Origin of the sequence: Pseudomonas plecoglossicida NBRC 103162 = DSM 15088 (genome assembly GCF_000730665.1) — a bacterium.
GTDB classification, from domain to species: Bacteria; Pseudomonadota; Gammaproteobacteria; order Pseudomonadales; family Pseudomonadaceae; genus Aquipseudomonas; species Aquipseudomonas plecoglossicida.
The window spans coordinates 1-57,671 of record NZ_BBIV01000004.1; the positions used below are offsets into that span (position 1 = coordinate 1).

The 57,671-nt window shown below is 63.6% G+C and carries 46 protein-coding genes (1 of these 46 running past the window's edge); 28 read left to right on the forward strand and 18 right to left on the reverse strand.

Annotation, left to right across the window (positions count from 1 at the left end):
* Positions 1-18: 18 nt before the first annotated feature.
* Positions 19-1,476, reverse strand: coding sequence for a membrane-bound lytic murein transglycosylase MltF (mltF, locus tag PPL01S_RS01865; RefSeq protein WP_016392825.1), 1,458 nt, complete (start codon positions 1,474-1,476; stop codon positions 19-21).
* A 266-nt stretch (positions 1,477-1,742) separates the two neighbouring features.
* On the opposite strand from mltF, the gene purL reads away from it, so the two are divergent.
* A complete protein-coding gene (gene purL / locus PPL01S_RS01870; protein ID WP_016392826.1) occupies positions 1,743-5,642 on the forward strand; it encodes a phosphoribosylformylglycinamidine synthase in 3,900 nt (1,299 codons plus the stop codon).
* Between the two features lie 3 nt (positions 5,643-5,645).
* Complete coding sequence (locus PPL01S_RS01875; RefSeq protein ID WP_016392827.1) at positions 5,646-5,957, forward strand: YqfO family protein; 312 nt, start codon at positions 5,646-5,648, stop codon at positions 5,955-5,957.
* Between the two features lie 3 nt (positions 5,958-5,960).
* Here PPL01S_RS01875 and PPL01S_RS01880 read toward each other — a convergent pair whose 3' ends face one another.
* From PPL01S_RS01880 to PPL01S_RS01905, 6 genes are all read right to left on the reverse strand, one after another.
* Entirely contained in the window at positions 5,961-7,997 is a 2,037-nt protein-coding gene (locus PPL01S_RS01880; protein ID WP_050483650.1) for an HET-C-related protein, read from the reverse strand.
* A gap of 165 nt (positions 7,998-8,162) precedes the next feature.
* On the reverse strand, positions 8,163-10,223 hold the full coding sequence (locus tag PPL01S_RS01885) for a PhoX family protein (RefSeq protein WP_016392829.1): 2,061 nt from the start codon (positions 10,221-10,223) through the stop codon (positions 8,163-8,165).
* Between the two features lie 116 nt (positions 10,224-10,339).
* Positions 10,340-14,866, reverse strand: a complete 4,527-nt coding sequence (locus tag PPL01S_RS01890; protein WP_028625196.1) for a hemagglutinin repeat-containing protein — start codon at positions 14,864-14,866, stop codon at positions 10,340-10,342.
* A gap of 27 nt (positions 14,867-14,893) precedes the next feature.
* A complete protein-coding gene (locus tag PPL01S_RS01895; protein ID WP_028625197.1) occupies positions 14,894-16,561 on the reverse strand; it encodes a ShlB/FhaC/HecB family hemolysin secretion/activation protein in 1,668 nt (555 codons plus the stop codon).
* 161 nt (positions 16,562-16,722) lie between these two features.
* Positions 16,723-17,277, reverse strand: a complete 555-nt coding sequence (locus PPL01S_RS01900; RefSeq protein ID WP_016392832.1) for a L,D-transpeptidase family protein — start codon at positions 17,275-17,277, stop codon at positions 16,723-16,725.
* A gap of 22 nt (positions 17,278-17,299) precedes the next feature.
* Positions 17,300-17,851: an NUDIX hydrolase gene (locus tag PPL01S_RS01905; protein WP_028625198.1), complete on the reverse strand. Its 552-nt coding sequence runs from the start codon at positions 17,849-17,851 to the stop codon at positions 17,300-17,302.
* 125 nt (positions 17,852-17,976) lie between these two features.
* Here PPL01S_RS01905 and PPL01S_RS01910 point away from each other — a divergent pair, with 125 nt between their 5' ends.
* From PPL01S_RS01910 to purT, 5 genes are all read left to right on the forward strand, one after another.
* Entirely contained in the window at positions 17,977-18,576 is a 600-nt protein-coding gene (locus tag PPL01S_RS01910) for a CoA pyrophosphatase (protein WP_008094467.1), read from the forward strand.
* 43 nt (positions 18,577-18,619) lie between these two features.
* The gene (locus PPL01S_RS01915) at positions 18,620-19,144 is read left to right on the forward strand and encodes a gamma carbonic anhydrase family protein (protein WP_016392834.1); all 525 of its coding nucleotides are present in this window, start codon (positions 18,620-18,622) and stop codon (positions 19,142-19,144) included.
* Positions 19,137-19,343 (forward strand): DUF1289 domain-containing protein, encoded by a 207-nt coding sequence (locus PPL01S_RS01920; protein ID WP_028625199.1) that lies wholly within the window; start codon positions 19,137-19,139, stop codon positions 19,341-19,343. Before PPL01S_RS01915 ends, PPL01S_RS01920 begins: the two co-directional genes overlap by 8 nt.
* A 176-nt stretch (positions 19,344-19,519) precedes the next feature.
* Positions 19,520-19,987 carry a 7-cyano-7-deazaguanine/7-aminomethyl-7-deazaguanine transporter gene (locus tag PPL01S_RS01925; protein WP_016391464.1) on the forward strand — a complete coding sequence of 156 codons (468 nt, stop codon included), beginning with the start codon at positions 19,520-19,522 and terminating at the stop codon, positions 19,985-19,987.
* Between the two features lie 75 nt (positions 19,988-20,062).
* Positions 20,063-21,244, forward strand: coding sequence for a formate-dependent phosphoribosylglycinamide formyltransferase (gene purT / locus PPL01S_RS01930; RefSeq protein WP_016391463.1), 1,182 nt, complete (start codon positions 20,063-20,065; stop codon positions 21,242-21,244).
* 32 nt (positions 21,245-21,276) lie between these two features.
* Here purT and PPL01S_RS01935 read toward each other — a convergent pair whose 3' ends face one another.
* From PPL01S_RS01935 to PPL01S_RS01945, 3 genes are all read right to left on the reverse strand, one after another.
* Entirely contained in the window at positions 21,277-22,578 is a 1,302-nt protein-coding gene (locus PPL01S_RS01935) for an MFS transporter (protein ID WP_028625200.1), read from the reverse strand.
* Between the two features lie 263 nt (positions 22,579-22,841).
* Complete coding sequence (locus PPL01S_RS01940) at positions 22,842-24,047, reverse strand: transporter associated domain-containing protein (RefSeq protein WP_016391461.1); 1,206 nt, start codon at positions 24,045-24,047, stop codon at positions 22,842-22,844.
* 9 nt (positions 24,048-24,056) lie between these two features.
* The gene (locus PPL01S_RS01945) at positions 24,057-24,866 is read right to left on the reverse strand and encodes a cytochrome C assembly family protein (RefSeq protein ID WP_028625201.1); all 810 of its coding nucleotides are present in this window, start codon (positions 24,864-24,866) and stop codon (positions 24,057-24,059) included.
* 263 nt (positions 24,867-25,129) lie between these two features.
* Between PPL01S_RS01945 and ffh the strand changes: the two genes are divergently transcribed.
* The 6 genes from ffh to PPL01S_RS01975 all read left to right on the forward strand — a co-directional run bounded on the left by ffh (position 25,130) and on the right by PPL01S_RS01975 (position 29,196).
* Positions 25,130-26,506, forward strand: coding sequence for a signal recognition particle protein (gene ffh, locus PPL01S_RS01950; protein WP_008094479.1), 1,377 nt, complete (start codon positions 25,130-25,132; stop codon positions 26,504-26,506).
* A 247-nt stretch (positions 26,507-26,753) separates the two neighbouring features.
* A complete protein-coding gene (gene rpsP / locus PPL01S_RS01955) occupies positions 26,754-27,005 on the forward strand; it encodes a 30S ribosomal protein S16 (protein ID WP_008094480.1) in 252 nt (83 codons plus the stop codon).
* 5 nt (positions 27,006-27,010) lie between these two features.
* Positions 27,011-27,547 (forward strand): ribosome maturation factor RimM, encoded by a 537-nt coding sequence (gene rimM, locus PPL01S_RS01960; RefSeq protein ID WP_016391459.1) that lies wholly within the window; start codon positions 27,011-27,013, stop codon positions 27,545-27,547.
* Positions 27,548-27,550: 3 nt separating this feature from the next.
* Positions 27,551-28,303: a tRNA (guanosine(37)-N1)-methyltransferase TrmD gene (gene trmD / locus PPL01S_RS01965; protein ID WP_008094486.1), complete on the forward strand. Its 753-nt coding sequence runs from the start codon at positions 27,551-27,553 to the stop codon at positions 28,301-28,303.
* A gap of 42 nt (positions 28,304-28,345) precedes the next feature.
* Entirely contained in the window at positions 28,346-28,696 is a 351-nt protein-coding gene (rplS, locus tag PPL01S_RS01970) for a 50S ribosomal protein L19 (protein WP_008094487.1), read from the forward strand.
* 92 nt (positions 28,697-28,788) lie between these two features.
* On the forward strand, positions 28,789-29,196 hold the full coding sequence (locus PPL01S_RS01975) for an acyl-CoA thioesterase (RefSeq protein WP_010952562.1): 408 nt from the start codon (positions 28,789-28,791) through the stop codon (positions 29,194-29,196).
* Between the two features lie 2 nt (positions 29,197-29,198).
* Here PPL01S_RS01975 and PPL01S_RS01980 read toward each other — a convergent pair whose 3' ends face one another.
* Positions 29,199-30,998, reverse strand: a complete 1,800-nt coding sequence (locus tag PPL01S_RS01980; RefSeq protein WP_016391457.1) for a cation:proton antiporter — start codon at positions 30,996-30,998, stop codon at positions 29,199-29,201.
* A 68-nt stretch (positions 30,999-31,066) separates the two neighbouring features.
* Between PPL01S_RS01980 and xerD the strand changes: the two genes are divergently transcribed.
* From xerD to PPL01S_RS02010, 6 genes are all read left to right on the forward strand, one after another.
* Entirely contained in the window at positions 31,067-31,963 is an 897-nt protein-coding gene (xerD, locus tag PPL01S_RS01985; RefSeq protein WP_016391456.1) for a site-specific tyrosine recombinase XerD, read from the forward strand.
* Positions 31,964-32,117: 154 nt separating this feature from the next.
* Positions 32,118-32,879 carry a thioredoxin fold domain-containing protein gene (locus tag PPL01S_RS01990; RefSeq protein ID WP_016391455.1) on the forward strand — a complete coding sequence of 254 codons (762 nt, stop codon included), beginning with the start codon at positions 32,118-32,120 and terminating at the stop codon, positions 32,877-32,879.
* Between the two features lie 81 nt (positions 32,880-32,960).
* A complete protein-coding gene (locus PPL01S_RS01995; protein WP_016391454.1) occupies positions 32,961-34,265 on the forward strand; it encodes a homoserine dehydrogenase in 1,305 nt (434 codons plus the stop codon).
* Positions 34,266-34,317: 52 nt separating this feature from the next.
* Complete coding sequence (thrC, locus tag PPL01S_RS02000) at positions 34,318-35,727, forward strand: threonine synthase (protein WP_028625202.1); 1,410 nt, start codon at positions 34,318-34,320, stop codon at positions 35,725-35,727.
* A gap of 129 nt (positions 35,728-35,856) precedes the next feature.
* The gene (locus tag PPL01S_RS02005; RefSeq protein ID WP_016391452.1) at positions 35,857-36,252 is read left to right on the forward strand and encodes a hypothetical protein; all 396 of its coding nucleotides are present in this window, start codon (positions 35,857-35,859) and stop codon (positions 36,250-36,252) included.
* Between the two features lie 80 nt (positions 36,253-36,332).
* Positions 36,333-36,614 carry a DUF3509 domain-containing protein gene (locus PPL01S_RS02010; RefSeq protein WP_028625203.1) on the forward strand — a complete coding sequence of 94 codons (282 nt, stop codon included), beginning with the start codon at positions 36,333-36,335 and terminating at the stop codon, positions 36,612-36,614.
* A 126-nt stretch (positions 36,615-36,740) separates the two neighbouring features.
* Here PPL01S_RS02010 and PPL01S_RS02015 read toward each other — a convergent pair whose 3' ends face one another.
* Complete coding sequence (locus PPL01S_RS02015) at positions 36,741-37,598, reverse strand: TIGR02285 family protein (protein ID WP_016391450.1); 858 nt, start codon at positions 37,596-37,598, stop codon at positions 36,741-36,743.
* Positions 37,599-37,607: 9 nt separating this feature from the next.
* Positions 37,608-38,807 (reverse strand): CaiB/BaiF CoA transferase family protein, encoded by a 1,200-nt coding sequence (locus PPL01S_RS02020; RefSeq protein ID WP_028625204.1) that lies wholly within the window; start codon positions 38,805-38,807, stop codon positions 37,608-37,610.
* A gap of 132 nt (positions 38,808-38,939) precedes the next feature.
* Between PPL01S_RS02020 and PPL01S_RS02025 the strand changes: the two genes are divergently transcribed.
* The 3 genes from PPL01S_RS02025 (at position 38,940) to PPL01S_RS02035 (ending at position 42,531) form a co-directional block, all read left to right on the forward strand.
* A complete protein-coding gene (locus PPL01S_RS02025) occupies positions 38,940-39,482 on the forward strand; it encodes a YaeQ family protein (protein ID WP_016391448.1) in 543 nt (180 codons plus the stop codon).
* A gap of 11 nt (positions 39,483-39,493) precedes the next feature.
* A complete protein-coding gene (gene recJ / locus PPL01S_RS02030; RefSeq protein WP_028625205.1) occupies positions 39,494-41,203 on the forward strand; it encodes a single-stranded-DNA-specific exonuclease RecJ in 1,710 nt (569 codons plus the stop codon).
* A 221-nt stretch (positions 41,204-41,424) separates the two neighbouring features.
* Positions 41,425-42,531, forward strand: coding sequence for an NADH:flavin oxidoreductase/NADH oxidase (locus tag PPL01S_RS02035; protein ID WP_016391446.1), 1,107 nt, complete (start codon positions 41,425-41,427; stop codon positions 42,529-42,531).
* 64 nt (positions 42,532-42,595) lie between these two features.
* On the opposite strand, the gene PPL01S_RS02040 is transcribed toward PPL01S_RS02035, so the two are convergent.
* The 5 genes from PPL01S_RS02040 to ydcS all read right to left on the reverse strand — a co-directional run bounded on the left by PPL01S_RS02040 (position 42,596) and on the right by ydcS (position 48,043).
* Positions 42,596-44,020, reverse strand: a complete 1,425-nt coding sequence (locus tag PPL01S_RS02040; RefSeq protein WP_016391445.1) for a gamma-aminobutyraldehyde dehydrogenase — start codon at positions 44,018-44,020, stop codon at positions 42,596-42,598.
* Between the two features lie 17 nt (positions 44,021-44,037).
* Positions 44,038-44,844, reverse strand: coding sequence for an ABC transporter permease (locus PPL01S_RS02045; protein ID WP_016391444.1), 807 nt, complete (start codon positions 44,842-44,844; stop codon positions 44,038-44,040).
* Positions 44,834-45,754, reverse strand: a complete 921-nt coding sequence (locus PPL01S_RS02050; protein WP_033743167.1) for an ABC transporter permease — start codon at positions 45,752-45,754, stop codon at positions 44,834-44,836. The genes PPL01S_RS02045 and PPL01S_RS02050 overlap by 11 nt, the downstream gene beginning before the upstream one ends.
* A gap of 13 nt (positions 45,755-45,767) precedes the next feature.
* Positions 45,768-46,808, reverse strand: coding sequence for an ABC transporter ATP-binding protein (locus PPL01S_RS02055; RefSeq protein WP_028625206.1), 1,041 nt, complete (start codon positions 46,806-46,808; stop codon positions 45,768-45,770).
* An 83-nt stretch (positions 46,809-46,891) separates the two neighbouring features.
* A complete protein-coding gene (gene ydcS / locus PPL01S_RS02060) occupies positions 46,892-48,043 on the reverse strand; it encodes a putative ABC transporter substrate-binding protein YdcS (RefSeq protein ID WP_028625207.1) in 1,152 nt (383 codons plus the stop codon).
* A 302-nt stretch (positions 48,044-48,345) separates the two neighbouring features.
* Between ydcS and PPL01S_RS02065 the strand changes: the two genes are divergently transcribed.
* The 6 genes in view from PPL01S_RS02065 to PPL01S_RS02090 are tightly spaced (at most 46 nt apart) and all read left to right on the forward strand, a layout consistent with a single transcriptional unit that may run on beyond the window.
* Positions 48,346-49,971, forward strand: coding sequence for a methyl-accepting chemotaxis protein (locus tag PPL01S_RS02065; protein ID WP_028625208.1), 1,626 nt, complete (start codon positions 48,346-48,348; stop codon positions 49,969-49,971).
* 10 nt (positions 49,972-49,981) lie between these two features.
* Positions 49,982-50,350, forward strand: coding sequence for a hypothetical protein (locus PPL01S_RS02070; protein WP_016391439.1), 369 nt, complete (start codon positions 49,982-49,984; stop codon positions 50,348-50,350).
* A gap of 30 nt (positions 50,351-50,380) precedes the next feature.
* Positions 50,381-50,674 (forward strand): hypothetical protein, encoded by a 294-nt coding sequence (locus PPL01S_RS02075; RefSeq protein WP_028625209.1) that lies wholly within the window; start codon positions 50,381-50,383, stop codon positions 50,672-50,674.
* Between the two features lie 46 nt (positions 50,675-50,720).
* Positions 50,721-53,537 carry an ATP-binding protein gene (locus tag PPL01S_RS02080; RefSeq protein ID WP_415639430.1) on the forward strand — a complete coding sequence of 939 codons (2,817 nt, stop codon included), beginning with the start codon at positions 50,721-50,723 and terminating at the stop codon, positions 53,535-53,537.
* A complete protein-coding gene (gene pvrR, locus PPL01S_RS02085; protein WP_169740061.1) occupies positions 53,524-54,714 on the forward strand; it encodes a response regulator cyclic di-GMP phosphodiesterase PvrR in 1,191 nt (396 codons plus the stop codon). Before PPL01S_RS02080 ends, pvrR begins: the two co-directional genes overlap by 14 nt.
* Before the next feature lie 31 nt (positions 54,715-54,745).
* Positions 54,746-57,671: the 5' portion of a hybrid sensor histidine kinase/response regulator gene (locus tag PPL01S_RS02090; RefSeq protein WP_028625212.1), read on the forward strand. The gene runs 275 nt beyond the window's last position; only the first 2,926 of its 3,201 coding nucleotides appear in the window; its start codon is at positions 54,746-54,748; its stop codon lies beyond the right edge, outside the window.

The window sequence follows — 57,671 nt, forward strand, 5'->3', positions numbered from 1 at the left end:
CGATAGGGCCTTGAAACCTTACATCGGCGGCGACTGCTCCGCCGGCTTGTCCTTGTTGACCCCCGGCACATGCAGGCCGCCCTCAGCCACCTGGCCCTCGAGCTGCGGCTGCGTCACCCAGGTGAGAATGTCGTAGTAACGCCGGATGTTGGCAACGAAATGCACCGGTTCGCCACCACGGGCATAGCCGTACTTGGTCTGCCGGTACCATTGCTTCTGCGACAGGCGCGGCAGCATCTTCTTCACATCCAGCCACTTGTTCGGGTTGAGCTTCTCGCGCTTGGCCAGGGTACGGGCGTCTTCCAGGTGGCCGGTGCCGACGTTGTAGGCGGCCAGGGCGAACCAGGTGCGGTCCGGCTCCTGGATGCTGTCGTCGAGCTCGGCCTTGATCTTCATGAAGTACTTGGCGCCACCCTGGATGCTCTGCCTGGGGTCAAGGCGGTTGGACACGCCCATGGCCTGGGCGGTGCGCTGGGTCAGCATCATCAGGCCGCGCACGCCGGTCTTGGAGGTGACTTCCGGCTGCCACATCGATTCCTGGTAGCCGATCGCCGCCAGCAGGCGCCAGTCGACCTGCTCGACCTTGGCGTAGCTCTTGAAGTGCTTCTCGTACTTGGGCAGACGCTGCTGCAGGTGTTGGGCGAAGGTATAGGCACCGACGTAGCCCAGTACATCGACATGGCCGTAGTAGCGGTCCTTGAGGCGCTGCAGGGTGCCGTTCTTCTGGGCCTTGTCGAGGTACTCGTTGACCTCGTTGAGCAGGCTGTTGTCGTCGCCGGCTGCCACCGCCCAGCGCTGGTCGCGTGCATCGCCCAGGTCGAAGGCGACCCGCACGTTGGGGAAGTACACCTGGTTCATCGCCAGTTCGTTGGAGTCGACCAGGGTCAGGTCGATCTGGCCTTCATCGACCATGCGCAGCAGGTCGACCACCTCGACCGCGTCGGACTCTTCATATTGCAGGCCTGGATACTTCTTCTGCAGCTCGGCCAACTGGTCGGCGTGACTGCTGCCCTTGAGCACCATGATCTTCTTGCCCACCAGCCCCTTGGCTTCGGTGGGCCGAGGGCGACCATTGCGATAGATGACCTGCGGGGTCACTTCGAGGTAAGGGTGGGAGAATTTCGCCTGGGTCGTGCGCCGCTCGCTGCTGACCAGGCCGGCCGCTGCCAGTACCGGGCCGGACGGCTTGCCAAGGGCGTCGAACAGTTCGTCGAGGTTGTCGGCAGTCTCGATCTCCAGCTTGACGCCGAGATCGTCGGCGAAATGCTTGACCAATTCGTATTCGAAGCCGGTTTCGCCGTTGCGGTCCTGGAAGTAGGTGGCCGGGCTGTTGCGGGTGATGACGCGCAGCACGCCATCCTCCTTCACGCGCTCGAGGGTGCTGGGTTTTTCAACACAGGCACCGAGCATTAGAAAGAGTCCGGTTGCGATGAGCCATCTGGCGCAGCGCTGGCGCAAAGCAGTCTGGGCGAACATAGGTTGCAGTATACGCAAAGGACTGGCACAGCCATATCTCGACAACAGATAGCTTGTCTGCTAGCGCGTTCTGTGCAGCACCGCCCCCTGTGGGAGCCGGCTTGCCGGCGATGGGGCCGGTGCAGGCAACCCAAGGCAATTTTTTTTGACCTGAAAGTCCGGTTCCGCCGCCCGGCAGGCTTGGCTTAGAGCGGGTGCCGAAAGCCGCGGAATTAGGCTAGAATGCACGGCCTCTAAGCACACCCCTTCCTGAGGCTGTCCCGACGATGTTGATCCTGCGCGGCGCTCCTGCCCTTTCTGCCTTTCGCCACGGTAAATTACTCGAGCAACTGAGCCAGAAAGTCCCCGCTGTTACTGGTTTGTATGCCGAATTTGCCCACTTCGCCGACGTTGCCGGCGAGCTGACCGCCGACCAGCAGCAGGTGCTGGGCCGTCTGCTCAAATACGGCCCGAGCGTGCCGGTACAGGAGCCGACCGGGCGCCTGTTCCTGGTAGTGCCGCGCCTTGGCACCATCTCGCCCTGGGCCAGCAAGGCCAGCGACATCGCCCACAACTGCGGCTTGCAGTCGATCCAGCGCCTGGAGCGCGGCATCGCCTACTACGTGGCTGGCGAGCTGAGCGAAGCCGACGCCGCGCTGGTCGCCGCCGAACTGCACGACCGCATGACCCAGCGCGTGCTGGCCCAGCTGGAGCAGGCATCCGACCTGTTCAGCCACGCCCAGCCCAAGCCGATGACCTCGGTCGACATCCTCACCGGTGGCCGCGCCGCCCTGGCCCAGGCCAACATCGACCTGGGCCTGGCCCTGGCCGAAGACGAGATCGACTACCTGGTCAATGCCTTCCAGGGGCTCAAGCGCAACCCGAACGACATCGAACTGATGATGTTCGCCCAGGCCAACTCCGAGCACTGCCGCCACAAGATCTTCAACGCCAGTTGGGACATCGACGGCCAGGCTCAGGAAAAGAGTCTGTTCGGCATGATCAAGAACACCTACCAGATGCACAACGAAGGTGTGCTGTCTGCGTACAAGGACAACGCCTCGGTGATCGTCGGCAATGTCGCCGGACGTTTCTTCCCGAACCCTGAGACCCGCCAGTACGGCGCGGTGCAGGAGCCGGTGCACATCCTGATGAAGGTCGAGACGCACAACCACCCCACCGCCATCGCCCCGTTCTCCGGCGCCTCCACCGGCTCGGGCGGCGAAATCCGCGACGAAGGTGCCACCGGCCGTGGTGCCAAGCCCAAGGCCGGCCTGACCGGTTTCACCGTGTCCAACCTGCGTATCCCGGGCTTCGAACAGCCCTGGGAGCAGGCCTACGGCAAGCCGGAGCGCATCGTCGACGCCCTCGACATCATGATCGAAGGCCCGCTGGGCGGCGCTGCGTTCAACAACGAATTCGGTCGCCCGGCCCTGACCGGCTACTTCCGTACCTTCGAGCAGGCCATCAACACCCCGCACGGCGAAGAAGTGCGCGGCTACCACAAGCCGATCATGCTCGCCGGCGGCATGGGCAACATCCGTGAAGACCACGTGCAGAAGGGCGAGATCACCGTCGGCGCCAAGCTGATCGTGCTTGGCGGCCCGGCCATGCTGATCGGCCTGGGTGGCGGCGCGGCGTCGTCGGTCGCTACCGGCGCCAGCTCGGCTGACCTGGACTTCGCCTCGGTGCAGCGCGAAAACCCGGAAATGGAGCGCCGTTGCCAGGAGGTCATCGACCGCTGCTGGCAGCTGGGCGACGCCAACCCGATCGCCTTCATCCACGACGTCGGCGCCGGTGGTATCTCCAACGCCTTCCCGGAGCTGGTGAACGACGGTGGCCGCGGTGGCCGCTTCGAACTGCGCAACGTGCCCAACGACGAGCCGGGCATGGCCCCGCACGAAATCTGGAGCAACGAGTCGCAGGAACGTTACGTGCTGGCCGTCAGCGCCGTCGACTTCGAACGCTTCCAGGCCATCTGTGAGCGCGAGCGCTGCCCGTTCGCCGTCGTTGGCGAAGCGACCGAAGCACCGCACCTGACCGTGACCGACAGCCACTTCGGCAACACCCCGGTGGACATGCCGCTCGATGTGCTGCTGGGCAAGCCGCCGCGCATGCACCGTTCGGTCACCCGCGAAGCCGAGCTGGGTGATGACTTCGACCCGAGCAAGGTGGACCTGGACAACGCGGTACAGCGTGTCCTGAACCACCCGGCGGTCGCCAGCAAGAGCTTCCTGATCACCATCGGCGACCGCACCATCACCGGCCTGGTTGCCCGCGACCAGATGGTCGGCCCGTGGCAGGTACCGGTGGCCGACTGCGCCGTCACCGCCACCAGCTTCGACGTCTACACCGGTGAAGCCATGGCCATGGGCGAGCGCACCCCGCTGGCCCTGCTCGACGCCCCGGCGTCCGGCCGCATGGCAATCGGCGAAACCCTGACCAACCTGGCGGCCGCGCAGATCGCGAAGCTGTCCGACATCAAACTGTCGGCCAACTGGATGTCCGCTGCCGGTCACCCAGGTGAAGATGCCCGCCTGTACGACACCGTCAAGGCTGTCGGCATGGAGCTGTGCCCGGAGCTGGGGATCACCATTCCGGTCGGCAAAGACTCGATGTCGATGAAGACCAAGTGGAGCGAGGAGGGCGTCGAGAAGAGCGTCACTTCGCCGCTGTCGCTGATCATCACCGGCTTCGCACCGGTCACCGACATTCGCAACACCCTTACCCCGCAACTGCGCATGGACAAGGGCGAGACCGACCTGATCCTGATCGACCTGGGCCGCGGCAAGAACCGCATGGGCGCTTCGATCCTGGCGCAGACCTACGGCAAGATCGCTGCCCAGGCACCTGACGTCGACGACGCCGAAGACCTCAAGGCGTTCTTCGCGGTGATCCAGGGCCTGAACGCCGACGGCCACCTGCTCGCCTACCACGACCGTTCCGACGGCGGCCTGCTGACCACCGTGGTGGAAATGGCCTTTGCCGGCCACTGCGGTCTCGACCTGCAGCTCGACCCGCTGACCGACAACCGCAATGACGTGCCGGCCATCCTCTTCAACGAAGAGCTGGGCGCGGTCATCCAGGTTCGCCAGGACGCCACCCCGGACGTGCTGGCGCAGTTCAGCGCTGCCGGCCTGGGCGAAGGTTGCGTGTCGGTGATCGGCAAGCCGGTCAACAACGCCGAAGTGTCCATCAGCCTGAACGGTGAAGTGCTGTTCGACGACGACCGCCGCATGCTGCAGCGTCAGTGGGCCGAGACCAGCTACCAGGTCCAGCGCCTGCGTGACAACGCCGACTGCGCCGATCAGGAATTCGATGCACTGCTCGAAGAAGACAACCCGGGCCTGTCGGTCAAGCTTGGCTTCGACGTCAACGACGACATCGCCGCGCCATACATCAAGAAGGGTGTGCGCCCGCAAGTGGCGATCCTGCGTGAGCAGGGCGTCAACGGCCAGGTCGAGATGGCGGCCGCCTTCGACCGCGCAGGCTTCGCTGCCATCGACGTGCATATGAGCGATATCCTCGCTGGCCGTGTCGACTTCGAAGCCTTCAAGGGCCTGGTCGCCTGCGGTGGCTTCTCCTACGGTGACGTGCTCGGCGCCGGTGAAGGCTGGGCCAAGTCGGCGCTGTTCAACAGCCGTGCCCGCGATGCCTTCCAGGCCTTCTTCGAGCGTAGCGACAGCTTCGCCCTGGGCGTGTGCAACGGTTGCCAGATGATGTCCAACCTGCACGAGCTGATCCCGGGCACCGAGTACTGGCCGCACTTCGTGCGCAACCGCTCGGAGCAGTTCGAGGCGCGCGTGGCCATGGTCGAGGTGCAGAAGTCCAACTCGATCTTCCTGCAAGGCATGGCCGGTTCGCGCATGCCGATCGCCATCGCCCACGGTGAAGGCCATGCCGAGTTCGCCAGCGAAGAGGCACTGCTGGAAGCCGACCTGTCCGGTTGCGTGGCGCTGCGCTACGTCGACAACCACGGCAAGGTCACCGAAGCCTACCCGGCCAACCCGAACGGCTCGCCGCGTGGTATCACCGGCCTGACCAGCCGCGACGGCCGCGTGACCATCATGATGCCGCACCCGGAGCGTGTGTTCCGCGCCGTACAGAACTCCTGGCGCCCGGATGAGTGGCAGGAAGATGCCGCGCTGATGCGCATGTTCCGCAATGCGCGGGTGTGGGTGAACTAAGGCATGTACAAGCTCGCCTTCTTCGTCCCGGCCAGCCATGTCGACGTGGTCAAGGCCGCCGTGTTCGCCGCCGGTGGCGGACGAATCGGCGACTATGACCACTGCGCCTGGCAGACCTTGGGCCAGGGCCAGTTCCGCCCGTTGGACGGCAGTCAGCCGTTCCTCGGGCAAGCTGGCCAGGTCGAGGTGGTCGAGGAGTGGAAGGTGGAGCTGGTGGTGGCTGACGACCTGGTTGCTCAGGTCGTCGCTGCACTCAAGCAGAGCCATCCGTACGAGACGCCGGCCTATGAGGTCTGGCGGCTCGTCGACGTCTGACGATCAGCCGAAGGGGAAGACACCGCTGAGCTTTTCCCGGTAACTGATAGGCGTGAAGTTGTCGTCAAGGCCAAGTTGCTTGACGCGCTCAAGTGCCTCCTTCTGAGCGTTCTTCTGCAGTGCGTTCAGTTCGCTGGTCGAGCTGCTTTGACTGATTTCTTCAGCATGATCCTGCGCCCAGGCCGCGACCAGCGGATCTTGCCAGTCGCTGTCCTGTGCATGGCGGATGAAGCTTAAGGCCAGGGAAGCTGGATCTCGCGATTCATTCCCCTGCCAGTACTCATGCATCGATCTTCCCACCTCCTCGACCGCCTTGCTTGCCAGCATGGCTGCCAGGCCGTGGAGTGGGTGGGTGTCGTGATCCTTGGCCAGTTGCGAGTGAGTCGGGAACAGGCTGCCGTCGACATTAGGATCGTCGCCGAGCAGTGTCTGCAGGTCGTCCACGCTGTCACCCGCCCATTTCAAGATCGATTGCAGGACCCTGTTGGCTATCAAGGTCACGGCTTGCATGGGCAAGGTGATCAGGAAACTGCCCGCTGCAAGCGCCTCGTAGTAAGGGCTTTCGACCAGTTTGTCACGCGCTGACAGAAAGCTTGTGAGGGTGTTTTTCCACTCCGGATTCTCGTGCTCGTCAAGCAGAATGAGCAGCATGTTCTCCGAGTCGCTTCGATCGCCCGGACGTGTCGGTTTGAAGACGATCCCGTCGGTTGGAAAGAGTATCCTGGCAATGGGTTCAGCCACACTGGCGATAATGTCACTGCCGCCGAACTTTCCCGTCACCAAGGGCCAGCGATGTTTGCAGTCTTTTTCAACGGTCCACGGTAAAACGCTGGTGTGCCCCACCTTGCGCAAGCTGAGTTCGACGAAGTTGGAATGGGCGAAAAAATCCTCCAGTACATGCAGAGCCTCGCCAAACAGGCGCAAGCCTTTGGCAGTTCGCCCCTCCGAGGCTGCGGCGAGCAGCTTTTCCGTCATGTAGCGGATGGCGTCATCGATGTAAGGGTACAGCGAGCGCTCGCTGTCCAACCTCAGGCACGCGTCGCCTGGAACAACCTTGAGTTCAAACGCCGCATCGATCGATTGCGGGTCTACGGAGTCCTCGATACTCACTGGGTTATCAATGTGTTCGGACGGGCGGTAGACGCCCACCATCGCTGTATCCACGGTATAGGCCAAGCGTTGCTCGCGGGTAGTCTGCAACATGTGGAATTGCTTGAGCGCCAGCATGTCGACAATCTGGGTCAGGGACAGCCTGGAAAATTTCGACGGGAAGTTCTTCGGGGCATCTACCGGGCGCACGATCTTGGGGTCAATCAACTGTGAGTAGTCACGCAACCAGTTGCCGAAATAGATAGCCTTGCGCTCATCACTGCTGAAACCGACACCCTCGAGCACGTCCTCGATCGATTCGTGGGCAAAGGAGTGCGGCGTACCTTCGCCGCGCCCAGCGGAAAAAGATGCAGGATGGGGCAGTCCTTCCTGATCTTGTACAAGCGAGAAATACTCAATCGCGTCAGGCATCTCGAGCAACAATTCGCCCGTGAGTGCCAGGCTCGAATACGCACCGAACTGCACGGCGTCACGCACGCCGTCGTCAAAGACTGCCACGATCTTGTAGTAGTGGTCGGCGTGGTCGCCGCTTTCAACACCCGATTGCCGACTTAGCACGTCATCGACGTAATGACCGAACGCATTGATCATTGCAGCCAGCAGGGCGCAGCTGCCTTGTGACTGGCTCAGGGCGGCCTCGATTGCCGACCGGTCCACATCGATCGATTGGCTATTGCTGTCGTATCGGGCAAGCCTGCCATCGAGCTCTGCCACGCGATGGACGGGATTGGCAACGGTACCTTGGCGCAGGGCTACGTGCAGCTCAACGAGGGCTTGGATGGGGAGATGGCTGAATGCGTGCATGGCCATGATCACGAATGGCAAGCGCTCCAGCTTTTCGGCCACGGCCGTCAGTTGGAGCAGAGCAAAGCTGCTCTGCAGTTTGGGGTCGTTATTGGGGGCTGCGGGGGCATCACCGAGTGTTTTCATTGTTCGCACTCCAGTTTCAGGAGCGTGCAATGCTGACTTTTCCCATGCGCAGGACGAACGGAGAATGATTACCGTATCGAATGTGAAGGGGGCCAACCCCTGGCGTTGTTACTGACACGCCAGGGTGCAGGTGCGTAGCAGGGCAGCACAGCCTGTTTATACCGGTCAGGCGGTCCCAATCTCACCACCATCATCCCGCTGAATCACCACCGTCGAAGCCCGCGGCCGCACCTTGGTCCCCGCCGGGGTGACTTCGGTTGCCTTGTCGGTGTACGGCCAGTTGTCAGGGTGCTGGATGTTGATGAACAGGGTCTTGTTATCCGGGGTGAAGGCGATCCCCGTCACCTCGCATCCGTTCGGGCCGACGAAAAAGCGGCGCAGGTCAACTTGGTTCCGGGCATTGACCGGCACCTGCTTGCCTGCGGCGTCCACCAGCTGGGTGGGGATCACCGCCAGCAGCTGATCATTGGTGTAGTCGGTCACGGTGGTTTCGCTGTTGTCGGTCTCGAACCACAGCACGCCACGGCTATCGAAGCGCATGCCGTCGGGGCTGGCGAACTGGTTCAGCTCGGTCAGGCCCGAGCGGTTGATATCGGCGGTGCCGGCAGCGTTGGCGCCAAACACGAAGATGTCCCAGGTGAAGCGTGAGTGGTCGTCGCTGTCGTGCCAGCGGATGATGTGACCGTGGCGGTTCGCTCCCCGCGGGTTGGCTGCGTCGACCTGTGCCGGGGTGCGGACGCTATTGTTGGTCAGGGTCAGGTAGGCATCGCCATTGAGCGGGTTGACCGCCGTCCACTCCGGGCGGTCCATGGGTGTCGCGCCCACGGCATCGCCTGCACCGCGGGTATTGAGGATGATGCCCGGCAAGTCGCCGTACAACGCGCCGAGGGTACGACCATCCTTGGTTGGCGTGGCAACGTCCAGCAATAGCCAGACGCCAGTGCCATCGGCATTGAGGCGGGCCACGTAGAGCTTGCCCTGGTCCATGTACTTGGCACCCGTGGCCATGCGGTCGGCAGGGGTCGCGTCGGCGGCGTCCCACAACGCATTCGAGACGAACTTGTACAGGTATTCGTTGTTGGAGTCGTCGCCCATGTACCAGACCAGCGGCTTGCCAGCCACCGGGAGGCCCGGGCAGCAGCCTTCGTGGCGGAAACGGCCAAGGGCGGTGCGCTTGGTCGCCAGGGTGCTGCTGTCGTAGGGGTCGATCTCGACGATGTAGCCATATGTGCTGGCTTCATTGCGGTAATCGTCGGTGGCGCTGGCGCCCTTGGGGGTCACGTCGAAGCGGGCGAATTCGTCGTCAACTTCGCTGCTGTCACCCGCTGCGCTCTCCCACTTGTACAGGCCGCTGGAGGTGCCGACGCCGATACGGCGCTGGTCTTCGGGAAGGGCGCCTTTGTTGACGAAGATGCCTGGCCAGTTCTCTTCGCAGGTCAGGTAGGTGCCCCACGGGGTAGAGCCGTTGCCGCAGTTGTTGTTGGTGCCGCGACTGTGGGTGCCGGCAGCCGAGTACTTGCTCCTGACATGCTCGGTGCCGCGCAGCGGGCCGCTGATCTGCATGCGCGAAGCGGTAGTGAAGCGGCGATTGAGCGGGTCGTTGTCGACCACCTGCCAGCGCCCGTCGATCTTTTTCAGGCGAACCACACCGGCACCGTGGGCGTTGACTTCCTTGCGCACTTCTTCGGCCGGGCGCCGGCCCTGCGCGTCGGTGGTCGGGCCGTTGGGGTGCAGGGCGGCGGTGTCGATGTATTCGAAGTTGATCGCCAGCAGGCCATCCTCGGCGCTGCCATCGATCGGGAAGAAGTGCATGCCGTCATGGTGCATGCCCATGGCATTGGCCTGGTCGGCGGCGGTATTGCTACCGTCCGCTTTCCAGGGGTTGCCGTGGTTGTTCAGCGGGGTGCCCCACGGCGCCAGGACATAGGCGCTGTAGCCGGCGGCGACGGCACAGCCATCGGTGCGCGAGCCCGCAATGGACTGGAAGCCCAGCGCCAGTCTTGGTTCGGGCCCGGCTGCCGGTGGCGGGGTTGCCGCATGGCCGTTGTCGGAGCCGCCAGCGCTGTCGAAACAGCCTGTCAGGCCAGCACCGGCGATCATGGCAATGGCTGCGCCGAGGCTGCCACGCATCAGGCTGCGGCGGCTCAGGTAGACGTCCATGATGCTGGCCATCGGCATGTTGTCGCTGTGGTTGCGGTCCTGGTTGTCGCCGGTTTCTCGACTCATCAAGACGTCCTTAGGTTGGCTGAGTTGGAGGAACCCGCGACTTTAGTGGGCAAACATGATGATTCCTTTACAGGAATGTTAATGGGCTTTTCACGCACGGGTGCAAAGGGTGTGTCTCAGTCCTCCTTGCCCTGTACGGTCGAGACCCACTGCTCACTGCGGCTGTGGCCACTGGTGCGGAGCAGGCCGAGGTCCAGCGCGTTCTCCCCGTCCGCCGCTCCTTTGCCTTTGGCCATTTCTGCAATGGCGGTGCCCAGGTCTACCGGCGAATTGGATGCATCGAACGACACATCCCGGCGGTAGTCGTTGCCGCTCAAGGTTTCCTTGGTCGTGGCACTGGCATCGAGCGCGACAGCGCCTTTGGCCGACTGCAATCTCGCACCTGCCAGATGAGCATCACCACCCACCTTCAGGTCAATGCCTTCACTGCCTTTGAGCACCGTTTGCCGGGCTACGCCGTTGCGCTGCACGTGCGATACATCAAGGCGCAAGGTCGGCGAGAAGCCAGGGTCTGCCTTGCTCAAGGCAGATCCTGCCTTTTCGCTCACCTTGCCTCCCAGCGGCCCTGCAAGGGAGCTGGCCGCATTCACGTAGCCCTGTGGATTTTTCTCCCGGCTGAGTCGCGCGTCAGCCTTGACGCTCAGCGTATCGACGCTGTCCTTGCGGCTGACAATACGCAGATCGCCATCGATTGCACCCTCGATGCGCCCGGCTTCCAGGCTGATGCCTTCGATTCGGGTGTCACCGCGGCTTTGCAGCTTGATCCGCTCGGCGCGCAGCTTGCCGGCATTCCATGTGAGGTTGTCGCGCTTGTCCAGCTCGACCTGGGCCCGACCATGCAGGCCGCGGGTATCAGTCGCGCCCTTGGATTGGTTGAAGCCGGCGCCGGCAGTGATGTCGAGGTTGTCGCGCCGCTCGACGTTGGACGAGGCTTCGATCAGCACACCGCCGCTGGCAGCGTCGACGTCGATCTGCTGCGCGGTGGCCTGCAGGCCTTCAAGGTGCACGGCGATGTCTTCGCGGGCGCGGCTGCCAAGGGTCAGTTTGCTCGTGCTGTGGATCTGCGCGTCGACCGCCTGGCGAGCGTTTTCGTTTTTTTTGCCGTGGTTGAAGTGGCCACCGATGGCACCGCCTTGTGAACTGCCGGCTTTCGCGGCCAACTCCAGCCCACCGCCAAGGCTGCCGCCATCGGCCTGCCGAGTATCGCCTGCCGCTTTGATGTGGAGCTTGCCTTCGCTGTGCACGAGGGTATCGCCCACCTTGGCTTCGCGCGAGCCAATGCGGGTACCTTCGAGCAGCATGTCGCCAGCGCTGCCCAGGCGCACTTGGCCTTTGGTATCGATTTGCGCCACCCGGGCCGTGGTCTGGGCGGCTTGTTGTCGGACATGGTCGAGATAGCCTCGCCCGTCGATGCCAGTACTGCCTGGGCGGTTGCCGACCTTGGCCCAGGCGTTGCCATCGAGCTGTCGGGATATCTGCCGGGCGTGGTCGGTGGCCTGGGTAAGCGACAGCGTGCCGGCACTCTCGATGACCACGTCGCCTTCACCCCCGTCGATGCGACTGGCCTCGTACCGCCCATCGCTGCCCAACTGCACCTGGATGCCTTGCTGTCCATGGAGGCTTCCCGGTACCGCAGTGCTGGCGCTGTCCTGCTTGTCCAGCGAACCGCCCTTGCCAGAGCCGCGTACGTTCACATCCTCGCCGGTGCTGGTGTCCACGCGCAGCTCACCGCCATAGGCCAGGCGCTGCACGGTATGCTCCTGGGTGTTTTCGGCGGTGCGCATCCGCTGCTCATTGGCTTCGATGCGTAATTTGCCGGCGTTGGCGCGCCAGGCGGTGCCCTGGTCATCGAGGGTCTTGGCTTTCACTTCGACCGCGGCCCCGGACAGCTCGCTGACCTGGGCAAAGCCACGGCGCTGGTTTTCCAGGCGCTTGAGGTGGTCGACGGTCATGTCGGCGCCGATGCTGGGCGCGACCATGGCATCTTCTGGCGAGGCTTGCTGGAAGCGCGCGGCTTCCTCGCCCTGGACCAGTCGTTCGATCGGTCGGGTGAGGTCGCGGTACTCCACGCTGGCGCCGAGGCTGCCTGACCAACCCGTGCTCAGTTCCTCGCGTTCATGGGTATCCTGCGCGGCACGGTTGTCGATGCGCTCGGCGCTCACCTTGAGCGTGTTGCCGGCGTTCACCCGAGCAGCTTCGTTAACCAGTTCGACTGCACCGAGCGTCAGGTCGCCACTGGCCTGCAACTCGCTGCGTTGCACCTTGCTGTCTCGTTCGACGACCTCTTGGACGTTGTGATGGCCTTCGAACAGGCTGCCCACCCGATCGATGCCGCCAGTCACCGTCAGGCCGCCACCGCTGCGGCTGGAGTGAGTCGACGTTTGCCGTTGGTTGCGGGTCGCGCCGAGGGATATCTGTTCGGCCTGTACATCCAGGTTGCCGGCACTGGCCTGGACCCTGGAGCCGTTCACTTGCAGGTGCGCGCCGCTGTTCAGGCCGACCGATGCGCCTTTGAGCACGCTGGCCACCTGCGAAACCTCGCGCTGTTCGTCGGCAGTGGTGACGACGTCGTACGCCACGCCGGCGACGTACTGGCGGGACTCGGGCTTGCCGTCCTCGGCTTGCTGGGTCTGCTTGGCGCTGGCGGTGAAGCCGCGTTGCTGCTTGCGGGTCTCACTGGTATCAACCGATTGTGCGCTGTCGATCAGCAGGTCGCCTTTGGCTTCGACCTGAAGATTCCCGCCTGCCTCGACGTTGGCGCCGCGAATGCGCATTTCTTCGGCACTGGCCAGGCGCAAGTTGCTGGAGGATCCGACGTCGCTGACCAGTACCTGCTGGTTGCTCCGGGTGCTTTCGTGATCGTTCCCGATCAGGCCGAACAACTTGCTGCTGCTATCGCGGGTGGTGGCGGTCGTGTTGGCATGATCCGCCTCGATCGCCAGGGCGCCTTTTTCGCTGAAGAGCACCGAGTCTTTCTTGCCATGCACGGTGCTGCCCTTGATGCTCACCTGTTCGGCGGTCATGTCCAGCTTGCCATCGCCAGTGATGCTGCTTCCCACCAGACTATGGCCTTGGCTATCGTCGCCCTTGCGGTCGCCGAAGAAGGTGCCGGATACCAGGTCGCCGCGGTAGTTGCGGCGAGTGCCTCGTTCCTGCAAGGCCGTGGTGCCGATCTCGACCTTCCTTGCCTGGACATCCAGGTCGCTGCGGCTGTGCAACGTGCTGCCTTGCACAGTGAGCGTGTCCTTCGCCTTGACCGTCAGGTGCCCGGCATTCAGCGTGCTGCGCTGTGCCGACTCGTGGTACTGTGCGGTGTCCGTGTCCCCGCGCCACAAGTCCTTGCGATGGCGTACCTGCTCTTCGTTGCGCCGGCTACTGGTGCCTGCGGTGATGTCCAGATTGGCATCACTGCCGAGTGTCAGGTTGCCTCCTGCATCCACCTCGGCCGCCATCAGGCGCATGTCTGCGCCGGACTGCAGCGACACGCTGTCACTGCCCTGCAAGCGGGTGCCGCGCAGCTGCTGCTCGGTGGTGGTGCGTTCACGTTCGTAGGTCTCCCGGGTGACGAACAGGAACTTCTTCTTCCAGCTGTCCCGCTCGCGGTCGATGCGCTCGCGGCTGTCGGCGTCCAGTGTGAGCTTCTTGCCAGCCCTGACCTCAATACGTTCGGCCCGGCCATCGACGGCTTTCAGCGTCAGGTCATCGGCAGCCGTGAGCAGCAATGTGCCGCGCTCGGTCACCAGCTCACCGGGATGGTCGGCCTTGCCAATGACCTGCAGCGCTCCTGCCGACTGCAGGGTGATGCCCTGGTCAGCCTTGATCGACACCGGCCCCACGCGAACCCCAGCGCCTTCGGCGGTACTGACCACGCGAATGCGCCTGGCACGCATGGCGCCGAACAGGTTGGCGTCGATGCTCGACGCTGTGCCGGGCAGGTGCTCGATGATCCGCCCGTCCTGGTAGCCGATGCGGTTACGACCAGCGGTCACGGACAGGTCGTGAGCGGCCTGGAGCAGGCCTTGGCTGTCGAGCTTCGGCGCGATCAGGTCGAGTGCACCTTCGGCATTGCGCTGGCCGCCTTCGAGCACGTGCAGGGTGCCACTGGCATTGAGCGTGTTGAGGTGCTTCAACTGTTCATCCTGGAGTTCGGGAGTACCGACCAGAAATCCGGCGCGGGTGGTGTTGATGAAGCTGCCACCATTGAGGGTGATGCCGTTGGGGTTGGCCAGGATGTAGTCGGCCGGGCGACCGAAGATTTCCTGCGGGCCTTCGATCAAGGACGCGTTGCGGCTGACCACCTCATTGAGAATGGTCGAGGCCGCCTGGCCCTGGAATTGCGGGTTGGCGGCCAGCGCGCCGGCCAGTTGCGACTGCCCTGGCTGCACGGCGTTGTTCAGCACTACGCCGGGGGTGCCCACGTTGTAGTCGAGGAACTGGTTGTGCGACAGGCCGCTGGCATTGGGGGGGACGATGTCGATCACCGGTACCCCGTGGGCGTTGTTGATCAGCGGCGTGCCACCGGGTCCGCTGGTGGCCTGCAAGGCAACCTGGGCCAGTGTGTGGCTGGAACCGAGCAAGGCGAGGAAGATGGTCCAGCGCAGGGCATCGGGGCGGATAGACGGTAACGGCGAGAGTGTCTGCATTTTCTCGTTCTCTTTGTTGTGGGTGAATCAGAAAGTCAGGCCCCACTCCAGTACCCAGAAACCGGGTTCCAGGGACTGGCGTGGTCGGTTGCTGGCCTGCAGGGCCCGTTGGTAGTCCAGGCGCAGGCGGGTGTGCGGCAGGGTCAGTTCGAGGCCGGCCGCCATGCCGGTCAGGCGCTGAACCGAATGGTTGCGAGCCAGGCGCACCCAGCCGCGGTCAAGTCCCAGGAAGGGGCGTATCTGCAGGGGGTGGGTCCAGGTCGCTGGCAGCGCCTGGCTGACGCTGTTGCGCCAGACGCCAGCGCTCGCGCCGCTGTAGGTGTGCCGGCGAAAACCGCGCACGGCCGCGTCGTCGCTGAGCAGCAGTTGCTCGACGGCGGGCAGCACGTCCCGGCTGTATTGCAGGGCCAGCTCGCTCTGCCAGCGCCATGGCCACTGTGCCGGGCCCTGGCGCAGGTGCATCAGGCTGGCGCGGTACTTGCGAAAGTCCGGTCGCGGCGCGCCGGCGCGCTGGCTTGGGCGGTCGGCGCCGAGCCAAGCGGTGCCCTGGACGACGCCGAGGTAGCCATTCCACAGCCCGGCATCCAGCCAGAGCAGGTTGAGGCCGGCTTCCACGGTGCTCAGGGTCGGGCTCTGGATGGCCACCACGGCACCGTTGGTGCGGTTGGTCAGCTGCTTGCGATCCAGCCGGGTGCTGGCGCTGAGCATGCCGTGCTGGTTGCGCCATAGCAGGCGTTCGGCACTCACGCCCAGGTAGCTGCTGTCGCCGCTGACGCGATAGAGCCCTTGCGCGATGGGCGCGGCGTAGCGCAACTGGCTGGCGTTGAGGGAGAAGCTCCAGGGGCCGTGGGGGATGTTGTAGTAGAACGTCATGCCTTGGCCAAGACCCGGGGCATCGGCTACCGGCTTTGCCAGTGACAGGCGCAGGTCGCCGTTGAGGCCGAACGGGCTGTCCACGCCGATACCAAGGTTCATGCGATGGCGCCCGGTCAGGTCGCTGCCCCGGTTGTCCAGGCGGCTGTCGAGGTGCCAGCGTCGGGCCACCTGGGTGCCTTGCAGCAGCACCCGTGTGCCGCCTTGCAGTTCTCCCGGCAGCAAATCGGCGCTCACTTCGTATGCGCGCAGGCGATTGAGCTGGTCCAGCCCTTGTTCGAGCTGGGGCAGATACAAGGGTTGCCCCAGCAGATCGGGGAATGCGCCATGCAGGGAAAGGGGCAGGTCGGTGCCCAGCTCGATCGACTCCACGAAGCCCTCGAGGATGACGATATCGAGTGGTGTGCCCGCCTGGGGAGGTTGCAGCAGGTAGGGACGGCTGGCCGGGTAACCGGCCTCGACATAGCGTTGCGTGATGGCCTTCAACAGGCGATTGATATCGCTGATGGCCATGCAGGGGCGCAGCAGATTGGCCAACAGGGGTTCAAGTGACTGGGTGGACAGGCGTTGGTTGCCGCTCAGCCGTACACCGCGGGTGGTCAGGCAGGGGCCTACGTCAGAACGGGTGGAAGCGGGGCCGTCATCGCTGCCGGCCGAGGGCGTGCGTTGCCAGCGCTGCAGTCGTTGCTGGTGCTCGAGCTGGCGCAGCACCTGCTGCTGGTCGCGCAGTTGATGGCTGGCCGGGTCTTCGGCCAGCGCGGCTGGCATGTGCAGCCAGCCGGCGATGCAACAGGCGCCGAAATGGCGCAATGGGAACGGCATGGAGGCACCCCGCAAATGCAGTACGACTTGACGTACTTGTCTGCGTGGATGCTAAGAATTTGCCGATCCGGCTGGATGCAGTCCCGTGCCTACTTGGATGTGGGACGGGAGTGCAACTTAGGTGGGAAGCTTCCTACAAATACAGCGGCAACGACAGATGGTCACGGCCGAATCTCGATCAATGTGCCATCGCGCACCAGGTCCCAGACCTCCTGCATGTCGCGGTTGCGCATGGCGATGCAGCCGTCGGTCCAGTCGAGCGTGTGGAAATACCACTCGGGGTAATCGTCGTTGATCGGCGTGCCGTGGATCATGATCATGCTGCCGGCGCTCACGCCTTCGCGGGTGGCGCGGGCGGCGTCGGTGATGTTGGGGTAGGTGATGTGCATGGACAGGTTGAAACGGTCGCTTTCCTTGCGCCAGTCAAGCCAGTACAGCCCCTCCGGGGTCTTCCTGTCACCCTCGCGCTCCTTGGCGCCCTTGGGTTGCTTGCCCAGGGAAATACGGTAGGTCTTCAGCGGTTCGCCACGGCTGATCAGTTGCAGGCGGCGCTCGGACTTGATCACCAGCACCTTGTCGATCAGCGGCTGCATGGCGGCCTGCGACTGCGTTTGCAGGGGTACCGGCGGTTGCGGCTTGCGAATGATGGTCTCGGTGAAGGCCGCCTGGGACACCGACGTAACGCAAAGGCAGAAAAGGGCAAGCAACCAACGCATGTAACGGTATCCCTGAAGGCTTTTATATGGAGGGCGAAACGGTCATCGGCGGCAGGTACTCATGGCCTACGGGGTAGTGCTGCCCGATGCGGTCGCGATAATAGCATTCTAGTGTGCGTGTGACGGTGCGGAAAGCCAGGTGGTCCCATGGGATCTCGTGTTCGTCGAAAAGTCGAACTTCCAGGCTTTCGACCCCGATGGCGAAGTCAAGGTCGGTCAATTCGGCGCGGAAAAACACGTGCACCTGATTGATGTGCGGCAAGTCGAACAACTGGTAGAGGGCCATCGACCCGACGCGGGCACAGGCTTCTTCGACGGTTTCGCGACGGGCGGCCTGGTCCAGGGTCTCGCCGTTCTCCATGAAGCCGCCGGGCAGCGTCCAGAAGCCGCGGCGAGGCTCGATCGCACGGCGGCACAGCAGCACCTGGCTGCCCCAGGTTGGCAGCACCCCGGCGACGATATTGGGGTTCTGGTAATGGATGGTCTGGCAATGTTCGCAGACGTACCGCAGGCGGCTGTCGCCCTCGGGGATCCGCTGAATGACCGGCTGGCCGCACGCGCTGCAGAATTTCATGCTGTCTCCCTTTCGTTGGCGCTATCTTGGCGCGCCAGGCGGGGCTGCCGCAAGCGTGCGGGGGTTGGGTGCCGCGGGGCTTTTGGTGCATCATGCAAGGCAGGCCTTGGAAACGAGAGTGTGCAATGCTGGACGAGCTACTTCGCCGAATGAGCAACCACCAACCGGCTTCGCTGGAAACCGACCGACGGTTCCCCGAGGCGGCGGTCCTTTTGCCCATTACCCGCAGCGAAGCGCCCGAGCTGGTCTTGACCCTGCGTGCCAAGGGCCTGTCGACCCATGGTGGTGAAGTGGCCTTCCCCGGTGGGCGGCGCGACCCGGAAGACCCGGACCTGGTGTTCACCGCCTTGCGCGAAGCCGAAGAAGAGATCGGCCTGCCACCTGGCCTGGTGGAAGTGATCGGGCCGCTCAGCCCGCTGATTTCCCTGCATGGCCTGAAGGTGACACCCTTCGTCGGGTTGATCCCCGATTTCGTCGAGTATCACGCCAATGATGCGGAGATCGCCGCCGTGTTCAGTGTGCCGCTGGAGTTCTTCCGCCAGGACCCGCGTGACCACACCCACCGTATCGATTACCAGGGTCGCAGCTGGTACGTGCCCAGCTATCGTTATGGCGAATACAAGATCTGGGGGCTGTCGGCGATCATGATCGTCGAGCTGGTCAATTTGCTGTATGACGCCGGTATCAGCCTGCACCAGCCCCCCGAGCGCTACATAGAGATCTGAGTGGGGCACACCCCGCCGCCGTTACTTTCCCTGAGGAGCGAACATGAAATACCGCCTGGGCGACCTGCGGGTCGAATGCCATTCCACCAGCTGGGCCGCACCGAATGCCACGCTGATCGGCCGCGTGCGCCTGCAGGCGCGCGCCAGTGTGTGGTTCGGCGCAGTGCTGCGTGGCGACAACGAGCTGATCGACATCGGCGAGGACAGCAATGTCCAGGACGGTACGGTGATGCACACCGACATGGGATCGCCGCTGACCCTGGGCAAGGGCGTGACCATCGGCCACAACGCCATGCTGCATGGCTGCAGCATTGGCGACTACAGCCTGATCGGCATCAATGCGGTGATCCTCAATGGCGCGCGCATCGGCAAGCACTGCATCATCGGCGCCAATGCGCTGATTCCCGAAGGCAAGGAAATTCCCGACGGTTCGCTGGTGATGGGGTCACCGGGCAAGGTGGTTCGCGAACTGACCGAGCAGCAGAAGCGCATGCTCGAGGCCAGCGCCGCGCACTATGTGCACAATGCCGAGCGTTATGCGCGTGAACTGGTGGCCGACGATGAGTGAGGCGATTGCGGTCGAGCGGCCGGTAGCATCGCCTTGCGTGAGCATCTGTGCGCTGGACGAGCAGGATGTCTGCACCGGGTGCCAGCGCACCGTGGCGGAGATCGGCCGCTGGGGACGGATGGACAATACCGAGCGCCGGGCGGTGCTCAAATCATGTCATGAGCGGGCGGTGGCGGCCGGGTTGATCATGGGGCAGTGAGTGCGGTGTCGGCCTTATCGCCGGCAAGCCGGCTCCCACAGGGATCACCACTCATTAGCTTGTGGGAGCCGGCTTGCCGGCGATGAGGCCAGTCGCAACAACACAAGGTCATGCACCTGGCTGCCATTGACCTGAAAATCAAGTAATCTGTGCCGCTTGCCCGACGGTCAGTGCCCATGTTCTATCTCATCGCCTATATCGCCAGCGTAGTGCTGATCAACTACGCCTTTTCCAGCGCCCCGCACCTGGATGTGATCTGGTCCGCCTGGGGCGGCCTGGTGTTCATCCTGCGCGACATGGTGCAGACCCGCTACGGCCATGGCGCGCTGATCGCCATGCTGATGGCCCTGGTGCTGTCGTATGTCACCTCGGAGCCGGCCATCGCGCTGGCCAGTGCCACGGCATTCTTCGTCTCCGAACTGATCGACTGGCTGGTGTTCAGCATCTCCCGCCGCCCGCTGCGCGACCGCCTGTGGCTGAGCTCGGCGCTGAGCATCCCGGTCGACACGTTCATCTTCTTCGGCATGATCGGCGCCCTGACCCCGGCAGTGATCGGCACTGCCATGGCCTCGAAATTCGCTGGTGTGACCGCCGTCTGGGTGGCCATGGCATTGCGTGCCCGGCGGGCCGCCGTCGCCGGCTGATGGTGTAGAATACCGGTCCTTTTTCAGCGGGCTGCGCCAAGCCTGGTGTGGCCCCGGACGCTTCGAGGACCTGAAATGACCCGTATCGGAACCCCATTGTCGCCTACTGCGACCCGAGTACTGCTCTGCGGCTGCGGCGAGCTGGGCAAGGAAGTGGTGATCGAGCTGCAGCGCCTGGGCGTCGAGGTGATCGCCGTGGACCGCTACGCCAATGCCCCGGCGATGCAGGTCGCGCACCGTAGCCATGTGATCAACATGCTCGATGGCGTTGCCCTGCGGGCGGTGATCGAAGCTGAAAAACCGCATTTCATCGTGCCTGAGATCGAGGCCATCGCCACCGCCACCCTGGTCGAGCTGGAGAACGAAGGCTTCAACGTCGTGCCGACCGCCCGCGCCACCCAGCTGACCATGAACCGCGAAGGCATCCGCCGCCTGGCTGCCGAAGAGCTGGACCTGCCGACTTCGCCCTACCACTTCGCCGATACCTTCGAAGACTATGCCAAGGCCGTTGCCGACCTGGGCTACCCCTGCGTGGTCAAACCGGTGATGAGTTCGTCGGGCAAGGGCCAGAGCCTGTTGCGCAGCGATGCCGACCTGCAGAAATCCTGGGATTACGCCCAGGAGGGTGGTCGCGCTGGCAAAGGCCGGGTGATCATCGAAGGGTTCATCGATTTCGATTACGAAATCACCCTGCTGACCGTGCGCCACGTGGGCGGCACCACGTACCTGGAGCCGGTCGGCCACCGTCAGGAAAAAGGCGACTACCAGGAATCCTGGCAACCCCAGGCCATGAGTGCGAAAGCCCTGGCTGAATCGCAGCGCGTGGCCAAGGCCGTCACCGATGCGCTGGGCGGGCGCGGGCTGTTCGGTGTGGAGTTGTTCGTCAAGGGCGATCAGGTGTGGTTCAGCGAGGTATCGCCACGGCCGCATGATACCGGCCTGGTTACCCTGATCTCCCAGGACCTGTCGCAGTTCGCCTTGCATGCCCGCGCCATTCTTGGCTTGCCGATTCCGCTGGTGCGCCAGTTCGGGCCTTCGGCCTCGGCGGTGATCCTGCCTGAGGGGCAGTCCCGGCAGACCAGCTTCGCCAACCTGGGGGCGGCGTTGAGCGAGCCGGACACCGCCATTCGCCTGTTCGGCAAGCCGGAAATCAACGGTACCCGCCGCATGGGCGTGTGCCTGGCGCGTGACGAGTCGGTCGAAGCGGCGCGGGCCAAGGCGACCCGGGCTTCGCAGGCGGTCAAGGTCGAGTTCTGACTCTAGAGGGGCCGCGCAGCGGCCCCTGTCACTCACAGCTCGTTGTTGCGGGTCTCTTTCAGGCACAGCACGGCAATCAGGCTGATCACCGCCGCCACCGACACATACCCCCCCACCCAGCTCAGCCCGCCCATGCTCACCAGCTTCTGGGCGAAGAACGGCGCCGCCGAAGCCCCGACGATCCCGCCCAGGTTATAGGCCGCTGAAGCACCGGTATAACGCACGTGGGTCGGGAACAGCTCCGGCAGCAACGCACCCATCGGGGCAAAGGTCACCCCCATCAGGAACAGCTCGATGGCCAGGAACAGGGCCACGCCCGTGGTCGACTCCGAGGTCAGCAGTGGCTCCATGGTAAAGCCCGAGGCCACCGCCAGCAGGCCGCCGACGATCAGCACCGGCTTGCGCCCGTAGCGGTCGCTGAGCCAGGCCGACAGCGGCGTGGCCAGGGCCATGAAGACCACGGCGAAGCACAACAGGCCAAGGAAGGTTTCGCGGCTGTAACCCAGGGTGGTCACGCCGTAGCTCAGCGAAAACACGGTGGAGATGTAGAACAGCGCATAGCACACCACCATCGCAGCGGCGCCCAGCAGGGTCGGCATCCAGTATTTGGCGAACAGGTCCACCACCGGCATCTTCACCCGCTCATGACGGGCTACAGCCTTGGCGAACACCGGGCTTTCTTCCAGTTTCAGGCGAACGTACAGGCCAACCAGCACCAGCGCCGCGCTGAGCAGGAAGGGAATGCGCCAGCCCCAGGCACGGAACTGTTCATCGCTGAGCATCAGGGCCAAGGTCAGGAACAGGCCGTTGGCAGCCAGGAAGCCGATCGATGGGCCAAGCTGCGGGAACATGCCGAACCAGGCACGTTTGCCCTTCGGTGCGTTCTCGGTGGCCAGCAGTGCTGCGCCTCCCCATTCGCCACCCAGGCCCAGGCCCTGGCCGAAGCGCAGCAGGCAGAGCAGGATGGGCGCCCACACGCCGATGCTGTCGTAGCCCGGCAGCACACCGATCAGTGTGGTCGACACGCCCATCAGCAGCAACGAGGCCACCAGGGTCGACTTGCGCCCGATACGGTCGCCGAAATGGCCGAACAGCGCCGAGCCCAGCGGGCGGGCGAGGAAGGCGATGCCGAAGGTGAGGAAGGCTGCAAGCATTTGCGCGGTGCCCGACCCGGATGGGAAGAACACCGGGCCGATCACCAGGGCGGCGGCGGTGGCATAGACGTAGAAGTCGTAGAACTCGATGGCGGTGCCGATGAAGCTGGCGGTGGCTACCCGCGCGGGCGAGTTGACCGGCGCTGTGGGCGCTTGGTCATAAGTGCTGCTGGTGGTCATTTGAGTAGGTCCCTGACAGTCTGGTCGTGCTCCATGGGCTTTGCCCGCGCGCACCCAGGCAGGCACGGGTTCGCGGACGCCGGAGCGTATTGTTGTGGTCGCGCGACTGACGATAGCCCAGGGCGGGTAGGGGCGGGAGCGGGCACTGTTCGGGGTGATGAAGCAGGACCGCAGGGCGTGTCAGTGGAGCGGACTGGCCGTGTGGCGCCGAGTGCGGGTAGCAGGCGGGACGGCGGGGCTGGGTAAGCGTGACCCGAGTATAGCTAGCGAGTCACGGTCCACACCAGTACCTTGCTGGCGCAATTGTCCTCTGTTTCGAGGATTTCCAGGCGATAACGGCCGATCTTCAGGCAAACGGCGCTTTCCGGGATGCTTTCGAGTGCTTCGGTGACCAGCCCATTGAGGGTTTTCGGGCCGCCGTCGCAGGGCAGGTGCCAGCCGAGGGTACGGTTGATTTCGCGCAACGAGGCGGTGCCTTCGATGACGAAGGTGCCGTCGGGCTGGGGGTGGACGTGGGGGTTGTCCAGGCTCTGCTCGTCCTCGAACTCGCCGACGATCTCTTCCAGGATGTCTTCCAGGGTGACGATGCCCTGCACCTCACCGTATTCGTCCACCACCACGCCGAGGCGGCGTTGCTGTTTGTGGAAGTTCAGCAACTGCAGCTGCAGGGGCGTGCTTTCCGGCACGAAGTAGGGCTCGTAGCAGGCGCTGTGCAGCGATTCCAGGGTCAGCTCGGCCCTGGGCAGCAGGTGGCTGATGAGCTTGGTGTTGAGGATCGCTTCGACCTGGTTGATGTCATTGTGGTAGACCGGCAGGCGTGTGTGACGGCTGACGATGAGCTGCTCGATGATGTGTTCGATCGGCTCGTCCAGGTTGATGCCGTCGACTTCGTTGCGCGGCACCAGGATGTCGTTGACGGTGATCTTGTCCAGGGCCTGCAGGCCGTCCAGCAAGCCGTGGCGGGGCGCTTCGAGCTCGTCGTCCTCGTCGAAGTCGTCATTCTCCTGCGGGTGCAGGGCGACGGCCGTGGGCTGCACGCGGAACGGGCGCAGCAACAGTTTGGCGCAACCATCGAGCAGGCAGGCCGGGGGCTGCAGCAAGGCCAGGGGCAGCCTGAGCAGGCTGGCGCCCAGGCTGACGAATGCCTGCGGATTGCGCCGCGCCAGGCGACGAGGCAGGTATTCGGCGAGGATCAGCAGGGCCAGGGTCGCCCCCAGGCCTGCCAGCCAGAAGCCATGCTCACCGCTGTAGCGCTGGCCTGTCAGGCAAGCCAGGCCCAGGACCAGCAGCTTGCCCAGGCTGGCGCAGAGTACCAGTGCCTGGGCGGGAAGGGGCGGCTGCCCATCATCGCCGCTGCGCAGCGAGCCGTTGAGTTGCACGCGGGCGGCATCCACCGCAGTGAACAGCGCCGACCACAGCAGCGCCAGTGCCAGAGTGCCGAGTAGCGGAGCGTACGGCAGGGTGTCCATGGGCGACCGTCAGATATGCAGGATGAATTCGCGAACCAGCTTGCTGCCGAAGTAGGCCAGCATCAGCAGGCAGAAACCGGCCAGGGTCCAGCGGATGGCCTTGTGCCCCCGCCAGCCAAGGCGCGTACGCCCCCACAGCAGCACGCTGAAGACCGCCCAGGCCACGCAGGCCAGCAAGGTCTTGTGCACCAGGTGCTGGGCGAACAGGTTGTCGAGGAACAGCCAGCCGGAGATCAGCGACAGCGACAGCAGGCACCAGCCGGCCCACAGGAAACCGAACAGCAGGCTTTCCATGGTTTGCAGGGGCGGGAAGTTGCGGATCAGCCCCGACGGGTGCTTGTTTTTCAACTGGTGGTCCTGCAACAGCAGCAGCAGCGACTGGAACACGGCGATGGTGAACAGCCCGTAGGCGAGGATCGACAGCAGGATGTGGGCGAGGATGCCCGGCTCTTCGTCGATCAGCGGCACCGTGCCGGGCGGGGCGAACTGGGCCAGCAGCGCGGTCACCGCACCCAGCGGGAACAGCAGTACCAGCAGGTTCTCCACCGGGATGCGCAGGCAGGCCAGCAGGGTCAGGGCGATGACTGCCACGGCGATCAGGCTGGCAGCGCTGAAGAAATCCAGGCTCAGGCCCAGCGGGGTGATCAGCTGGAAGAACAGTGCGCCGGCCTGGGCGAGCACGGCGAGCGCGCCGAGCAGGACAAGCAGCCGTTTGTCGGCCTTGTTCGACTGAGCCAGGTTGAACGCGTGGTAGATGGTCGCGGCTATATAAAGGCCGGCGGCGATCAGGTTGGGGATGAGGCTGGGTGAGGAGAACATAAGTCCTGGTTGGCGAGCCTTAAAGAGACGGAGTTTGGCATAGTGAGCTGCAAGCTGGAAGCCGCAAGCTACAAGCAAGGGCTGATGCGCGAGAGGGCTGCTTTTTCCTTGAGGCTTGCAGCTGGAAACTTGCCGCTCGGAAGCCTAGGTGTGCGCCGCCGCCGCTCTTCGCTATAATCGCCGCCTTGCTGTGCCCGGCGCGTGTGCATTTTCACCCGGGCACCTGACAAACCTCGGCTTTTACTGGGCCTGAAAGGATCACCATGTTCGAAAACCTGACCGACCGCCTGTCACAGACGCTGCGCCATGTCACCGGCAAGGCCAAGCTGACCGAAGACAATATCAAGGACACGTTGCGCGAAGTGCGCATGGCCCTGCTCGAGGCCGACGTTGCCCTGCCGGTGGTCAAGGATTTCGTCAACAGCGTCAAGGAACGTGCGGTCGGCACCGAAGTGTCGCGCAGCCTGACCCCGGGCCAGGCGTTCGTGAAGATCGTCCAGGCCGAGCTGGAAAGCCTGATGGGCGCGGCCAACGAAGACCTCGCGCTGAACGCTGCGCCACCGGCCGTGGTGTTGATGGCCGGCTTGCAGGGTGCGGGCAAGACCACCACCGCCGGCAAGCTCGCGCGCTTCCTCAAGGAGCGCAAGAAGAAGAGCGTGATGGTGGTGTCGGCCGACGTCTACCGCCCGGCGGCGATCAAGCAGCTGGAAACCCTGGCCAACGACATCGGCGTGACCTTCTTCCCGTCCGACATCAGCCAGAAGCCCGTCGCCATCGCCGAGGCGGCGATCCGCGAGGCCAAGCTCAAGTTCATCGACGTGGTCATCGTCGACACCGCCGGTCGCCTGCACATCGATGCCGACATGATGGCCGAGATCAAGGCGCTGCATGCCGCGGTCAAGCCGATCGAGACCCTGTTCGTGGTCGATGCCATGACCGGCCAGGACGCCGCCAACACCGCCAAGGCCTTTGGCGAAGCCCTGCCGCTGACCGGCGTGGTGCTGACCAAGGTCGACGGTGACGCCCGTGGCGGTGCCGCGCTGTCGGTACGTGCCATCACCGGCAAGCCGATCAAGTTCATCGGTATGGGCGAGAAGACCGAAGCCCTCGAACCCTTCCACCCGGACCGTGTCGCCTCGCGCATCCTCGGCATGGGCGACGTGCTCAGCCTGATCGAGCAGGCCGAGCAGACCATCGACAAGGCCAAGGCCGACAAGCTGGCCAAGAAGCTCAAGAAGGGCAAGGGCTTCGACCTCGAAGACTTCCGCGACCAGCTGCAACAGATGAAGAACATGGGCGGCCTCGGCGGCCTGATGGACAAGCTGCCGAGCATCGGCGGGGTCAACCTGTCACAGATGGGCAATGCCCAGGGCGCGGCCGAAAAGCAGTTCAAGCAGATGGAGGCGATCATCAACTCCATGACCCCGGCCGAGCGTCGCGACCCTGACCTGATCAGCGGTTCGCGCAAACGCCGCATCGCCCTCGGTTCCGGCACCCAGGTGCAGGACATCGGCCGGCTGATCAAGCAGCACAAGCAGATGCAGAAGATGATGAAGAAATTCTCTGCCAAAGGCGGCATGGCCAAGATGATGCGCGGCCTGGGCGGGATGCTGCCAGGCGGCGGCATGCCGAAGCTGTAACCCTTATTCCGAGGGGCCGTCCGTCATCGGGCGAACCCTCAGAACCCCCGCTGCGGCGGGGCAACGGCCGCGCAATTTGCGGCACAACCGGCAAATCTGGACGGCAGGGCATGGCCTTGCCGAAAAAGTCATTTGCAAATGTCCGTGTATTCCCCGAGAATATGCGGCCTTTTGGGCACCCGTGTGCCTATTTGGCATTCAGATTTGCAGTACCAACTGCAGCACCGACTATAGGAACGATGTTCACATGGTAACCATTCGTCTGGCCCGTGGCGGCTCGAAAAAGCGCCCATTCTACCACCTGACCGTGACCAACTCGCGTAACGCCCGTGACGGCCGTTTCGTTGAGCGCGTTGGCTTCTTCAACCCGATCGCATCGGGCGCCGAAGTCAAGCTGTCGGTCAACCAAGAGCGCGTCACCTACTGGCTGAGCCAGGGCGCACAGCCGTCTGAGCGCGTTGCTCAGCTGCTGAAGGACGCTGCCAAGGCTGCTGCCTGAGCAGTATGAACGCGACGCCAGAAAAGGCTGACGACCTCATCGTCGTTGGCAAGATTTTTTCGGTTCACGGCGTTCGCGGCGAGGTGAAGGTGTACTCCTTTACCGATCCGATTGAAAACCTGTTGGATTATCCACGCTGGACGCTCAGGCACGAAGGCAAGGAAAGACAGGTCGAGCTGGTCAACGGTCGTGGCTCCCAAAAGGGTCTGGTCGTGAAACTGAAAGGCCTCGACGATCGCGATGAAGCCCGTCTTCTGAGTGGTTACGAGATCTGCATCCCGCGGAGCCTTTTGCCCAACCTGGCCGCTGACGAGTACTACTGGTACCAGTTGGTGGGTCTGAAGGTCATCAATCAGGACGAACAGCTGTTCGGCAAGATCGATCACCTGTTGGAGACCGGTGCGAACGATGTAATGGTGGTCAAACCCTGCGCAGGCAGCCTGGATGATCGCGAGCGTCTGTTGCCCTATACCGGGCAATGCGTGCTGGCCATCGACCTGGAAGCAGGCGTGATGCGGGTTGAGTGGGACGCGGATTTCTAGACGATGGGTAACCTTCGCGTAGACGTCATCACGCTGTTCCCCGAGATGTTCTCGGCCATCACGGAGTACGGCATTACCAGCCGCGCGGTGAAACAGGGGTTGCTTCAGGTGACCTGCTGGAACCCGCGGGACTACACCACAGATCGTCACCATACGGTGGATGATCGGCCGTTTGGCGGTGGTCCGGGCATGGTGATGAAAATCAAGCCTCTGGAAGACGCCCTGGTTAGCGCCAGGCAAGCGACCGGAGCATCGGCAAAGGTGATCTACCTTTCGCCGCAAGGCCGCAAGCTGACCCAGCAGGCGGTCAAAGGCCTGGCAGAGCAGGAATCGTTGATCCTGATCGCCGGTCGTTATGAAGGCATCGACGAGCGCTTTATCGAGGCTCATGTCGATGAGGAGTGGTCGATTGGCGACTATGTGCTTTCCGGTGGTGAGCTGCCGGCCATGGTACTGATCGATGCGGTTACGCGGCTGCTGCCCGGAGCTTTAGGGCATGTGGACTCGGCGGAGGAAGATTCCTTCACCGACGGTCTGCTCGATTGCCCGCATTACACCCGACCCGAGGTGTATGCGGATCAGCGCGTTCCCGACGTGTTGCTAAGTGGCAACCATGCACACATCCGGCGTTGGAGGATGAAGCAGTCCCTTGGTAGGACCTTCGAACGACGCGCCGATCTTCTGGAAAGTCGCTCGCTTTCTGGAGAAGAGAAGAAGCTGCTCGAGGAATATCTCCGCGAGCGGGACGATAGTTAAACGTATCGATGGTGGATCACGTATCCATCTTAGGAGCACAGCATGACCAACAAGATCATCCAGCAGCTCGAAGCAGAGCAGATGAGCAAGGAAATCCCGACCTTCGCACCAGGCGACACCATCGTCGTCCAGGTTAAAGTGAAGGAAGGTGAGCGTTCCCGTCTGCAGGCCTTCGAAGGCGTCGTTATCGCCAAGCGCAATCGTGGTCTGAACAGCGCCTTCACCGTGCGCAAGATCTCCAGCGGCGTTGGTGTAGAGCGTACCTTCCAGACCTACAGCCCGCAGATCGACAGCCTGGCCGTGAAACGTCGTGGTGACGTGCGTAAAGCCAAGCTGTACTACCTGCGCGACCTGTCCGGCAAAGCCGCTCGCATCAAGGAAAAACTGTCCTGAGTGCAGTTTGCCCGGTGGCCTAGGCCCCTTGCGAGAAAAAAGCAGCCTTCGGGCTGCTTTTTTGCTTTTTGAACCTCTGCTATGTGACAGACATGACCACCCGAGATCAGGAAATCCAGCGTCGCACCGAGCTTTCGGTAACTCGCGTGACCAAGGCCGTATTCCCCAACACCACCAACCATCACAACACCCTGTTCGGCGGCACCGCGCTGGCCTGGATGGACGAAGTGTCGTTCATCGCCGCCACGCGTTTCTGTCGCCTGCCGCTGGTGACCGTGTCCACCGACCGTATCGACTTCAAGCACCCGATCCCGGCAGGTTCGATCGTCGAGCTGGTCGGCACGGTGATCAAGGTCGGCAATACCAGTCTGCAGGTGCAGGTCGATGTGTTCGTCGAGAACATGTACCTCGATGGTCGCGAGCGGGCGATTCATGGTGTGTTCAGCTTCGTTGCCATCGACGAGGACAAGCGCCCGGTGCCCGTGCTGCCTGGCGCCTGACCTCACGCAGGCGAGGCGGGCGCTATCAACGCCACCAGGGTCCAGCCCGGTTGTGGCAGCAGTGTGGCGTCAGGGCTGGCCACGTGAACCCAGCCATGCTGGTCACGGGCAAACAGCAGTTGCGCACGCTCACCATGCAGTGCCTGGTAATCCTCCCAATCGAAGCCTTCGGTGAGTGTGGTGCTGTAGAGCTCCGCGCCCTGATGCATGCGGTTGGCCAGTTGCAGGTAGGTCATCGGGCTTGAACCGAGCAGGTGTCCACGGTGCTCCTCGGCCGCCCGGTGCTTGTCGGCGCGCTGGTTCTCCAGGCCGCTGGCGAGGACGAACAGGCGACCGTGGCCGAAGTCGTGGCGAAAACGGGCACAGGCCAAGGCGTTGATCTCGCCCGCAGGAGACAAGCCCAGCAAGTGGCCCAGGCCGACCAGGTCCAGGTGCGCATCGGCATGCTGCGAAGCCGGGTTGCCGAAATAGGTGGGCAACCCATCCATGCGCGCGGCGCGGATGTTCTCCCAGCTCGAGTCGGTCAGCAGGACCCGGCAGCCCAGTTGCTGCAGGGCCTTGGCCACGGCGCGCGCGGGCTCGTTGGCGGCGACGATGAGAAAGCCGCTCGGCGCAGGTTCCGCGACCTTGAGCAGGCGCGCCAAGGGCCTGGCCGTTGCGCTCTGCACCACCACGGTGCCGATGATCACGGCGAAGGTCAGCGGCACCAGTAGCAGCGCGTCCTGGTGACCGGCTTCATGCAGGCGTATGGCGAAGATCGCCGAGACTGCCGCGGCGACGATGCCGCGTGGGGCGACCCAGGCGAGCAGGGCGCGTTCGCGCCAGTTCAGCGACGAGCCAAGCGTCGACAGCAGGACATTGAGCGGTCGCGCCACGAACTGGATCACCAGCAGCAGCGCCAGCACCGCCGGCCCCAGGCCGAGCAGGGCATGCAGGTCGAGTCGCGCGGCGAGCAGGATGAACAGGCCGGAGATCAGCAACACGCTGAGGTTCTCCTTGAAGTGCAGGATCTGCCGCACATCGACCCCGCGCATGTTGGCCAGCCACATGCCCATCACAGTGACCGCCAGCAGCCCGGACTCGTGCACGATCTGGTTGGCAGCGATGAAGATGCCCAGCACCGCGGCCAGGGAGGCCAGGTTGTGCAGGTATTCCGGCAGCCACTGTTCGCGCATGATCTGCCCCAGCAACCAGCCGCCTGCTGCCCCCAGGGTGCTGCCGCAGAAGATCACTCCGGCGAAGGTGCCCAGGCTCTGGGTCAGGCCATCGCCACTGGCGATGATGAAGCTGTACACCACCACGGCGAGCAGGGCACCGATCGGGTCGATCATGATGCCTTCCCAGCGCAGGATATTGGCAATCGCCGCCTTGGGCCGCACCACGCGCAGCATCGGCACGATCACGGTGGGGCCGGTGACCAGGGTCAGGGTGCCGAAGAGGATCGCCAGCGGCCAGTCGAAGCCCAGCAGCCAGTGGGTCGCCAGGGCAATCACCAGCCAGGTCGACAGGGCACCCACGGTGACCAGCCGATGCACCACGCTGCCGATATCGCGCCACTGCGACAGGTGCAGGGTCAGGCTGCCCTCGAACAGGATCAGTGCCACTGCCAGCGACACCAGCGGCATCAACAAGGGACCGAACAGCGCTTGCGGGTCGAGCCAGCCCAGCACCGGGCCCGTGAGGATCCCGGCCAGCAGCAGGAAAAGGATTGCCGGTAACTTGAGACGCCAGGCCAGCCACTGGCAGGCCAAGGCGGCGGCGCCGATGCCGCCGACGCTGAGAAGGATTTGCTGTTCGTTCATGGGCACTCCCTATGCCGGCGTGGTTATGAAAGACTAAGCGTCATTTCGTCGTTTGCCACCGAGTTTTCATGCCCGCCCTCGACCACCCTCTGATCGACCAGTTCCTCGACGCCTTGTGGCTCGAAAAGGGCCTGTCCGACAACACTCGTGTCTCCTACCGCAGCGACCTTGCCCTGTTCAACGGCTGGCTTCAGGAGCATTCGGTGAGCTTGCCCGATGCCGGGCGCGAGCTGATTCTCGATCATCTGGCCTGGCGCCTGGACCAGGGTTACAAGCCGCGCTCCACGGCTCGTTTTCTGTCCGGCCTGCGTGGCTTCTTCCGCTACCTGCTACGGGAAAAGCTGGTCGCCGTGGACCCGACCTTGCAAGTCGATATGCCGCAACTGGGCAGGCCCTTGCCCAAATCGCTGTCGGAGGCCGATGTCGAAGCGTTGCTGCAAGCCCCGGACCTTGGCGAAGCCATCGGCCAGCGCGACCGCGCCATGCTCGAAGTGCTCTACGCCTGCGGCTTGCGGGTGACCGAGCTGGTGAGCCTGACCCTCGACCAGGTCAACCTGCGCCAGGGCGTGCTGCGGGTGATGGGCAAGGGCAGCAAGGAGCGCCTGGTGCCGATGGGCGAGGAGGCGGTGCTGTGGCTGGAGCGCTATATGCGTGACGGCCGCGCCGAGCTGTTGAATGGCCGACCCAGCGACGTGCTGTTCCCCAGCCAGCGTGGCGAGCAGATGACCCGCCAGACCTTCTGGCACCGCATCAAGCACCATGCGCGGGTGGCCGCAATCGACAAGCCGTTGTCGCCCCACACCTTGCGCCACGCCTTCGCCACCCACTTGCTCAACCACGGCGCCGACCTGCGCGTGGTGCAGATGCTGCTGGGCCACAGCGACCTGTCGACCACGCAGATCTACACCCATGTGGCCAAGGCCCGTTTGCAGCAGTTACACGCCCAGCACCACCCACGTGGATGAATGATTTTCATGTTCCGTCGACCGGTACCTGAAGACCCCTTCACCGGCGGTGTGATGTGGTAGGCTTGAGCGGTTTGCACCAAGGGCCGTACGGTCGCCGCGTTTTTTCCGCAGGTGACGCCCTCCGGCCCCTGTCCGTCTTCAGGAGTTCCCCATGCGCGTGACCCAGATCTTCGCCGCCGCCGCATTGGCGTTGGCCAGTACTTTCGCCGTTGCCGCGGCGACCGACAGCAATGCCAGTGCCGAACAGGCCATCCGCAAGTCGTTGCAGAACCTCGAGCTGGAAGTGCCCGTGGAAAGCGTGGCCAGCAGCCCGCTGAACGGCCTCTACGAAGTCAAGCTGCAGGGCGGCCGCGTGCTGTACGCCAGCGCCGATGGCCAGTTCGTCATGCAGGGCTACCTGTACCAGATCCAGGATGGCAAGCCGGTCAACCTGACCGAGAAGACCGAACGCCAAGGCATCGCCAAGCTCATCAACGGCATTCCGACCGCCGAGATGGTGGTTTATCCTGCCAAGGGCGAGACCAAGTCGCACATCACCGTCTTCACCGACACCACCTGCCCGTATTGCCACAAGCTGCACGCCGAAGTGCCGGAACTGAACCGCCGCGGTATCGAAGTGCGCTATGTCGCCTTCCCGCGCCAGGGCCTCGGCTCGTCGGGTGACGAGCAGTTGCAGGCGGTGTGGTGCTCCAACGACCGCCGCGCGGCGCTGGACAAGATGGTCGACGGCAAGGAAATCAAGGCTGCCAAGTGCGCCAACCCGGTCAGCAAGCAATTCCAGCTGGGCCAGTCGATCGGCGTCAATGGCACGCCGGCGATCGTGCTCGAAAGCGGCCAGGTGATCCCGGGCTACCAGCCGGCGCCACAAGTGGCCAAGCTGGCCCTGGCTGGCCAGCAGCAAGCCGCCAAGTAATCATTCAGTACGCCGTCGTCATGGGGTGACGGCATGTTTCACGGTCGGCGCAGGTGCCGGCCGTTCAATGGGGAGTTCACAGTGAAACCGGTCAAAGTAGGCATCTGTGGGTTGGGGACCGTCGGTGGCGGTACTTTCAATGTACTTCAGCGCAACGCCGAGGAGATTGCCCGCCGTGCCGGGCGCGGTATTGAAGTGGCACAGATCGCCATGCGCTCGCCGAACCCGAACTGCCAGATTACCGGTACCCCCATTACCGCTGATGTGTTCGACGTTGCGAGCAACCCTGAGATCGACATTGTCATCGAGCTGATCGGTGGCTACACCGTGGCCCGTGACCTGGTGCTCAAGGCGATCGAGAACGGCAAGCACGTGGTCACCGCCAACAAGGCGCTGATCGCCGTGCACGGCAACGAAATCTTTGCCAAGGCCCGCGAGAAGGGCGTCATCGTCGCCTTCGAAGCGGCAGTGGCTGGCGGCATTCCGGTGATCAAGACGATCCGCGAAGGCCTGTCGGCCAACCGCATCAACTGGCTGGCCGGCATCATCAACGGCACCGGCAACTTCATCCTCACCGAGATGCGCGAAAAAGGCCGTGCCTTCCCCGACGTGCTGGCCGAAGCCCAGGCGCTGGGTTATGCCGAAGCCGACCCGACCTTCGACGTCGAAGGTATCGATGCCGCGCACAAGCTGACCATCCTGGCTTCCATCGCCTTCGGCATTCCGCTGCAGTTCGAAAAGGCCTACACCGAGGGCATCACCCAGCTGACCACCGCTGACGTGAACTACGCCGAGGCCCTGGGCTATCGCATCAAGCACCTGGGCGTGGCCCGCAGCACCGATGCGGGTATCGAGCTGCGCGTGCACCCGACGCTGATCCCGGCCGACCGCCTGATCGCCAACGTCAATGGCGTGATGAACGCGGTAATGGTCAACGGCGATGCCGCCGGTTCCACCCTGTACTACGGCGCCGGCGCCGGCATGGAGCCGACCGCTTCGTCGGTGGTCGCCGACCTGGTCGACGTGGTCCGCGCCATGACCTCCGACCCGGAAAACCGCGTGCCGCACCTGGCGTTCCAGCCCGACTCGCTGTCGGCCCACCCGATCCTGCCGATCGAAGCCTGCGAAAGCGCCTACTACCTGCGCATCCAGGCCAAGGACCACCCTGGCGTACTGGCCCAGGTGGCGAGCATCCTGTCGGAACGTGGCATCAACATCGAATCGATCATGCAGAAGGAAGCCGAGGAACAGGATGGCCTGGTGCCGATGATCCTGCTCACCCACGGCGTGGTCGAACAGCGCATCAATGACGCCATCGTCGCCCTGGAAGCCTTGCAGGATGTGGTCGGCAAGGTCGTGCGCATCCGCGTCGAACAGCTCAACTAATTTCGCCTTCGGGCCGCGACGGCGGCCCGGGCCCAGCATCGAAGGTTTGCATATGCGTTATATCAGCACCCGCGGCCAGGCACCGGCCCTGAATTTCGAAGACGTCCTGTTGGCGGGCCTTGCCAGCGATGGCGGCCTGTACGTACCCGAGAACCTGCCACGCTTCACCCAGGAAGAGATCGCCTCCTGGGCAGGCCTGCCGTACCACGAGCTGGCCTTCCGGGTGATGCGCCCGTTCGTCACCGGCAGCATTGCCGATGCCGACTTCAAGAAGATCCTCGAAGAAACCTACGGTGAGTTCGCCCACGCCGCGGTCGCACCGCTGCGCCAGCTGAACAGCAACGAGTGGGTCATGGAGCTGTTCCACGGCCCGACCCTGGCGTTCAAGGACTTCGCCCTGCAACTGCTCGGCCGCCTGCTCGACCACGTGCTGGTCAAGCGTGGCGAGCGTGTGGTGATCATCGGCGCCACCAGTGGCGACACCGGCTCCGCCGCCATCGAAGGTTGCCGCCGTTGCGACAACGTCGACATCTTCATCCTCCACCCGCATCAGCGCGTGTCGGAAGTGCAGCGCCGGCAGATGACCACCATCTTCGGTGACAACATCCACAACATCGCCATCGAAGGCAACTTCGACGACTGCCAGGAAATGGTCAAGGCCAGCTTCGCCGACCAGTCCTTCCTCAAGGGCACTCGCCTGGTGGCGGTCAACTCGATCAACTGGGCGCGGATCATGGCCCAGATCGTCTACTACTTCCACGCAGCCCTGCAGCTGGGCGGCCCGGCCCGTTCGGTGGCGTTCTCGGTGCCGACCGGCAACTTCGGCGACATCTTCGCCGGCTACCTGGCGCGCAACATGGGCCTGCCGATCAGCCAGCTGGTGGTGGCGACCAACCGCAACGACATCCTGCACCGCTTCATGAGCGGCAACCAGTACGTCAAGGAAACCCTGCACGCGACCCTGTCGCCGTCGATGGACATCATGGTCTCGTCCAACTTCGAGCGCTTGCTGTTCGACCTGCACGGCCGCAACGGTGCCGCGATCGCCGAGCTGATGGCCAACTTCAAGCAAGGTGGCAGCTTCAGCGTCGAGCAAGACCGCTGGACCGAAGCGCGCAAGCTGTTCGATTCGCTGGCAGTGAGCGATGAGCAGACCTGCGAGACCATCGCCGAAGTCTTCGCCAGCACCGGCGAGGTGCTCGACCCGCATACCGCCATTGGCGTCAAGGCCGCGCGCGAGTGCCGCCGCAGCCTCGATACGCCGATGGTGGTACTGGGCACCGCTCACCCGGTCAAGTTCCCGGAAGCGGTGGAGAAGGCAGGCGTCGGCAAGGCCCTGGAGCTGCCAGCGCACCTGAGCGACCTGTTCGGCCGCGAAGAGCGTTGCACGGTACTGGCCAACGACCTGAAGGCCGTGCAGGCCTTTGTCAGCCAGCATGGTAATCGCGGCAAACCGCTTTAAGTGTTAGAGAAGGGGCCGCTGTGCGGCCCTTCTTTTGTAGCGCTTTCTTACGCTCCGCTCAGAATTGTCCTATTCAGAACAGGCTTTGCGTTACATAGAGTTGCCGACCCTTTCCCCAAGGAGCGGCGCATGCGTCAGCCTTACGTGTTGATCCACCAGGCACGGCCTTCCCACCAGATCCTCCTGCACCAGGCCTGCAATGCCCTGGGTTTTTTCGACGTGCGCGTTACCGAGGACCTGAACGACCTCAAGGCTTGCCTGGTACGTGATCGCGGTGCCGACCTGCTGATCCTCGATCATGCGGGCAACGATGGCCTGGCCGTGCTCGAGCAGGTCAGTTGCGAGCCTCCGCGCGCTGTCCTGTTTGTCGGTCAGGCAGATGCTGGCCAGACGGACCTCGCCAGTGCAGCACGCCAGCATGGCCTGTGGGTGCTCGCCGAGTTGCCCTGGCCATTGCCGATGCAGCGCTGGCAACAGGCCTTGCGGCATATTCAAACTGTCACATCGCCCACGCATGCTCACTGAACCAGCCGCAGCCGGGCGAACTTTCCGCTGCGCTTGTTGGTCAGTTGCTGTATGTCCCACTACTTGCGCGAGTGATCCGGATGGAAAGAATCTGCAGACTGCTCAACGACGCCCTGACGCCTTACCACACTCACCTTGATACTGCGGATGCCAGTGGCAACCGCCAGTTGATCGTCTACGACAGCCTCGGTGCTACCGCCTTGTGCCGCACTGTCAGTCTGCGGCAGTTGCAAGAGCAACGCTTGCTGATCGACCTGGTGGATGGCTTGCATCGTGATCTGCAGATTGTCGAGGGGCGCTTGCAACCCTGTGTGATCGCGGCATTGCAACAACGCCAGCAGCCTCGGGGAACCTTTGCCTGATTGGCGTATCAGACGCAGTAGGGCAGCGCGCTTGCACACAGCTCCGGTGCAGGCGGGTTGTCACGGGAAGCCCGCGAGGGCTTTCGCTTGACCCCGGACGTCTTCCCCAGCGTTCGGGGTTTCTTTTTAGCGCTTTTCAAAGAATTGCCGGCTGTGTTCCAGGTAGTCGCCGCGCAACTCCGGATCCAGCCAGCGGGCATACAGCGCCGGCAGCGTGTCCCGGCGCAGCGCCGGCAGCAATTGGTCGATATGGGCAATGGCCTCGCGCCCCAGTGGCGAGTCCGAGCAGCCCACATGCAGGAACTGATAGCGGTTCACACCCTGGATCGGGTGAAAGCGGTAGTCGTCCAGCGAGCCACCTTGTTGCCGGATCAGGTAGCGCATCTCTGGCCAATAGCCAAGCACCAGTTGCAGGCGCCCGAGCTGTTGCATTTCCAGCAGGCTGGCAGTCGCATCGTTGCCGTAGTGGCGGCTGAACACCGAATCGGGTAGTTGGCGCAGGATGTCGTCGATCTGCGTGCTGTAGCTGCGCTCGGCGACGATGCCCAGTTTCAGCTGCGTGCTGGTCAGCAGGGCCTTGAGATCCACCTGCTGGCCATCGAGGTAAGGCGCGAGCAGGGCTTCACCCTGCTTGCGAACCACCAGGCCGCCGCTCATCACACCCAGTGTCGGCACCGAGAAGTGCACGAACTTGGCGCGCTCCTGGGTCCACAGCAGGGTAGGGTCGCAGGTGAAACTGCTGCGGTCCTGCAGCATCTGGATGCCGCGAGCCCGGTTGACCCGCACGATGGCATGGTCGTACTCGGGCATCTGCTCGATCAGCAGCGGCAACATCTGGTCGACCACGCCCTGACCTTTTTCATCACCCTCGAAAATGGTGAACGGCGGCAGGTCGCGGACCAGCCACAGCAGGCGTTCCTTGGCCTGCACCGGTATGCAGGCCATGGCGAGCAGAAGCCCGCAGAAGAAGGTCCGGGCGCGCATGGTCAAGGCTCAGACCGTGCCCGCTGTGCGCAGACTGGCGATAGCGGCTGTGTCGTAACCCAGCCCGGCCAGCAGCGCGTCGGTATGTTCGCCCAGGGCCGGGCCGACCCATTCGGTGGAACCTGGCGTTTCCGACAACTTGGGCACGATGCCGGGCATCTTGAACGGCTTGCCGTCCGGCAGGCGGGCCTGCAGGAACATTTCCCGCGCCAGGTACTGCGGGTCGTTGAACATGTCCTCGGCCGAGTAGATGCGGCTGGCAGGCACCTCTGCCTCGTTCAGCGTGCGCATGACCTGCTCCAGCGGCAGGCTGTTGGCCCAGCGGTCGATCACCCCATACAGCTCGTCGCGGCGTGCGTCGCGGCCATCATTGCTGGCCAGCGACGGGTCTTCGGCCAGGTCGGTGCGGCCGATGGCCTGCATGAACCGCTTGAAGATCGCATCGCCGTTGGCGCCGATCTGCACATGCTTGCCGTCGGCAGAGGTGTGGATGGAGGAGGGCGTGATACCCGGCATGATGTTGCCGGTACGCTCGCGGATGAAGCCGAACACGTCGAACTCCGGAACCATGCTTTCCATCATGGCGAAGATCGCTTCGTACAGGGCTACGTCCACCACCTGCCCCTGGCCGCCGTTGACTTCGCGGTGGCGCAGTGCCATCAGCGCGCCGATCACGCCCCACAGTGCGGCGATCGAGTCGCCGATGGAGATGCCTGTGCGCACCGGCGGTCGGTCTTCGAAGCCTGTGATGTAGCGCAGGCCGCCCATCGACTCGCCCACGGCGCCAAAGCCAGGCTGGTCCTTCATCGGCCCGGTCTGACCGAAGCCCGACAGGCGCACCATCACCAGTTTCGGGTTGAGGGCATGCAGCACGTCCCAGCCAAGACCGAGTTTTTCCAGCACGCCGGGGCGGAAGTTCTCGATCAGGATGTCGGCTTCGGCCAGCAGGCGCTTGAGAATCTCGCGTCCCTCGGGGTGCTTGAGGTTGAGCGTCAAGGATTGCTTGTTGCGGGCCTGGACGAACCACCACAGCGATGTGCCTTCGTACAACTTGCGCCATTTGCGCAGCGGATCGCCGCCGTCGGGTGACTCGACCTTGATCACCTCGGCGCCGAATTCGGCGCAGATGCGCGACGCGAACGGCCCGGCGATCAGGGTGCCGAGTTCGATGACTTTGAGGCCGGCGAGGGGTTTGCTGGGCGTAGGCATAGGGCATCCGTGGCAACAGGGCAGAGCGGTGGTTTTATCACAGGTGTCGTGCTGCAGAAACTGCTCCGGCGCAAGCCGGGCAGGATCAGTTAGACTAGACAACTTTTCTCTTTGCACGAAGCCCAGTCGACCATGGCCCAGCCGTCAACCACCTACAAATTCGAACTGAACCTCACCGATCTCGATCGTGGCGTGTACGAAAACGTCCGGCAGACCATCGCCCGTCACCCTTCGGAAACCGAAGAGCGCATGGCCGTGCGCCTGCTGGCCTATGCGCTCTGGTACAACGAGAACCTGTCGTTCGGCCGTGGGTTGTCCGATGTCGATGAAGCGGCGCTGTGGGAAAAGAGCCTGGATGACCGCATCCTGCACTGGATCGAAGTCGGCCAGCCCGACGCCGATCGCCTGACCTGGTGCTCGCGCCGCACCGAACGCACCAGCCTGCTGGCCTACGGCAGCCTGCGGGTATGGCAGAACAAGGTGGTGGACGCGGTCAAGGGCTTGAAGAACCTGAACATTGCTGCCGTGCCGCAAGAGGTCCTGGAAACCTTGGCCACCGACATGCCGCGCACCATCAAGTGGGACGTGATGATCAGCGAAGGCACGGTGTTCGTGACCGACGACCGCGGCCAGCACGAAGTGCAGCTCGAGTGGCTGCTCGGCGAGCGAGGCTGAGCCCAGGCCCCATGCGTATCGAACCTCGCCCGCTGCCGCCGACCCTGCCCTTCCTGGGTAACCTGCCACCCTTGCTGACCCGCCTGTACGCCGCGCGCGGCGTGCAGTGCGAAGCCGAACTGGACAAGAGCCTGGCGCGGCTGTTGCCGTACCAGCAGCTCAAGGGCATCGAGGCAGCCGTGGATTTGCTGGTCGAGGCACTCGATCAGCGCCAGCGCATCCTGATCGTCGGTGACTTCGATGCCGATGGCGCCACCGCCAGTACCGTCGGTGTGCTGGGCCTGCGCCTGCTGGGCGCGGCGCACGTCGACTACCTGGTACCCAACCGCTTCGAGTACGGCTACGGCCTGACCCCGGAAATCGTCGAGGTGGCACTGCAGCGCCAGCCGCAATTGCTGATCACCGTCGACAACGGCATCTCCAGTGTCGAGGGCGTTGCGGCGGCCAAGGCGGCCGGGCTCAAGGTGCTGGTCACCGACCACCACCTGCCGGGCCAGCAGCTGCCGCTGGCCGACGCCATCGTCAACCCGAACCAGCCGGATTGTGCCTTCCCCAGCAAGTCGCTGGCGGGCGTCGGGGTGATCTTCTACGTGCTCATGGCCCTGCGCGCGCGCTTGCGCAGCCTTGGGCGCTATGAGGCCCAGCCGCAGCCGAACATCGGCGAACTGCTCGACCTGGTCGCCCTGGGCAGCGTCGCCGATGTGGTACCGCTGGATGCCAACAATCGCATCCTGGTGCACCAGGGCCTCGAACGTATCCGCGCGGGTCGCGCACGGCCTGGCCTCAAAGCCATTCTCGAAGTCGCGCGTCGCGATCATCGGCGTATCACCTCCACCGACCTCGGCTTCATCCTTGGCCCGCGGCTGAACGCTGCGGGTCGGCTGGACGACATGAGCCTGGGCATCGAATGCCTGCTGTGCGAAGACGCGGCACTGGCCCAGGACATGGCCCAGCAGCTGGATGACCTGAACCAGGACCGCAAGTCGATCGAGCAAGGCATGCAGCGCGAGGCCCTGGCCCAGCTCAAGGACCTGCCGGTCGAGTCGATGCCCTATGGCTTGTGCCTGTTCGACGCCGACTGGCACCAAGGCGTGATCGGCATTCTGGCCTCGCGCCTGAAAGAGCGTTATCACCGACCGACCATCGCCTTCGCCGATGCCGGTGATGGCATGCTCAAGGGCTCGGCGCGTTCGGTGCCGGGCTTTCATGTCCGTGATGCGCTGGATGCGATGGCGGCGCGCCACCCGCAGCTGATCAGCAAGTTCGGCGGGCATGCCATGGCGGCCGGGTTGTCCTTGCCCGAAGGCAACTTCCCGGCGTTCGCCGAGGCGTTCGACGAAGAAGTGCGGCGCCAGTTGCGCGAAGAGGACCTGACCGGGCGCCTGCTGTCGGACGGCAGCCTGGCCGTGGAAGAGTTCCACCTCGACCTGGCCAAGGCCCTGCGCAACGCCGGACCCTGGGGGCAGCACTTCCCTGAGCCGTTGTTCCATGGCGTGTTCCAGCTGGTGGAGCAGCGCGTGGTGGGCGAGCGGCACCTGAAGGTGGTGCTCAAGAGCGAATGTGGTTCGGTGCGCCTGGATGGCATCGCCTTTGGCATCGACCGCGAGGTATGGCCCAACCCGACCGTACGTTGGGTGGAGTTGGCCTACAAGCTGGATGTGAACGAGTTTCGCGGCAATGAAAGCGTACAGCTGATGATTGCCCACATGGAGCCGCGCTGATCTTTCGGGCCCTATCGCCGGCAAGCCGGCTCCCACCACCCCTTCGAGTATCACCATACAAGCCGGCTTGCCGGCGATAGGGCCGGTACAGGCGAACGCAATTCCCCGGGAACCTTCCCCCCCAGCAATCTGGTCTAGTCTGATTAATGACCGATACCGGGCCAGCGTCGTGCATGAGTGTCCGGGCCGGATCACCATTGGAGTCCTTGGGAGGTGCCCTCATGAGCCTGCTGCTCGAGCCTTACACCCTGCGTCAGCTGACCCTGCCCAACCGCATCGCGGTTTCGCCAATGTGCCAGTATTCCGCCGTCGATGGCCTGGCCAACGACTGGCATCTCGTTCACCTGGGCAGCCGCGCCGTGGGTGGCGCCGGCCTGGTGATCACCGAAGCGGTGGCGGTGACTGCCGATGGCCGTATCACCGCCGAAGACCTGGGTCTTTGGGATGACGCGCAGATCGCCCCCTTGCAGCGCATCACCCGTTTCATCACCGCCCAGGGCGCCGTGCCGGGCATCCAGCTGGCCCACGCCGGGCGCAAGGCCAGCACCTATCGCCCCTGGCTGGGCAAGCAGGGCAGCGTCAAGCCCGAAGGAGGGGGCTGGCAGCCGGTGGGGCCCTCGAGGATTGCCTTCGACCCACAGCACACCATCCCGCATGAACTGACCCTGGGTGAAATACAGGATGTGGTCACCGCGTTCGTTGCCGCTACCGAACGGGCATTGAAGGCGGGGTTCAAGGTGGTCGAGATCCACGCCGCCCATGGCTACCTGCTGCACCAGTTCCTGTCGCCGTTGAGCAACCAGCGCCGCGACGAATATGGCAGCTGCTTCGAAAACCGCATTCGCTTGACCTTGGAGGTCACCGAGGCGGTACGCAAGGTATGGCCCCAGGAGCTGCCGTTGTTCGTGCGCGTCTCGGCGACCGATTGGGTGGAAGACGGCTGGAATCCCGACGAAACCGTCGAACTGGCCCGACGCCTGCGTGCGCTGGGGGTCGACCTGATTGATGTATCTTCCGGTGGCACGTCGGTCAATGCCGAGATTCCCACCGGCCCCGGCTACCAGACCCGCTTCGCCGAGCGCGTGCGCAAGGAATCGGAAATCGCCACCGGCACGGTGGGCATGATCACTGAACCGGCCCAGGCCGAGCATATCCTGCGCACCGGCCAGGCCGATGTCATCTTCCTGGCCCGAGAACTGCTGCGCGACCCGTACTGGCCGCTGCATGCCGATGATGACCTGGGCGGAAACAAGGCGACCTGGCCGGCGCAGTATCAGCGCGCGACCAGCCGGGCCAATCCGATTCATGAGTCGGATCTGCGGGACTAGGTTCAGCCTGTTCGGGCCCTATCGCCGGCTTGCCGGCGATAGGGCCGAGAACATCACCCCAGATTCAATGCTTGATCATCACATGTCGCACGCAGGTGTAATCCTCCAGCCCATACATCGACATGTCCTTGCCATACCCCGAGTGCTTCTGCCCGCCATGGGGCATTTCGCTGACCAGCATGAAGTGGGTATTGACCCAGGTGCAGCCATATTGCAACCGCGCCGCCAGGCGATGGGCGCGGCCTGTGTCGCGGGTCCAGACCGATGAGGCGAGGCCGTATTCCGAGTCGTTGGCCCACTCCAGGGCCTGGGATTCGTCGCTGAAACGCGTTACCGACACTACCGGCCCGAAGACTTCGTTGCGCACGATCTCATCGTCCTGCAGGGCGTCGGCCAGCACGGTCGGCTCGAAGTAGAAACCATCGCCGGGCAGCGCCTTGCCGCCGGTGACCAGGCGGATGTGCGGCTGGGCAATGGCGCGGTTCACCAGGCCCGCCACCTTGTCACGGTGCTGGGCGCTGATCAGTGGACCCAGCTCGGTGTCCTCGGCGTCCTGCAAACCGGGCTTGAGGCTTGCCACCGCCTTGCCCAGGCGCTCGACGAAGCGCTGGTAGATGCCGTCCTGCACGTAGAGGCGGCATGCCGCCGTGCAGTCCTGGCCGGCATTGTAGAAGCCGAAGGTGCGGATGCCGTCGATGGCGGCGTCGATGTCGGCATCGTCGAACACCAGCACCGGCGCCTTGCCTCCGAGCTCCATGTGCATGCGCTTCACGCTGTCGGCGGTGGCGCCGATGATGTGCGCGCCGGTCGGGATGGAGCCTGTCAGCGACACCATGCGTACCTTGGGGTGGGTCACCAGCGGGTTGCCGACTGTCTGCCCGCGGCCGAAGAGGATGTTGAGCACCCCGGCAGGCAGCAGGCCCTTGGCCAGTTCACCCAAGCGCAGGGCGGTCAGTGGGGTCAGTTCCGACGGCTTGATGACCACCGTATTGCCGGCGGCCAGGGCCGGGGCGACTTTCCAGGCCAGCATCATCAGCGGGTAGTTCCAGGGGGCGATCGAAGCGACCACGCCCAGCGGGTCGCGGCGGATCATCGAGGTGTGGCCGGGTAGGTATTCACCGGCTGCCGAGCCTCCCATGCAGCGCGCGGCACCGGCGAAGTAGCGGAATACGTCGACGATGGCGGGGATTTCGTCGTTGAGGGCGGCGGCGAAGGGCTTGCCACAGTTCTGCGACTCCAGCCTGGCCAGCTCGTCGCCGTGCGACTCAATGGCGTCGGCCAGCGCCAGCAGGGCCAGCGAACGTTCCTTGGGGCTGGTCTGCGACCAGCTGTCGAAGGCCTGGTCGGCAGCACGCACTGCGGCATCGACCTGGGCTTCGGTGGCCTCGAAGATCTGTGCCAGTGTGCTGCCCTCGGCAGGGTTGAGCACGGTCAATTCAGGGCCTTCGCCAGCGACCAGGCGACCGTTGATGAGCATGTTGATTTGCATGTGGGCTCCTTGGAGGGTCATTTGCCGCTGCCCGCGACGCTTTCTCCGCCACGGGTCAGGTAGTAGGCGCCGAGGATCGGCAGCATGGTCACCAGCATCACCAGCATGGCGACCACGTTGGTCACCGGCACATCGCGCGGGCGGCTCAACTGGTTGAGCAACCAGATTGGCAGCGTGCGCTCATGGCCGGCGGTGAAGGTGGTGACGATGATCTCGTCGAACGACAGGGCGAAAGCCAGCATGCCGCCGGCCAGCAACGCCGAACCCAGGTTGGGCAGGATGATGTAGCGGAACGTCTGCCAGCCGTCGGCACCGAGGTCCATCGAGGCTTCGATCAGGCTCTGCGAGGTGCGCCGCAGCCGTGCGATCACGTTGTTGTAGACGATCACCACGCAGAAGGTCGCGTGGCCGACGACGATGGTGAACACCCCAGGTTCGATGCCCAGGCTCTTGAATGCCGACAGCAGGGCGATGCCGGTGATGATGCCGGGCAGGGCGATCGGCAGGATCAGCATCAGCGAGATCCCTTCCTTGCCGAAGAAGCTGCGCCGGTACAACGCCGCCGAGGCCAGCGTGCCGAGCACCAGGGCGATCAATGTGGCCAGGCAGGCCACCTGCAACGACAGCTTGATGGCCTCCAGCACATCCGCACGGGCGAAGGCCACGGCGAACCATTTGAGGGTGAAGCCCTGGGGCGGGAAGCTGAACGCCGCGTCCTCGGTGTTGAAGGCGTACAGGACGATGATCAGGATCGGGAAGTGCAGGAACAGCAGCCCGCCCCACGCCGCCAGGCGCAGGCCGGTCGAGGCGTTTTCAGAGTGCATCGAAGGCCCCCAGGCGTTTGACGATGGACAGGTACACCGCAATCAGCACGATCGGCACCAGGGTGAATGCGGCGGCCATCGGCATGTTGCCGATCGCCCCTTGCTGGGCGTAGACCATGCTGCCGATGAAGTAGCCGGGTGGGCCGATCAGTTGCGGCACGATGAAATCGCCGAGGGTCAGCGAGAAGGTGAAGATCGAGCCAGCGGCGATACCGGGTATCGACAGCGGCAGGATCACTTGCCGGAAGGTTTGCCCAGGCCTGGCGCCGAGGTCCGCCGAGGCCTGCAGCAACGAGGGCGGCAGGCGTTCCAGTGAAGCCTGGATCGGCAGGATCATGAACGGCAGCCAGATGTACACGAACACCAGGAAGCGTCCAAGGTGCGAAGTCGACAGGGTACTGCCGCCAACCCCGGGCACGTCCAGCACGGCCTGCAGCAGCCCATCCAGGTGCAGTTGCTGGACGAACCACTGGGCCACGCCGCCCTTGGCCAGCAGCAAGGTCCAGGCGTAGGTCTTGACGATGTAGCTGGCCCACATCGGCATCATCACCGCGATGTAGAAAAAGGCCTTGGTCTTGCCGCTGGTAAAGCGCGCCATGTAGTAGGCGATGGGGAAGGCCAGCACCGCGCTGGCCAGGGAGACCGCGACGGCCATGGCCAGGGTGCGCAGGATGATGTCGAAGTTTGCCGGGTTGAACAGCGCGGCAAAGTTGCCCAGGGTCAGCGTCGGGGTGACCGCCATGGTGAAGTCGTCGAACGTGTAGAACCCCTGCCACAGCAGGTTGAGCAACGACCCCAGGTAAATGGCACCGAACCAGGTCAGCGGTGGGATCAACAACAGCGACAGGTACAGGTTGGGGCGCCGGTAGAGCAGGTTGGACAGCCGACGCAAGGGGCGCGCATGTGCCATGGCCTGGTTCATTTCAGCGGCCCTCGACCAGCACGGTTTCCTGCAGCACCGTCATCGCTTCGCGGGGCCAGCGCAACTGCACGCGCTGGCCGGGCTGCCAGGGCAGTGGTTGTTCCTGCCAGCGGTCGTTGGCGTGGCTGACCGCCAGCAGCTGGCCGTTGTCCAGTTGCACCTCGTAGCGTGTGGCGCTGCCCTGGTACTGGATGTCGCGCAGCAGGCCATCGAGCTGGACGCCCTCGCCGGCACTGTCCGTTGCACCCAGGCGGATATGCTCGGGGCGGATGGAGAATGGCGAGCGCCGGCCGCTGAGCTGCTCGGCCAGCTCGCCGCGTACCACGTTGGAGGTGCCGACGAATTCGGCGACGAAGGTGGTGGCGGGCTTCATGTAGAGCTGGCGCGGCGTGTCGACCTGCTCGATGCGGCCGCGGTTGAACACCGCGACCCGGTCGGACATCGACAGGGCCTCGGTCTGGTCGTGGGTGACGAAGATGAAGGTGATGCCCAGCTGGCGTTGCAGCTTCTTCAGCTCGCCCTGCATCTGCTCGCGCAGCTTGAGGTCGAGCGCGCCGAGCGGTTCGTCGAGCAACAGCACCCGTGGGCGATTGACCAGGGCGCGGGCCAGGGCCACGCGCTGGCGCTGGCCGCCGGAAAGCTGGGCCGGCTTGCGCTCGCCATAGCCTGCCAGGGCGACCATGGCCAATGCCTCCTCGGCCCGCGCAAGGCGCTCGGCCTTGGCCACGCCCTTGACCTTCAGCCCATAGGCAATGTTGTCGCGCACGTTCATATGGGGGAACAACGCGTAATCCTGGAACACCGTGTTGACGTCGCGCTGGTAGGGCGGCACGCCGGCGGCTTCGCTGCCATGGATGCGGATCGAACCGCTGTTGGGTTGTTCGAAGCCGGCGATCAGGCGCAGGCAGGTGGTCTTGCCCGAGCCCGAAGGCCCGAGCATGGAGAAGAATTCGCCGTCCTCGATGTCGATGCTGACCTGGTCGACGGCTTTGACCTCGCCGAAGGTGCGCGAGACCTGGGTGAACTGGACTGCTAAGGGCATGGGCGCTACTCAGCTGTTGTGTGGGTTGGTCGGGCCTCATCGCCGGCTTGCCGGCGATGAGGCCCGTACAGGCTCAAACGCCCTCAGCGCCCCCCCATGATCGCAATGTAGTCCTGGGTCCAGCGGCTATAAGGCACGAACTTGCCCCCCTGGGCCTGTGGCGTCTTCCAGAAGGCAATCTTGTCGAAGTTGTCGAAGCCATTGGTCTTGCATCCCTCGGCCCCCAGCAACTCGCTGCCCGTGCACGCCGCCGGCACCGCCGGCAACGAACCGAACCAGGCCGCCACATCGCCTTGCACCTTCGGTTGCAACGACCAGTCCATCCACTTGTAGGCGCAGTTGGGGTGCTTGGCCTCGGCATGCAGCATGGTGGTATCGGCCCAGCCGGTAGCGCCTTCCTTCGGAATGGTCGAGGCCACCGGCTGTTTTTCGGCTTTCAGGCCATTGACCATGTAGCCCCAGGAACTGGAGGCGACCACGCCTTCGTTCTTCACATCGCTCATCTGCACGGTCGCGTCATGCCAGTAACGATGGATCAGCGGTTGCTGCTGGCGCAGCAGGTCGAGCACCGCCTTGTACTGGGCTTCGTTCAGCTCGTAGGGGTCCTTGATACCGAGCTCCGGCTTGGCGGACTTGAGGTACAACGCCGCATCGGCGATGTAGATCGGCCCGTCGTAGGCCTGCACGCGGCCTTTGTTCGGCTTGCCATCGGGCAGGTTCTGTGGCTCGAACACCACGTTCCAGCTGGTGGGGGCCTGCTTGAAGGTGTCGGTGTTGTAGAGCAGCACGTTGGGGCCCCACTGATAGGGGGTGCCATAGGCCTGCTTGTCGACCACATACCAGCCGCCGTTCTGCAGGCGCGGGTCGATATTCTTCCAGTTGGGAATCAGCGCGGTGTTGATCGGCTGCACCTTCTTGCCGACGATCAGACGCAGCGAGGCATCGCCGGAGGCCGTGACCAGGTCGTACCCGCCCTTGTTCATCAGGCTGACCATTTCATCGGAAGTGGCGGCGGTCTTGACGTTGACCTTGCAGCCGGTCTCCTTCTCGAAACCGGTGACCCAGTCATAGGCCTTGTCGCTCTCGCCGCGCTCGATGTAGCCGGGCCAGGCAACGATATCCAGCTGGCCTTCAGTGGCGCCCAGGGCTTTGGGCATCTCGGCGGCCTGCAGGCTGGCACTGGCCAGCAGAGCGCCGGTGACGGCGCCGAGCAATGCGGTCTTGTGCACTGACATGGTGTTCCCTCTTCTTTGAAATTATGGTCGGGGCGGTGCCAAGCAAAGGTACAAGGGTAGTACGGTTGAAGTCGGTCCACGCCAGAAGCTCGCCAGGGCGGTGCAGTCGTGGCAACAGGTTCACCTGCCTAGAGACTAGATGGGCGGCGGCGGAAATCGAGTCGGTTTCAGCGACGCCGACAAATTCCCCGGTCAAGCCTCGCTGCGGGTGGCAAGTGGATCTTTAAGGTTTGCCTGATGGCCCGTTTCCCATCCCACTCCCTAGACTCGCCGGTCAGATCAACCCACTGGCAGGACTTCTCATGTTTCTCAGGAAATTCAGGCTGGCCCAGCGCGCCATGCTGGTCTTCATCATCATCAACCTGCTGGTGGTAGTCCTTGGCGCGATCTCCCTATGGCAAATGGGGCAAATTCGTGCAACGGCGCTGGAAATGGAACGCAACTGGATGGAAAGCATCCGGCAAGCCGGGGCAATCGACTCGATGGTGTTGAGCATCCGCCTGGAAAGCTTCCGTATGCTCAACGCACACGACCCCCAGCGACGCCAGGATTCGGCTGATACGGTGGGCAATACTCGAACGAAATTGAATGATGTGGTGGAGCGCTATGGAACGCTGGTCGGCGGTCCTGAAGAGCAGCAGCTCTACGAGGCTGTAAAGCTGGGTGTAGCGACCTATGAGAGCAAACTCGATGTTCTCCTGCAGATCGCCCAGACAGGGGCCAAGGAGGAGGCCCTCGATTACATCAGCCAAAACATCCGCGATCTCACCAATGACCTCCAGGTAACCATCGGCAAGCTTGTGGCGCTCAACCGCGATGGCGGTCGCCAATCGGGTCTCGAATCCGAGGCTGTCTACCAGCGATCGATCACCACGGTGATCAGCATCGGTGTGCTGGTGATTGTCCTGAGCATTGCGATGGGCATCCTGTTCGTGCGCAGCATCACCCTGCCCCTGCTGTCGGTGCTGCAGGTCAACCGCCAGATTGCCCAGGGCGACCTGCGCAGCGACCTGACGGCCAGCGGCAACGATGAACTGACCGACCTGATGCACTCGGTCATTGCCATGCAGTCCAGCCTGCGCGACACCATCCGGCACATCGGCAGTTCGGCTATCCAGCTGGCCGCTGCGGCGGAAGAAATGCACTCGGTGACAGAAGAGTCGAGCAATGGCCTTCAGCGCCAGAACGATGAGATCGAACAAGCGGCAACGGCCGTGAACGAAATGACCGCAGCGGTCGAAGAGGTCGCCCGGAACGCGGCGTCGGCCTCGGACTCCGCCCAGGCCTCGGCAGTTTCCAGCCGGACGGGTTCCGAGCGAGTGGTAGAAACCGTGGAAGCCATTCGCAGCCTGGTCAGCATCGTTACCCAAACCAGTGGCGAAGTGGAAGGATTGGCGAGCCGGGCCCAGAACATCGCCAAGGTGCTGGATGTGATCCGTTCGATCGCCGAGCAGACCAACTTGCTGGCGCTCAATGCAGCGATCGAGGCGGCTCGGGCGGGCGATCAGGGGCGCGGCTTCGCGGTGGTGGCCGACGAGGTGAGGGCCTTGGCCCATCGCACCCAGGAGTCCACCAAGGAAATCGAAAGCATGATCGCCGATATCCAGACCGGGGCCCAGCAGGCTGTGCTTGCCATGGGCCAGAGCTGCTCCAACGCCCAGGGCACCCTCAGCATCGCGCAGGATGCGGGTACGGCGCTGGAAGCGATCTCCCGTTCGATCACCGAGATCAACGAGCGCAACTTCCTCATCGCCACGGCTTCGGAGGAGCAGGCGCAAGTGGCGCGTTCGGTGGACTGCAACCTGGTGAGCATTCGTGATCTGTCGATCCAGACATCTGCGGGGGGTAACCAGACCGCCGCGGCAAGCAACGAGTTGGCGAAACTGGCCGGCACCATGAACGACCTGACCAAGCGATTCCTGATCTGAGCGAACACCCATGGAAACCGTAGAAGCCACCCCGGCGGCAAGCTGTGAAGAAATTCTGGCGCAGGCAAGCAGCATCGTCACGCAGATCAGGGAACTCACCATCCAGATCGATGGGCTCCAGGTATCCATGGTCGCGGCGGGCTCGAAGCTTGGCATGACCATGAAGGCGCTGAATGAAGACCTGGTCCTTGAGCGCCGTCATTTGAGCAACCTGATGAGCATTGCGCAGGTCACGCAACGCACGGCGATGCTGAGCATTGAAAAGAATGTGCGGCGCACACTGCACGATACCCTGCTGCCGTCAGTGCTGGCGATCACCTCGTCAGCGGTCATTGGTGGCTGCCTTGGCAGCGGCCTGACTGCGTTCATCCTGCATTGATGGCGACCGTGTAAACGGAGGAATGACGCATTGAACCTTACAGACCTGGACATTGGAAAACTGATCGAAGTCATTGGCCTTGCCCTCGTTCCGATCATTTTCGAAGGTGTCAACAAGGACATGCCAGCCCATGCATTGCGCGCGCGAGCGCGCCTGAATGCGGAAATCATGGGGCGAGTGGCGGCGGTACTTTATTGCGGCAACAGGGTAGGCCCGGACATTGCCGCGAAGATCGAACTGTTCACCCAGCACATGTGCAAGGCGCACCTGGACGCCTTCAACGAAGTGCTGGGTCCGGAGGGACACCTGAGTCGAGCGGATTGAAATACAATCGATAATCAACCAGATTTTTTTAAGGATTGGCTGATGGTTGCCGCGCTGGCGTCACGCTTACTCTGGCGCGATGAAGCTCAAGCAGTTCCTCTTGCCCAGCGATGCCTGCTTTTCCACGCCCAAAGCGGCGCGCAGGTTGCTGCGCCTGTTCGCCCAGTTGATGGTGCTGGGAGCGTTGGCGGGAGCGGTGATGACGGTGGGGTGGGTCCTTAACGCAGAGGTCTCCCGCCGCCAGGGTTACATGGCGGATGCCATCATCGACACGCGTGTATTCTTCACGCAGCGTGAAGCGTTGCTGCGTAGCCTTGCCCTCTTGGCGATCAAGCTGCCCGGCGACGCGACCGAGGGCTCCGCGGGGCGCGTGCTGCTGTCGGAGCGCACGCTCGAATTCCTGCGCCAGTACCGGGTCAACCTGTTGCAGGTATCCGGGCGGTCCGGCAGGCATGCCGCTTATCTGAGCATGGGCCTTCCCTTCACGCTGCCGCTGTCCGACGACATCGTTCGGCGCTTGCGCACTTACGACGTCGATTCGCCGTTCGTGACCCAGGGCATCTGGCTTGCCGATCACAGCAGTTCGCGTGCCCGCTTGTACTTGTTCACCCTGCTCGATCGGCACCGCCCTGCTGCGGGCTGGATCGGCATGGAAATGGATGCCTCTGACATCACCAGCACCTTGCATGACGACAAGGCCGGGCAATTCATGGTGGTCAATCCCGTCGGTGAAGTGATGATGAGCAGTGCCGATCCTGCTCGGGACGTGCGCCCGCTGCTGGCCATGCCTCCTGGCAAGGATTTCGGCTTCTCCGGTGCCGGGTGGTTGCCAGACCAGCTGGTGATGCGCAAGAAGCTCGGTTACTCGAGCTGGACGCTCTTCTACGTCCTGGACCTGTTCACCTTGCTCAAGGTGATCTGCTGGCCTCTGGCGATCTCGCTGTTGGCAATACTGGCCGTGGGGATGGCCGTCCGCCGCCTGGTGTCTCGCGTCGAGCGCCGCCTGATCACGCCTGCAACCCGCCGCATCGATGCGCTGATCGAGAGCGAGGCGTTCAGTCGCGCGGTGATCCAGGCCGCGCCGGTCGCCCTTTGCGTGCTGCGCTTCGCCGATGGAAAGGTGGTGCTGGAAAACCGCCTGTCCCAGCAGTGGCTGGGCGAATGCAACGAGCGTGAGCGCTTGTACCAGGGCTGGATCGGGCAGGCCTTCGATGAATCGCAGTCGAGCCGTGCCGACGAGTTCCAGGCAGGCAGTGGGCGCCATCTGTATCCGAGTTTCGTGAAGACCCGTTACAACGGCGAGGATGTGTTGTTTTGCGCCTTCAGTGACATCAGCTCGCGCAAGCAGATGGAGGCGGCGATGGCCGAGGCCAAGCTCAGCGCCGATGCCGCCAACGAAGCCAAGACGTTGTTTCTGGCGACCATGAGCCATGAAATTCGCACGCCGCTCTACGGGGTCCTGGGTACCCTCGAACTGTTGCGCAAAACCGAGCTCAAGACCCAGCAGAAAACCTACCTGAAGGCGGTGGAAAGTTCGTCCAGTGCGTTGCTCAACCTGGTTTGCGACGTACTCGACGTGTCCAAGATCGAGGCGGGGCAGCTGGCGCTGGACGAGTGTGATTTCAAGCCCCTGGAGCTGGTCTACCACGTGATCCAGAGTTATGCTGGCGCCGCACGGGGCAAGGGGCTTCACCTCTATGCCTACGTCGATCCACAGGTGCCGCAGGTGCTTTTCGGCGACGTGACGCGCATTCGTCAGGTGTTGAACAACCTGCTCGGCAATGCCGTGAAATTCACCGACAGTGGGCAGGTGGTGCTACGGGTCAGGGCTGCAGGAGCCGAAGGTGGCCGATTCGAGGTGCATTGGCAGGTTTCTGACAGCGGCCCCGGCATCGCTGAGCAGGATCAGGCGTTCCTCTTCGACCCCTTTTATCAGACGGGCGTCAATGCCAACACCATTGCAGGTACCGGCCTGGGTTTGTCCATTTGCCAGCGCCTGGCCGGCCTGATGAACGGTGTGGTCCGGGTGGTCAGCACGCCGGGCTTGGGCAGCAGCTTCACCCTGGTGGTCGGTTTGAAATCGCCATGCCCGCAGGTGCATGCCAGGGTTGAATGTGATGTGTGGTCAAGGCCCGTGAATGTCTACTCTCCGGTCGAGGAGATGGCCAGGTACATCGGCGGCTGGCTGAACGCTTGGGGGGCGAAGGTGCAGTTCGGTCTGCCCGAGGCGGATCCGCCTGCCAGTGAAACCGTACTGGTGGAAGTCTACCCGTGTCGGCGAAGCGCACCTCACGTTGCCTGGGGTGGCGCCAGGATCGTGGTCAGCCCCGACTTTACCGACGAAGAACCTTGCGGCGGAGCGCTGTGGCAGGTGCGGCTCAGCGACCTCGACGGGCTGCTCGACGCGTTCAGGTCGGCTCAGGGAAGCCGGTGGCTGGTGCCGCCGGCACCCGTCGAGGTCGTCGATGCCCATGAATCGAGAAAGCTCAGTCTGAAAGTGCTGGTCGTCGAAGACAACGTGATCAACCAGCTGATTCTCAAGAATCAGCTGGAAGTGCTCGGCTGCCAGGCGACGCTGGCCAGCGATGGTTCGCAGGCATTGCTGCTGTGGGATCGGGACTGTTATGACGTGGTGCTGACCGATATCAACATGCCGGGCATGAGTGGCTACGAGCTGGCCAGTCAACTGCGTGACCAGGGTTGCCAGGTGCCGATCATCGGCGCCACCGCCAATGCGATGAGTGATGAAGGTGACCGCTGCATGGGGGCCGGCATGCAAGAGCTGTTGGTAAAGCCGTTTGGCCTGAAAGGTCTGTTCGACTGCTTGCAGCACTACGAAAAGGTCAGCGATTGTGGCGTATAGGGTTCTGCTGGTCGAAGATCATCCTGTCCAGCAGCGTTATCTGCTGGACCTGTTTCTCGCGCTCGACGGCGTATCGGTCGCCGCGGTTCAAAACGGCAACGAAGCCTTGGCGGTGCTCGATACCCAGGTATTCGATCTGGTGCTGTGCGACCTGATGATGCCTGTCATGGATGGCATGCAGCTGGTACAGCGGATGAGGGCTCTTGGCCACAGGCCCAGCATGGCCTTCATGAGCGCCTTGCCCGAGCGTATGCTGAGCAGTGCCAGCCTTGCGGCCAGTCACCTGGGGTTCAACGTGCTCGCACCGCTGGCCAAGCCGGTGGGTATCGAGACCCTCGCCAGGATGTTGCAGAAGATGGCGACACCGGGGGTGGGGACGCGTCCACCGGCAGCGCCGGTATCCACCCACAGTGTCGAAACCCTGCGTGGGGCCATCGATTCGGGGCGAATTCAGCCTTGGTTCCAGCCGAAGTGGTCGCTGAGCACCGGGCATATCGTCGCCGCCGAGGCGCTGGTGAGGTGGGCCGACGAAGGCCGTGACGTACTGTTGCCCAGGGACTTTCTGCCAGGAATCGTCAGTCGTCACCTGGAGGAGGTGTTGCTGATGCAGGTGGTGAGCTTGACCATCGCCGCCCAGAACGCATGGCGCAGGCAGGGCTATGGGGTCCCGGTCTCGATCAACCTGCCGACTCACCTGCTCGATGACGAGGATTTGCCGGACCGTCTGCATGCCCACGTCATCAGTGCGGGAGGGGCGCCGTCGTACATCGGCTTCGAAATCATGGAAAGTGCCGAGGCCAAGGAACTGGGCCATTATTTCGCCGGTGTCTGCCGCTTGCGGCTCAAGGGCTTTGGCCTGGCGCAGGACGATTTCGGCAAAGGCTACGGTTCTTACTTCAACCTGGTCTCCACGCCCTTCACGGAGCTGAAGATCGATCGCTCCCTGGTCAGTGGCTGCGTGGAAAACGCCAACCTTGCGGCGGCGCTTTCAAGCATTGTCGCCCTGGGCAGGCAGCTGGGCCTCAAGGTCGTCGCGGAAGGCGTGGAGACGTTCCAGGAGTTGGCCTTGCTGAAACAGGCCATTTGCGATCAGGTCCAGGGTTTCCTACTCTCCAAGGCAGTGAGTCCGAGAAGCTTCCTCAGTTTGCTGGCCAGCAAGTGGCCGGTGGGTTGTTGATCGAATGGGTATCGGAGAAAAGAGAAATACGATGAATACCGACACGTTCTTCGGCTCGCTGGTCAGCAGCGCAATGCGCCTGAGCTCAGGTCTGCTGGCGACCCTGGGTCTGGCGTTGCTGTTGCTCATGACCAATTTCTGGGCGCTCGCGCTGTTGTTCGGCAGCCAGCATGAAAAGGCTGTTTCGCACTTTGCCCGGGTCATGGAGAACGTACGGGAGCAGGAGATATTCCTGCAGGCCATCGCCGACCGACTGGTGGCGCCGATGGATGCAATGCAAGACGCGCCTCCTGTGCTCAGGAAGGTGCGTCAGTCCGCAGATACCGCAAACGCACTGTATGAAGTCAGCGAAAGTGACTTCTCGATGCCGTTCACCGTAGCGCTGGCCCAGGAGCAGAGTGACCGCAGCCTGAATGCACTGTCGGTACTGGGATGGCGCCTGAGCAGCTACTACAGCCGGTTCTGGGCGCAGTCGCAGTTCCGCTCGCCCCAGGTGTTCATGTTCAGCCCGCAGAACCCTTCGAGCATTGCGGTGCCTGCCGTGGGCAGGTTTCGCAACAACGACCGGCTGGCGCCGCAGAACTATTCGTCGGTCACAGCTGGGTTGATGGCCAGCACGTTGGGCAGTCCCGACAAGCTGCTGGACTACAGGGTGCACTGGGTACCGAACGTCCCCAGGTTGAAGGATACCGACGGCAGGCGAGAGATTGTCGCCTATGTGGCCGGGGATCTGCCGATCAGCCCGGTGCGGGTCGACAGTGGCATGGATCGGGTGGTGGTCACCACGTTGTTCGATCTCGGCCTCGCCAACGATGCGTCCCGCGACCCCGAGTTGCCGTTCCATGGACGTTTCACCTTGATCGATCCGCAAGGTAACGTGTTGACCGGGCGGCGGGAGAGCGATGACGCAGAGGCTGGGTTCTCGCTGACCGCCAGCGGGTTGCTGGTCACTACCTTCCACCACGACAACGCCCAGCCTGGCTGGCAGGCCCAGTACTTCGTCGATTACCCCGGGTTGTTCCGCTGGCTGGCATTGCCGGTGCTGCGACTGTTGGGCGTCACGCTGTTGCTGATCCTGGGGGCACGCTGGCTGTACCGACGCTATCAGGCCAGGGTGGTGACCCCGGCGAAGGAGGCACAGGCACGATTGCTGGAGAGCCAGGCGTTCAATCATGCGGTGATCGAAGGGGCGCCCGCTGGCCTTGTGGTCATTCGCAAGAGCGATGGCCAGATGGTGGTCGAGAACCTGCGGGCGCAGCAGAGCAGTGCGGTGTCACAGGCCGTGGTGGATCTCTTGCGCAGTTCGGGCGCGGAGCTTGACGGTGATGCCTGCATGGTGCTCGAGGGCCGTTATTACCTGGTCAGCTATTCATCGGCGCGCTACCAGGAGCAGGACGTACAGCTGTGTGCGTTCTCGGATGTCACCGAACACCAGCAGCGCTCGCTCGCCTTGCAGCTGGCCATGCAGGAGGCCGAACGGGCGAACGAGGCCAAGACCGTGTTTCTCACCACCATGAGCCACGAGATACGCACGCCGCTCTATGGTGTGCTGGGCACCCTGGAGCTGCTCGGCCTGTCGAACCTGGACAAGCGCCAGCGCAATTATCTGCAGACGATCCAGTCGTCCTCCTCCACGGTCCTGCAGGTGATCAGCGATGTACTGGATGTTTCGAAAATAGAGTCCGGCCAGCTGATGCTCGATACCACCACCTTCTCGCCGCTGGAGGTGGTCGAGCAGGTCATCTCGGCGCATGTCGCCGGTGCCCGCGGCAAGGGCTTGCAGGTGTATGCCTGCACCGACCCGCAAGTGCCGGAGCTGGTGCTCGGCGACATGGCCAAGCTGCGTCAGGTGCTGAACAACCTGCTGAGCAATGCCATCAAGTTCACCAGCATTGGCCGTGTCGTGTTGCGCTGCCAGGTGCTGGACTGCGTTGATGGGCACGTGACGTTGCAGTTCCAGGTGGCCGATACCGGCATTGGCATCAGCGCACATCAGCAGATGCACATTTTCGAGCCGTTCTATCAGGTCAGCACCAGCAACCTTGTCAGCGGTACGGGGTTGGGGCTGTCGATCTGCCAGCGCTTCGTCGAGCGCATGGGTGGGGAGATCATCGTCGTGAGTGAGCAGGGGCTGGGCAGCAGCTTTACCGTGCAACTGCCCTTCGAGCGAATCACGCCGACTGCGCAGATGACCCCGGCCATCGATCTTGGCGGGCGACAGGTGCAGATTCGCGCCCCCGCCTGCGAACTGGCCGAGCATCTCTGCGCCTGGCTGGTTCGTTGGGGCGCTCGCGCCACGGTCGTGTCGGCCAAGCCTCATGAAGCATTGTCAGAAGCCTTGCTGGTGGATGTCCTGCCCGACCCTGAGCAGGCATTTGCCTGGCCGGGGCGGCGATTGCTGTGCGAGCACGATGGGCCACGGACGCCCGAGTACACAGGGGAATGCTTCAGGGTGGGTGCGCATCAGCTGCGCGCCATCGCCGAGGGTGTGCGCATGGCTACCGACGAGACAGCCGTCCGGGTCGATACGGTGCCGGGAATCCCCCCCAGAGTGCTCGACCTGCACGTACTGGTTGCCGAGGACAACCTGGTCAACCAGGCGATCCTGAAGGAGCAGCTCGAAGCGCTGGGGTGTCGAGTCAGCGTCGCCGGCAATGGCCAGCAGGCGTTGCAGGTATGGTCGCAGGGGGGGATCGATATCGTGTTGAGCGACGTCAACATGCCGGTCATGAACGGCTACGAATTGGCCAGGGCAATCCGCACCGATTGCCCCCAGGTACCCATCGTCGGCATCACGGCCAATGCGTTGAGTGACGAAGGAGAGCGTTGCATTGTCGCCGGCATGAGCAGTTGGATGGTAAAGCCGCTGCTGCTGGACGAGCTGTTGGATGTGCTCGGCGGGCTGGCGAACAGTGGCTTCATTGCCGGCAATCGGTCAGCAGCCCGCGTGATGGGGA

Coding starts and splice junctions, on each gene's coding strand:
- PPL01S_RS02040 (WP_016391445.1), bottom strand. CDS start 44,020: ATGCAAATCAACATGCTCATCAACGGTCGCCTGGTCGCTGGCGAAGGC.
- PPL01S_RS01940 (WP_016391461.1), bottom strand. CDS start 24,047: ATGGACACCCTGCCGTACGCTCCGCTACTCGGCACTCTGGCACTGGCG.
- purL (WP_016392826.1), top strand. CDS start 1,743: ATGTTGATCCTGCGCGGCGCTCCTGCCCTTTCTGCCTTTCGCCACGGT.
- PPL01S_RS01990 (WP_016391455.1), top strand. CDS start 32,118: ATGCGCGTGACCCAGATCTTCGCCGCCGCCGCATTGGCGTTGGCCAGT.
- PPL01S_RS01875 (WP_016392827.1), top strand. CDS start 5,646: ATGTACAAGCTCGCCTTCTTCGTCCCGGCCAGCCATGTCGACGTGGTC.
- PPL01S_RS02025 (WP_016391448.1), top strand. CDS start 38,940: ATGGCCCAGCCGTCAACCACCTACAAATTCGAACTGAACCTCACCGAT.
- trmD (WP_008094486.1), top strand. CDS start 27,551: ATGGGTAACCTTCGCGTAGACGTCATCACGCTGTTCCCCGAGATGTTC.
- PPL01S_RS02035 (WP_016391446.1), top strand. CDS start 41,425: ATGAGCCTGCTGCTCGAGCCTTACACCCTGCGTCAGCTGACCCTGCCC.
- PPL01S_RS01945 (WP_028625201.1), bottom strand. CDS start 24,866: ATGTTCTCCTCACCCAGCCTCATCCCCAACCTGATCGCCGCCGGCCTT.
- mltF (WP_016392825.1), bottom strand. CDS start 1,476: ATGTTCGCCCAGACTGCTTTGCGCCAGCGCTGCGCCAGATGGCTCATC.
- PPL01S_RS02020 (WP_028625204.1), bottom strand. CDS start 38,807: ATGCCTACGCCCAGCAAACCCCTCGCCGGCCTCAAAGTCATCGAACTC.
- PPL01S_RS02010 (WP_028625203.1), top strand. CDS start 36,333: ATGGAAAGAATCTGCAGACTGCTCAACGACGCCCTGACGCCTTACCAC.
- PPL01S_RS01910 (WP_008094467.1), top strand. CDS start 17,977: ATGCTGGACGAGCTACTTCGCCGAATGAGCAACCACCAACCGGCTTCG.
- PPL01S_RS01885 (WP_016392829.1), bottom strand. CDS start 10,223: ATGAGTCGAGAAACCGGCGACAACCAGGACCGCAACCACAGCGACAAC.
- PPL01S_RS02055 (WP_028625206.1), bottom strand. CDS start 46,808: ATGCCCTTAGCAGTCCAGTTCACCCAGGTCTCGCGCACCTTCGGCGAG.
- PPL01S_RS01925 (WP_016391464.1), top strand. CDS start 19,520: ATGTTCTATCTCATCGCCTATATCGCCAGCGTAGTGCTGATCAACTAC.
- PPL01S_RS01900 (WP_016392832.1), bottom strand. CDS start 17,277: ATGCGTTGGTTGCTTGCCCTTTTCTGCCTTTGCGTTACGTCGGTGTCC.
- purT (WP_016391463.1), top strand. CDS start 20,063: ATGACCCGTATCGGAACCCCATTGTCGCCTACTGCGACCCGAGTACTG.
- PPL01S_RS02050 (WP_033743167.1), bottom strand. CDS start 45,754: ATGGCACATGCGCGCCCCTTGCGTCGGCTGTCCAACCTGCTCTACCGG.
- PPL01S_RS02070 (WP_016391439.1), top strand. CDS start 49,982: ATGGAAACCGTAGAAGCCACCCCGGCGGCAAGCTGTGAAGAAATTCTG.
- PPL01S_RS02015 (WP_016391450.1), bottom strand. CDS start 37,598: ATGCGCGCCCGGACCTTCTTCTGCGGGCTTCTGCTCGCCATGGCCTGC.
- PPL01S_RS02065 (WP_028625208.1), top strand. CDS start 48,346: ATGTTTCTCAGGAAATTCAGGCTGGCCCAGCGCGCCATGCTGGTCTTC.
- PPL01S_RS01905 (WP_028625198.1), bottom strand. CDS start 17,851: ATGAAATTCTGCAGCGCGTGCGGCCAGCCGGTCATTCAGCGGATCCCC.
- PPL01S_RS01915 (WP_016392834.1), top strand. CDS start 18,620: ATGAAATACCGCCTGGGCGACCTGCGGGTCGAATGCCATTCCACCAGC.
- PPL01S_RS01920 (WP_028625199.1), top strand. CDS start 19,137: ATGAGTGAGGCGATTGCGGTCGAGCGGCCGGTAGCATCGCCTTGCGTG.
- PPL01S_RS02005 (WP_016391452.1), top strand. CDS start 35,857: ATGCGTCAGCCTTACGTGTTGATCCACCAGGCACGGCCTTCCCACCAG.
- rplS (WP_008094487.1), top strand. CDS start 28,346: ATGACCAACAAGATCATCCAGCAGCTCGAAGCAGAGCAGATGAGCAAG.
- rpsP (WP_008094480.1), top strand. CDS start 26,754: ATGGTAACCATTCGTCTGGCCCGTGGCGGCTCGAAAAAGCGCCCATTC.
- PPL01S_RS01895 (WP_028625197.1), bottom strand. CDS start 16,561: ATGCCGTTCCCATTGCGCCATTTCGGCGCCTGTTGCATCGCCGGCTGG.
- PPL01S_RS01880 (WP_050483650.1), bottom strand. CDS start 7,997: ATGAAAACACTCGGTGATGCCCCCGCAGCCCCCAATAACGACCCCAAA.
- xerD (WP_016391456.1), top strand. CDS start 31,067: ATGCCCGCCCTCGACCACCCTCTGATCGACCAGTTCCTCGACGCCTTG.
- PPL01S_RS01975 (WP_010952562.1), top strand. CDS start 28,789: ATGACCACCCGAGATCAGGAAATCCAGCGTCGCACCGAGCTTTCGGTA.
- rimM (WP_016391459.1), top strand. CDS start 27,011: ATGAACGCGACGCCAGAAAAGGCTGACGACCTCATCGTCGTTGGCAAG.
- ydcS (WP_028625207.1), bottom strand. CDS start 48,043: ATGTCAGTGCACAAGACCGCATTGCTCGGCGCCGTCACCGGCGCTCTG.
- PPL01S_RS01980 (WP_016391457.1), bottom strand. CDS start 30,998: ATGAACGAACAGCAAATCCTTCTCAGCGTCGGCGGCATCGGCGCCGCC.
- thrC (WP_028625202.1), top strand. CDS start 34,318: ATGCGTTATATCAGCACCCGCGGCCAGGCACCGGCCCTGAATTTCGAA.
- ffh (WP_008094479.1), top strand. CDS start 25,130: ATGTTCGAAAACCTGACCGACCGCCTGTCACAGACGCTGCGCCATGTC.
- PPL01S_RS02045 (WP_016391444.1), bottom strand. CDS start 44,844: ATGCACTCTGAAAACGCCTCGACCGGCCTGCGCCTGGCGGCGTGGGGC.
- PPL01S_RS01890 (WP_028625196.1), bottom strand. CDS start 14,866: ATGCAGACACTCTCGCCGTTACCGTCTATCCGCCCCGATGCCCTGCGC.
- recJ (WP_028625205.1), top strand. CDS start 39,494: ATGCGTATCGAACCTCGCCCGCTGCCGCCGACCCTGCCCTTCCTGGGT.
- PPL01S_RS01935 (WP_028625200.1), bottom strand. CDS start 22,578: ATGACCACCAGCAGCACTTATGACCAAGCGCCCACAGCGCCGGTCAAC.